Origin of the sequence: Thiomonas sp. X19, assembly GCF_900089495.1 — a bacterium.
Taxonomy (GTDB): domain Bacteria; phylum Pseudomonadota; class Gammaproteobacteria; order Burkholderiales; family Burkholderiaceae_C; genus Thiomonas_A.
This window is the reverse complement of sequence record NZ_LT605203.1, coordinates 1,446,166-1,501,254: the sequence shown is the minus strand read 5'-3', so window position 1 is coordinate 1,501,254 and position 55,089 is coordinate 1,446,166. Positions and strand designations below refer to the sequence as shown.

Annotated in this window: 52 protein-coding genes and 1 tRNA gene (1 of these 53 only partly in view); 24 read left to right on the top strand and 29 right to left on the bottom strand. The window is 64.7% G+C overall.

Annotated features, from left to right (window positions below; genetic code table 11):
* Positions 1-549: the 3' portion of an SAM-dependent methyltransferase gene (locus tag THIX_RS07030; protein WP_112485659.1), read on the top strand. The gene continues 207 nt to the left of window position 1, outside the view; only the last 549 of its 756 coding nucleotides appear in the window; the start codon falls outside the window, past its left edge; its stop codon occupies positions 547-549.
* 19 nt (positions 550-568) lie between these two features.
* On the opposite strand, the gene THIX_RS07025 is transcribed toward THIX_RS07030, so the two are convergent.
* From THIX_RS07025 to THIX_RS07015, 3 genes are all read right to left on the bottom strand, one after another.
* Positions 569-1,570, bottom strand: coding sequence for a S49 family peptidase (locus THIX_RS07025; protein ID WP_112485658.1), 1,002 nt, complete (start codon positions 1,568-1,570; stop codon positions 569-571).
* A 90-nt stretch (positions 1,571-1,660) separates the two neighbouring features.
* Positions 1,661-2,314 carry an HAD family hydrolase gene (locus tag THIX_RS07020; protein WP_112485657.1) on the bottom strand — a complete coding sequence of 218 codons (654 nt, stop codon included), beginning with the start codon at positions 2,312-2,314 and terminating at the stop codon, positions 1,661-1,663.
* A gap of 7 nt (positions 2,315-2,321) precedes the next feature.
* Positions 2,322-3,332, bottom strand: coding sequence for an RluA family pseudouridine synthase (locus THIX_RS07015; RefSeq protein ID WP_112488224.1), 1,011 nt, complete (start codon positions 3,330-3,332; stop codon positions 2,322-2,324).
* Positions 3,333-3,987: 655 nt separating this feature from the next.
* Between THIX_RS07015 and THIX_RS07010 the strand changes: the two genes are divergently transcribed.
* Positions 3,988-7,125 (top strand): Rne/Rng family ribonuclease, encoded by a 3,138-nt coding sequence (locus tag THIX_RS07010; RefSeq protein WP_112485656.1) that lies wholly within the window; start codon positions 3,988-3,990, stop codon positions 7,123-7,125.
* Between the two features lie 81 nt (positions 7,126-7,206).
* Here THIX_RS07010 and THIX_RS07005 read toward each other — a convergent pair whose 3' ends face one another.
* The gene (locus THIX_RS07005; RefSeq protein WP_112485655.1) at positions 7,207-8,115 is read right to left on the bottom strand and encodes an NAD-dependent epimerase/dehydratase family protein; all 909 of its coding nucleotides are present in this window, start codon (positions 8,113-8,115) and stop codon (positions 7,207-7,209) included.
* Positions 8,116-8,130: 15 nt separating this feature from the next.
* Between THIX_RS07005 and THIX_RS07000 the strand changes: the two genes are divergently transcribed.
* Together THIX_RS07000 and THIX_RS06995 are read left to right on the top strand one after the other, a co-directional pair.
* Positions 8,131-9,165, top strand: a complete 1,035-nt coding sequence (locus THIX_RS07000; RefSeq protein WP_112485654.1) for a CDP-6-deoxy-delta-3,4-glucoseen reductase — start codon at positions 8,131-8,133, stop codon at positions 9,163-9,165.
* Positions 9,166-9,216: 51 nt separating this feature from the next.
* A complete protein-coding gene (locus THIX_RS06995) occupies positions 9,217-9,549 on the top strand; it encodes an antibiotic biosynthesis monooxygenase (protein ID WP_112485653.1) in 333 nt (110 codons plus the stop codon).
* A 39-nt stretch (positions 9,550-9,588) separates the two neighbouring features.
* On the opposite strand, the gene THIX_RS06990 is transcribed toward THIX_RS06995, so the two are convergent.
* The 8 genes from THIX_RS06990 to THIX_RS06955 form a co-directional block, all read right to left on the bottom strand.
* Positions 9,589-10,338 carry an ABC transporter ATP-binding protein gene (locus THIX_RS06990; RefSeq protein WP_112488223.1) on the bottom strand — a complete coding sequence of 250 codons (750 nt, stop codon included), beginning with the start codon at positions 10,336-10,338 and terminating at the stop codon, positions 9,589-9,591.
* 16 nt (positions 10,339-10,354) lie between these two features.
* The gene (locus THIX_RS06985; protein WP_112485652.1) at positions 10,355-11,134 is read right to left on the bottom strand and encodes an ABC transporter ATP-binding protein; all 780 of its coding nucleotides are present in this window, start codon (positions 11,132-11,134) and stop codon (positions 10,355-10,357) included.
* Positions 11,131-12,285 (bottom strand): ABC transporter ATP-binding protein, encoded by a 1,155-nt coding sequence (locus THIX_RS06980; RefSeq protein ID WP_112488222.1) that lies wholly within the window; start codon positions 12,283-12,285, stop codon positions 11,131-11,133. The genes THIX_RS06985 and THIX_RS06980 overlap by 4 nt, the downstream gene beginning before the upstream one ends.
* Positions 12,286-12,301: 16 nt before the next feature.
* Positions 12,302-13,231 (bottom strand): branched-chain amino acid ABC transporter permease, encoded by a 930-nt coding sequence (locus THIX_RS06975; RefSeq protein ID WP_112485651.1) that lies wholly within the window; start codon positions 13,229-13,231, stop codon positions 12,302-12,304.
* Positions 13,232-13,538: 307 nt separating this feature from the next.
* Positions 13,539-14,945 carry a replication-associated recombination protein A gene (locus THIX_RS06970; protein WP_112485650.1) on the bottom strand — a complete coding sequence of 469 codons (1,407 nt, stop codon included), beginning with the start codon at positions 14,943-14,945 and terminating at the stop codon, positions 13,539-13,541.
* A gap of 58 nt (positions 14,946-15,003) precedes the next feature.
* Positions 15,004-15,690, bottom strand: coding sequence for an outer membrane lipoprotein chaperone LolA (lolA, locus tag THIX_RS06965; RefSeq protein ID WP_112485649.1), 687 nt, complete (start codon positions 15,688-15,690; stop codon positions 15,004-15,006).
* Positions 15,691-15,710: 20 nt separating this feature from the next.
* Positions 15,711-18,035, bottom strand: coding sequence for a DNA translocase FtsK (locus THIX_RS06960; RefSeq protein ID WP_112488221.1), 2,325 nt, complete (start codon positions 18,033-18,035; stop codon positions 15,711-15,713).
* 94 nt (positions 18,036-18,129) lie between these two features.
* Positions 18,130-18,801 (bottom strand): Crp/Fnr family transcriptional regulator, encoded by a 672-nt coding sequence (locus tag THIX_RS06955; RefSeq protein WP_112485648.1) that lies wholly within the window; start codon positions 18,799-18,801, stop codon positions 18,130-18,132.
* A 231-nt stretch (positions 18,802-19,032) separates the two neighbouring features.
* On the opposite strand from THIX_RS06955, the gene trxB reads away from it, so the two are divergent.
* Positions 19,033-19,986 (top strand): thioredoxin-disulfide reductase, encoded by a 954-nt coding sequence (gene trxB, locus THIX_RS06950; protein ID WP_112485647.1) that lies wholly within the window; start codon positions 19,033-19,035, stop codon positions 19,984-19,986.
* 72 nt (positions 19,987-20,058) lie between these two features.
* Complete coding sequence (locus tag THIX_RS06945; protein ID WP_112485646.1) at positions 20,059-21,765, top strand: AMP-binding protein; 1,707 nt, start codon at positions 20,059-20,061, stop codon at positions 21,763-21,765.
* A 54-nt stretch (positions 21,766-21,819) separates the two neighbouring features.
* On the opposite strand, the gene orn is transcribed toward THIX_RS06945, so the two are convergent.
* Positions 21,820-22,425 (bottom strand): oligoribonuclease, encoded by a 606-nt coding sequence (orn, locus tag THIX_RS06940; protein WP_112485645.1) that lies wholly within the window; start codon positions 22,423-22,425, stop codon positions 21,820-21,822.
* A 164-nt stretch (positions 22,426-22,589) separates the two neighbouring features.
* On the opposite strand from orn, the gene THIX_RS06935 reads away from it, so the two are divergent.
* From THIX_RS06935 to THIX_RS06920, 4 genes are read left to right on the top strand one after another with little or no spacing between them, the layout of a single operon-like run.
* Positions 22,590-23,927 carry a M48 family metallopeptidase gene (locus THIX_RS06935; protein WP_112485644.1) on the top strand — a complete coding sequence of 446 codons (1,338 nt, stop codon included), beginning with the start codon at positions 22,590-22,592 and terminating at the stop codon, positions 23,925-23,927.
* 21 nt (positions 23,928-23,948) lie between these two features.
* Positions 23,949-24,290, top strand: a complete 342-nt coding sequence (locus THIX_RS06930; RefSeq protein ID WP_112485643.1) for a 4a-hydroxytetrahydrobiopterin dehydratase — start codon at positions 23,949-23,951, stop codon at positions 24,288-24,290.
* Between the two features lie 19 nt (positions 24,291-24,309).
* On the top strand, positions 24,310-25,224 hold the full coding sequence (gene rsgA / locus THIX_RS06925) for a ribosome small subunit-dependent GTPase A (protein ID WP_112485642.1): 915 nt from the start codon (positions 24,310-24,312) through the stop codon (positions 25,222-25,224).
* 4 nt (positions 25,225-25,228) lie between these two features.
* Positions 25,229-25,537, top strand: coding sequence for a DUF2007 domain-containing protein (locus THIX_RS06920; RefSeq protein ID WP_112485641.1), 309 nt, complete (start codon positions 25,229-25,231; stop codon positions 25,535-25,537).
* A gap of 75 nt (positions 25,538-25,612) precedes the next feature.
* Here THIX_RS06920 and THIX_RS06915 read toward each other — a convergent pair whose 3' ends face one another.
* The 4 genes from THIX_RS06915 to rpsT form a co-directional block, all read right to left on the bottom strand.
* Entirely contained in the window at positions 25,613-26,674 is a 1,062-nt protein-coding gene (locus THIX_RS06915) for a hypothetical protein (RefSeq protein ID WP_112485640.1), read from the bottom strand.
* A gap of 116 nt (positions 26,675-26,790) precedes the next feature.
* On the bottom strand, positions 26,791-27,735 hold the full coding sequence (gene argF, locus THIX_RS06910; protein WP_112485639.1) for an ornithine carbamoyltransferase: 945 nt from the start codon (positions 27,733-27,735) through the stop codon (positions 26,791-26,793).
* Between the two features lie 37 nt (positions 27,736-27,772).
* Positions 27,773-28,963, bottom strand: a complete 1,191-nt coding sequence (locus THIX_RS06905) for an aspartate aminotransferase family protein (RefSeq protein ID WP_112485638.1) — start codon at positions 28,961-28,963, stop codon at positions 27,773-27,775.
* Between the two features lie 384 nt (positions 28,964-29,347).
* A complete protein-coding gene (gene rpsT, locus THIX_RS06900; protein ID WP_112485637.1) occupies positions 29,348-29,644 on the bottom strand; it encodes a 30S ribosomal protein S20 in 297 nt (98 codons plus the stop codon).
* Between the two features lie 97 nt (positions 29,645-29,741).
* On the opposite strand from rpsT, the gene murJ reads away from it, so the two are divergent.
* Positions 29,742-31,289, top strand: a complete 1,548-nt coding sequence (murJ, locus tag THIX_RS06895; protein WP_112485636.1) for a murein biosynthesis integral membrane protein MurJ — start codon at positions 29,742-29,744, stop codon at positions 31,287-31,289.
* Between the two features lie 64 nt (positions 31,290-31,353).
* Here the strand turns inward: murJ and purM are convergent, their stop codons facing one another.
* On the bottom strand, positions 31,354-32,388 hold the full coding sequence (gene purM, locus THIX_RS06890) for a phosphoribosylformylglycinamidine cyclo-ligase (RefSeq protein ID WP_112485635.1): 1,035 nt from the start codon (positions 32,386-32,388) through the stop codon (positions 31,354-31,356).
* Positions 32,389-32,583: 195 nt separating this feature from the next.
* On the opposite strand from purM, the gene THIX_RS06885 reads away from it, so the two are divergent.
* The 5 genes from THIX_RS06885 to folK are packed head-to-tail and all read left to right on the top strand — an operon-like array spanning position 32,584 to position 37,058.
* Complete coding sequence (locus tag THIX_RS06885) at positions 32,584-33,648, top strand: AI-2E family transporter (protein WP_112485634.1); 1,065 nt, start codon at positions 32,584-32,586, stop codon at positions 33,646-33,648.
* A gap of 2 nt (positions 33,649-33,650) precedes the next feature.
* A complete protein-coding gene (gene hda, locus THIX_RS06880) occupies positions 33,651-34,385 on the top strand; it encodes a DnaA regulatory inactivator Hda (protein WP_112488220.1) in 735 nt (244 codons plus the stop codon).
* 10 nt (positions 34,386-34,395) lie between these two features.
* Positions 34,396-35,073 carry an HAD family phosphatase gene (locus tag THIX_RS06875; protein ID WP_112485633.1) on the top strand — a complete coding sequence of 226 codons (678 nt, stop codon included), beginning with the start codon at positions 34,396-34,398 and terminating at the stop codon, positions 35,071-35,073.
* Positions 35,070-36,482, top strand: coding sequence for a polynucleotide adenylyltransferase PcnB (pcnB, locus tag THIX_RS06870; RefSeq protein ID WP_112485632.1), 1,413 nt, complete (start codon positions 35,070-35,072; stop codon positions 36,480-36,482). The genes THIX_RS06875 and pcnB overlap by 4 nt, the downstream gene beginning before the upstream one ends.
* A gap of 6 nt (positions 36,483-36,488) precedes the next feature.
* Complete coding sequence (gene folK, locus THIX_RS06865) at positions 36,489-37,058, top strand: 2-amino-4-hydroxy-6-hydroxymethyldihydropteridine diphosphokinase (protein WP_112485631.1); 570 nt, start codon at positions 36,489-36,491, stop codon at positions 37,056-37,058.
* Here the strand turns inward: folK and THIX_RS06860 are convergent.
* Positions 37,040-37,462 carry an NINE protein gene (locus tag THIX_RS06860; protein ID WP_112488219.1) on the bottom strand — a complete coding sequence of 141 codons (423 nt, stop codon included), beginning with the start codon at positions 37,460-37,462 and terminating at the stop codon, positions 37,040-37,042. The genes folK and THIX_RS06860 overlap by 19 nt on opposite strands.
* A 49-nt stretch (positions 37,463-37,511) precedes the next feature.
* The gene (locus THIX_RS06855) at positions 37,512-38,057 is read right to left on the bottom strand and encodes a GNAT family N-acetyltransferase (protein ID WP_112485630.1); all 546 of its coding nucleotides are present in this window, start codon (positions 38,055-38,057) and stop codon (positions 37,512-37,514) included.
* Positions 38,058-38,294: 237 nt separating this feature from the next.
* Here THIX_RS06855 and rpsP point away from each other — a divergent pair, with 237 nt between their 5' ends.
* The 6 genes from rpsP to THIX_RS06825 all read left to right on the top strand — a co-directional run bounded on the left by rpsP (position 38,295) and on the right by THIX_RS06825 (position 42,329).
* Positions 38,295-38,558 (top strand): 30S ribosomal protein S16, encoded by a 264-nt coding sequence (gene rpsP, locus THIX_RS06850; RefSeq protein ID WP_112485629.1) that lies wholly within the window; start codon positions 38,295-38,297, stop codon positions 38,556-38,558.
* A 120-nt stretch (positions 38,559-38,678) separates the two neighbouring features.
* A complete protein-coding gene (gene rimM / locus THIX_RS06845; RefSeq protein WP_112485628.1) occupies positions 38,679-39,275 on the top strand; it encodes a ribosome maturation factor RimM in 597 nt (198 codons plus the stop codon).
* Positions 39,276-39,296: 21 nt separating this feature from the next.
* Positions 39,297-40,049, top strand: coding sequence for a tRNA (guanosine(37)-N1)-methyltransferase TrmD (trmD, locus tag THIX_RS06840; RefSeq protein WP_112485627.1), 753 nt, complete (start codon positions 39,297-39,299; stop codon positions 40,047-40,049).
* A 107-nt stretch (positions 40,050-40,156) separates the two neighbouring features.
* Complete coding sequence (gene rplS, locus THIX_RS06835) at positions 40,157-40,522, top strand: 50S ribosomal protein L19 (RefSeq protein WP_112485626.1); 366 nt, start codon at positions 40,157-40,159, stop codon at positions 40,520-40,522.
* A gap of 97 nt (positions 40,523-40,619) precedes the next feature.
* A complete protein-coding gene (locus THIX_RS06830; RefSeq protein WP_112485625.1) occupies positions 40,620-41,348 on the top strand; it encodes a CoA pyrophosphatase in 729 nt (242 codons plus the stop codon).
* A 9-nt stretch (positions 41,349-41,357) separates the two neighbouring features.
* Positions 41,358-42,329, top strand: coding sequence for a CobD/CbiB family protein (locus THIX_RS06825; protein ID WP_112485624.1), 972 nt, complete (start codon positions 41,358-41,360; stop codon positions 42,327-42,329).
* A gap of 63 nt (positions 42,330-42,392) precedes the next feature.
* Here THIX_RS06825 and THIX_RS06820 read toward each other — a convergent pair whose 3' ends face one another.
* From THIX_RS06820 to THIX_RS06810, 3 genes are all read right to left on the bottom strand, one after another.
* Positions 42,393-42,992, bottom strand: coding sequence for a class I SAM-dependent methyltransferase (locus THIX_RS06820; protein ID WP_112485623.1), 600 nt, complete (start codon positions 42,990-42,992; stop codon positions 42,393-42,395).
* 190 nt (positions 42,993-43,182) lie between these two features.
* Entirely contained in the window at positions 43,183-45,171 is a 1,989-nt protein-coding gene (gene htpG, locus THIX_RS06815; protein WP_112485622.1) for a molecular chaperone HtpG, read from the bottom strand.
* Positions 45,172-45,531: 360 nt separating this feature from the next.
* Positions 45,532-46,386, bottom strand: coding sequence for a TatD family hydrolase (locus THIX_RS06810; protein WP_112485621.1), 855 nt, complete (start codon positions 46,384-46,386; stop codon positions 45,532-45,534).
* A 237-nt stretch (positions 46,387-46,623) separates the two neighbouring features.
* On the opposite strand from THIX_RS06810, the gene THIX_RS06805 reads away from it, so the two are divergent.
* Positions 46,624-46,714 (top strand) — tRNA-Ser (locus THIX_RS06805).
* A 289-nt stretch (positions 46,715-47,003) separates the two neighbouring features.
* Here THIX_RS06805 and THIX_RS06800 read toward each other — a convergent pair.
* From THIX_RS06800 to THIX_RS06780, 5 genes are read right to left on the bottom strand one after another with little or no spacing between them, the layout of a single operon-like run.
* The gene (locus THIX_RS06800; protein ID WP_112485620.1) at positions 47,004-47,225 is read right to left on the bottom strand and encodes a formate dehydrogenase subunit delta; all 222 of its coding nucleotides are present in this window, start codon (positions 47,223-47,225) and stop codon (positions 47,004-47,006) included.
* Positions 47,222-48,058 carry a formate dehydrogenase accessory sulfurtransferase FdhD gene (gene fdhD, locus THIX_RS06795; protein ID WP_371412881.1) on the bottom strand — a complete coding sequence of 279 codons (837 nt, stop codon included), beginning with the start codon at positions 48,056-48,058 and terminating at the stop codon, positions 47,222-47,224. Before fdhD ends, THIX_RS06800 begins: the two co-directional genes overlap by 4 nt.
* On the bottom strand, positions 48,055-50,934 hold the full coding sequence (fdhF, locus tag THIX_RS06790) for a formate dehydrogenase subunit alpha (protein ID WP_112485618.1): 2,880 nt from the start codon (positions 50,932-50,934) through the stop codon (positions 48,055-48,057). The genes fdhD and fdhF overlap by 4 nt, the downstream gene beginning before the upstream one ends.
* 16 nt (positions 50,935-50,950) lie before the next feature.
* Positions 50,951-52,513: an NADH-quinone oxidoreductase subunit NuoF gene (locus THIX_RS06785; protein WP_112485617.1), complete on the bottom strand. Its 1,563-nt coding sequence runs from the start codon at positions 52,511-52,513 to the stop codon at positions 50,951-50,953.
* A complete protein-coding gene (locus THIX_RS06780; protein WP_112488218.1) occupies positions 52,510-53,010 on the bottom strand; it encodes a formate dehydrogenase subunit gamma in 501 nt (166 codons plus the stop codon). Before THIX_RS06780 ends, THIX_RS06785 begins: the two co-directional genes overlap by 4 nt.
* 209 nt (positions 53,011-53,219) lie before the next feature.
* Between THIX_RS06780 and THIX_RS06775 the strand changes: the two genes are divergently transcribed.
* A complete protein-coding gene (locus THIX_RS06775; RefSeq protein WP_112485616.1) occupies positions 53,220-54,326 on the top strand; it encodes a substrate-binding domain-containing protein in 1,107 nt (368 codons plus the stop codon).
* On the opposite strand, the gene THIX_RS06770 is transcribed toward THIX_RS06775, so the two are convergent.
* Positions 54,299-55,069, bottom strand: a complete 771-nt coding sequence (locus THIX_RS06770; RefSeq protein ID WP_233224438.1) for an SDR family oxidoreductase — start codon at positions 55,067-55,069, stop codon at positions 54,299-54,301. The genes THIX_RS06775 and THIX_RS06770 overlap by 28 nt on opposite strands.
* Positions 55,070-55,089: the final 20 nt, after the last annotated feature.

The following is a 55,089-nucleotide window of genomic DNA, read 5'->3' as shown; positions in this document are numbered from 1 at the left end:
CAACAACATGGCATGGCGGTGCTGCCCAAACATGCCAAGCTGGACGCTGCAGCAGCTCGCGCTCTGCTGCATCCGGCACTCGATGGCATGGACATGGGCTTGATGTCCGAAGCCGGCGCCCCCTGCGTGGCCGACCCCGGCGCACTGGTGGTGGCGGCAGCGCACGACCTCGGCATCGAAGTGGTGCCTCTGGTCGGACCCAGCAGTTTGTTGCTGGGACTCATGGCCAGTGGGCTCGATGGCCAGCGCTTTGCGTTTCATGGTTATTTGCCAGCGGAAGCCGAAGCGCGAAAGCAGCAAATCCAGATGTTTGAACGTGAGAGCGCGCTGCGCCGCCAAACCCAGCTGTTCATCGAAACGCCGTATCGCAACGCGGCTTTGTTGCAGGCCCTGATCCAGACGCTGCAACCGGCAACGAAGCTCACTGTCGCAAGCCAACTGACCGCACCGGATGCCCGCGTGCGTACCCGCAGCGTGGCGCAGTGGCGCGAAGATTCCGGCCAGATGCCGGAGAAGGTTCCGGCGCTATTCGGTTTTCTGGCGGGTTGAGCCGAGGAGGCTATGCGCCTCAGCGCAATGACCAGGTGCTGCCGTTGAGCATTTCGTGGGCAGCGCCCATGCCGAGGGAGGCGCCGAAGCGCTTGGCCAGGCGGTCGATCACGTTTTCGCGGCGCGTGTAGTCCACCAGGTTCTTTTCATGCACCACGTCGCGCGCCACGCTGTCGGTGTCGCCATAACCATCGGCCAGACCCTGCTGCACGGCGGACTCACCCGTCCACACCAGGCCCGAGAAGGTCTGGTCGTTGATTTTCAGACGCTCGCCACGGCCTTTTTCCACGGCGGCGATGAACTGCTGGTGGATCTGCTGCAGCATGGACAGGGCATAAGCCTTCTGGTTTTCGGGCATGGGCGAGAACGGATCCATGAAGCCTTTGTTGTCGCCAGCAGTGAGCAGGCGGCGGGTCACGCCCAGTTTGTCCAGCAGGCCCGAAAGGCCGAAGCCTTCCATCAGCACGCCGATCGAGCCCACCAGGCTGGCCGGGTTGACGTAAATCTTGTTGGTCGCCACCGCGATGTAGTAAGCCGCCGAGGCGCAGACCTCGTCGCACACCGCATAGATGGGGATGTTCTTGTGCTTGGCACGCAAGCGCCAGATCTGATCGTTGATCTGGCTGGCCTGCACCGGGCTGCCGCCGGGGCTGTTGATGCGCAGAATCACGGCCTTGGTGTCCGGGTCGTCGAAAGCGTCTTGCAACGAGGCGTTGATGTTGTCGGCGCTGGCAACGGAGGATGCCGATATGTCGCCGTTCAACTCCACCAGTGCGGTGTGCGGTCCGGTGGCCGGGCTGCCCCCGCGCTCGGACAGATAGCCGCCGACAAAGATGGCGAGCAGCAAGCCGAGGAAGGCCAGGCGGAAGAAGATGGACCAGCGCCGGGCGCGGCGCTTTTCGTTCACGACCTCCATCACGAGTTTTTCAAGCACGCCGCGCTCCCAGGCGGGAGGCGCGTTGCGAGTTGGCTCGCCGGGGCCGGGTTCTCGCGGGGTGTCGTTCGAGTTGGCGTCGTTCATAGGCAAAGGCTGTCAAGGTAGGCAAGCAGATGTCGCCGGGCGGTTGGCAGGATAGCAGCGGCGTTGGTCACACGCGCGCCGGCAACTGGCTCATGCGCCCAGCAGAAAACGCTGCAACGCCGGCACCGAATCGGCGAGGAATACCGGCTGCAGGTCGGCAAGCTGCTGCGCATCGTGTGCGCCATAGGCCACGCCCACGGCGGCAGTGCCGGCGTTGCGAGCCATGAGCAGGTCGTGCGTGGTGTCGCCGATCATGAGGGTGCTCCCTGGCGCGTCATCCAGTTCCTGCATGATTTCCAGCAGCATGGTCGGGTGCGGTTTGGATGCGGTTTCGTCAGCCGTGCGCGTGGTGTCGAACAGGCCACGCAGGTCGGCGTGATCCAGCGCGCGGTCGAGCCCGACGCGCGACTTGCCGGTCGCAACGGCGAGACTGTGGCCTGCGGCCTTGAGCGCGAGCAGCATGTCGAGCGCGCCGGGAAACAAGGTCAGATCGTTATCGTGCGCGAAATAATGCCGGCGGTAGGCCTGCGACAGTTCGTCGTAGTCACGCGGGTCCAGCGTCGGAGCGGCATGGCGCAGCGCATCGCCCAGGCCGAGGCCGATGACATAGGAGGCATCGACGTCGCTGGGCACGGGCAAGCCGAGATCGCGGCATGCCGCCTGAATGGATTGGGTGATGACTGCGGTGGAATCCATCAGGGTCCCGTCCCAGTCGAACACCAGCAGCTTGTAAGGGTTGGGCATCGCGGTTTCAGTTCTTGCCAACGGCTGGGCATAGCCGGCCCAGACGCTCGAGCCAGCGCGCATCTTCATCCGGCCAGTCGGCCTCGAGCAGCAGCGACTCGCCGCTATGCGGGTGGGATAGGGCCAGGTGCGCTGCGTGCAGGAACATGCGGGCATTGCGCGGCAAGCCGGGCACGACCTCGCCACGCGCCAACAGGCGATTGAGCGCCTCGTTGCCATATTTTTCATCACCGACCACCGGGTAGCCCTGGCTTTGCAGATGCACCCGGATCTGGTGCGTGCGCCCGGTATGGATGCGCGCCTCGATCAAGGTCAGGCCCGCCACACCGGTCTGTGCGGCAATGTCTGCAGACCAGGGGTAACGCCGAACCGGACGGAACTGGCTGCGCGCCGCCTGGCCTTCGTCAGCCGTGGCGATGCACACCCGGCGCTCGCCGCTGGGGGTGAGATATTTGTGCAGGGGTTTGCTCACCGTCACCGCATCACCCTGCCACAACCCGACCACCAAGGCGAAATAGCGTTTGTCGGCCTCGCGCTCGCGCAAGCTGGCGTGCAAGGTGGTGAGGGCGCTGCGCTTCTTGGCCAGCAACAGCACGCCGGAGGTATCGCGGTCAAGCCGGTGCACGAGTTCGAGATAACGGTCTTGCTGAGAGGCACGCATGGATTCGATCACGCCGAAACTCAGGCCGGAGCCGCCATGCACGGCCACGCCCGCTGGCTTGTTGATGGCCAGCAGCCAGGCATCCTCGTGCAGGATGGGGTACTGACGCGCCGGGGCCGCGGGCGCGGCTTGCGCCATGCGCACCGGGGGCACGCGCACCTGATCGGAACCAGCGAGTTTTTGCGAAACTTCCGCCCGCGCTCCATTCACCCGCACCTCGCCAGAGCGCACGATGCGGTAGATATGGCTGCGGGGAACCCCCTTGAGCACGCGGGCCAGGAAGTTATCCAGCCTTTGGCCGGCGCCGGATTCGCCCACTGGGAGCAAGGTGGCGGCTGCAGAACTGGTACGGTGCATATAATTGGGATGCGAAGCGCGTGCTGACAGAGGCTGGCTGAGTGGAAAATTGTTCGTCTTAATCTGCCGCAGGTTGTGAATCCAAGAAGTCATTCGCAACTGGCAACGATCGGCATTTTAGTTCGGCAACCGTGCAGCCCTCGTGGAGTTCACAGAGGGCTTCCCCGCCAACAGAACCGGACTCTGTGCACCGCTGAAGTCCGCAAATCCGGGCTGTCCAGGCCGATTCGGTCGGCCGGCAAACCTTAGGAATAGCGCAGGACGAGCAAGCTCGTAGCTGAACGAACAGAATGCCCCACGACCCGGCCCAGGTGCCGCGGTTCTCGACAAAACGAAATCTTCCGTGTCCATCTTGACCCACCATCGCTTCCCCCCGTGTCACGCACTTGCGGCAGGCTCTGCCTGCCGCGCTGCGCGGGCTGGGAACTGGCTGGCCGATGGCACGACTCCAGCCCGCCCAAGCCCAGGCATGCCCCCATGCGCTGGGGCAGGTGGCTGCGCCTCCACGAGGCCTTTGTCCTGAAGCCGGCGACGAGGTGACTCGTCGCTGCGCGGTCATTCTCCACTTCGGCATCGAGCCTGCTGCGCGAGTCGGGTCGCATCGACCCTGGTGCAATCACGCAGCCCGCCTCATGGGCGGGATGGAGACATTGAAATGAAACGCATGTTGTTCAACGCGACGCAAGCCGAAGAGCTGCGCGTCGCCATCGTCGAAGGCCAGAAGCTGCTCGACATCGACATCGAGCAGGTTGGTCGCGAGCAGCGCAAGGGTAATGTCTACAGCGCCGTCGTCACCCGCGTCGAACCCTCGCTCGAAGCCTGCTTCGTCGATTACGGCGAGGAGCGTCACGGCTTCCTGCCGTTCAAGGAAATTTCCCGCCGCTACTTCAAGGAAGGCGTGTCGCCATCGCAGGCGCGCATTCAGGATGTGATCCGCGAAGGCCAGGAATTGCTGGTGCAGGTGGAAAAGGAAGAACGCGGCAACAAAGGCGCGGCGCTGACCACCTACGTCTCGCTGGCCGGGCGTTATCTGGTGCTGATGCCGAACAACCCGCGCGGCGGCGGCGTCAGCCGGCGCATCGAGGGCGAAGACCGCCAGGAACTGCGCGAGACGATGGAGCAGTTGCAGCATCCGGACGGCATGAGCCTGATTGCGCGCACCGCCGGCATTGGCCGCAGCGCCGAGGAGTTGCAGTGGGACTTGAACTACCTGCTCAAGCTGTGGACGGCCATCGAGGACGCGAGCACGACGCAGAAGGGCGCCTTCCTGATTTACCAGGAGTCGTCGCTGGTCATCCGCGCGATTCGCGACTACTTCACCAGCGACATCGGCGAAATCCTGATCGACACGCAGGACGTGTTCGAGCAGGCGCACCAGTTCATGGCGCATGTGATGCCCGACAACGTGAGCCGGGTCAAGCGCTACCGCGACGATCTGCCGCTGTTCTCGCGCTTCCAGATCGAGCACCAGATCGAGACCGCGTATTCGCGCACGGTGAACCTGCCATCGGGCGGCGCCATCGTCATCGACCACACCGAGGCGCTGGTGGCGGTGGACGTCAACTCCGCGCGCTCCACCCGCGGCAGCGCGATCGAGGACACCGCCCTGCGCACCAACCTGGAAGCAGCCGAGGAAATCGCACGGCAAATGCGTCTGCGCGATCTGGGCGGGCTCATCGTCATGGACTTCATCGACATGGACGAGCCGAAGAACCAGCGCGCCGTGGAAGACCGCCTGCGTGACAGCCTGCGGCAAGACCGCGCCCGCGTGCAAACCAGCAAGATCTCCAAGTTCGGCCTGCTCGAAGTCTCGCGTCAGCGCCTGCGCCCTGCCCTTTCGGAAGGCGCTTATGTCACCTGCCCCCGTTGCAATGGCACCGGGCATATCCGCGACACCGAATCCAGCGCGCTGCAAATCCTGCGCATCATCCAGGAAGAGGCGATGAAGGAAGGCACGGCCGCGGTGCATGTGCAGGTGCCGGTGGAAGTGGCCTCGTTCCTGCTCAACGAGAAGCGTGCCGAGATCACCAAGATCGAACTGCGCCAGCGCGTCTCGGTGCTGCTGGCGCCGAACAAGCAACTGGAAACCCCGAACTACAAGCTCGAGCGCCTCAAGCACGACGATCCGCGCCTGGAAAATCTGCCGGCCAGCTACCGCATGGCCGAGGAGTTCGAGCAGGAAACCACCATCCTGCGCAGCGAGAAGGACGAACGTCCGCGCCAGGAAGCCCTGGTTCGTGGCATCACCCCAGAAGGTCCTGCGCCCATGCCCGTGGCCGCTTCACCGGTGCAGGCCACTAGCGCCGCTTCGCCTGCGGCAAACAAGCCCCAGACGGCAACGACGGCGCCTCCCAGCGGTGGTTTCTTCGGCTGGCTACGCAAAGTTTTTGCCGGTGACGATGAAACATCCACGGCCTCACCGCCTGCTGTCGCGCCCGCCCCTGCGGCCGCCAGCAAGGCCGGCAGCGCGGACTCGACTGGTCGCAATGGCAACGCTCGCAACAACCGCGGACGTGGCCGCGACGGCAACCGCCAGGGCCAAGCGGCCAAGAGTGGCGCGGAACGCCCGCAGCGCGAGAACGGCGCACAGGCTGAAGGCCGCCGCCAAGGTTCAGGCAGTGGCCAGAACGCGACCACGGGCACAGGCAGTGCTGGTCGTTCGGGCCGCTCCGAGCGCCCTGAGCGTGGCGAACGCCACGCAGGTGCCGAGGCCAATGCCCAAGCCCCTGCGAAGGATGTGAAGCCGGCGCAGCCGGGCAGCGAAGCGACCGCGCCACGTGCAGAACGTGGGGAGCGCCAGGAGCGCGGCTCGCGCAATGGCCGTCAGCAACGCCCCGCGCAGGCGCTCGAAGGTGCGGAAGAAACCTGGGAAAGCTTCGGCCTGAAGCTGCCGGAGAGTGATTCTAGTGTCCAGGGGCAAAGCATTGCGGGTGCTGAACCCATGACGGCCAAGCCGCTGTCGATGGGGAGCACGGCAACCCCAGCGCAAGCCGAAGGTTTGACCGACGCGAATGAAGCACCGGCCCAGGATGACGCCGAATCGAGCGATCCGGCCAAACGCGGCCGCGGGCGCCGTCGTCGCGGTGGTCGCGGTGGGCGTGGACGCGATGCGGTGGCTGGAGATGCGGCAACTGGCGACGCCGGCGATGCAGTTGATGGCGAGTCGACGGCTGCGGCAACGACTTCTGCTGTTGCTGCAGGCGCCGAACAAGCTCAGCCTGTGATGCAAGCGCGCAGCGAATCCGCTGCCGCTGCCCCTGTCGCAAGCCAGACCGTGAACATCGCCGCCGTCTCGGCTGCAGCGCGCGACGACGCGCCGCAGCCGGAGGCGCATTCCTTCGCCGCACCACAGCCCTTGGCAGCCGAAGCCGCGCCCGCAGAAATCGCGCAGACAGCGGGCATCGAGCCTGTGGCTGTTGCCGTTGCCGTTGCGGCGCATGCCGAACCGCTGGAAGCGAAGCAAGTCGCTGCGCCTCTTCAGCCGGCATCCATGAGCACGCATGAGCAAGCACGTGCAAGTGCACCGGCGGCTGGGCATGCCGACTCACTGCCCGCGTTGTTGCCGGTTCAAGACTTGCAATCCGTGGTCCAGGCCGCCGGCTTGCAATGGGTGCAATCGGACCCCGCTCGGGTCGAGCAGGCCCAACGTGCCATGCGCAAAATCCCTGCGCCTGCCCATGCGCCGCGGGTGCGCAAGCCCAAAGCCATGCAGGACGAAGGCCCCTTGTTGCTGGTGGAAACGCGCAAGCAACTGCCAAGCCTGCAGATTCCGGAGAACGGCCCCGGGCATTGAACGACGGGGTTGGCTGCGGCTGCAAAACGGACAGGTCTTCCTGTCCGCGTTTTTTTGTCCGTCATTCAGCCGCAGGGTTGCTCAGTGGCCCGACTGCAAGCCCAGTTCCACGTCCGGATAGCGCAGCACCACACCGAGTTCGCCCAGCAAGCGCGTGTTGTCCAGCAGACGGGACTCGGCCATGAAACTCAAGGCCATGGGCGACAGGCCGCTGGCCTGGGCCTGTTCGCGAGCGACGCGCGCGGGAGCGGGCAAGCCGTAGAGCCGGGCGGCGAGGTCGAGGTAGTCGCCCATCTTGATGCGGCTGCTGTCGCTGGCGTGATAGACGCGGTTGGGCGCGGAGCGAAACAAGGCCAGCAGCGTGATGCGGGCGAGGTCGTCGGCGTGAATGTGGCTGGTGTAGACGTCGTCTTCGGCGCGCAGCGCCGGCAGGCCCTGGCGCAGGCGCCGCGCCGGGGAGCGGTGCCGGCTGTCGTAGATGCCGGGGATGCGCAGAATGCCCAGGCGAACATGCCGAGCGCGCCCGAGACGGCGCCAATGCGCCTCGGCGGCGATGCGGCGGCGCGCGCGGCCGGTCTGCGGATGAGGCGGCCGCGTTTCCGTCACCTCGGCGCCAGCACAATCGCCATACACGCCGGAGGTGCTGGCATAGACCACGCGCAGCGGCCGGCCGGGACCTGCACCTATCATGCCTCTGCGCAAAACAGCGACGAGCCGGGCGGATCGCGCATCGTCCACCCCAGCAGCGGGCGGTGGTGCGAGCATGGCCACCCAATGCGCCAGCCCGGCCAGGCGCCACAAACTGTCGGCGTCATCCAGATTGCCGAGCAAAGGCACGATGCCGGCCTGGCGCAAAGTTTGCATGCGCTCCGGGCTGGAGGTAAGCGCGATGACGCGAAAGCGTGGCTGCGCCAGCGCCGCCAGGCGCAGCCCGATGTCGCCACAGCCGACGATGAGCAATCCGGGTTTACGAAACTGACGCATCAACATGGAAACCTGTCTGTCATGAGCTTTGAAGTGAGCGTATTGCCAAGCCAACACCGGTTCGACGTGAACGAAGGCGAAACCGTCCTGGCTGCCGCCATTCGCCAAGGCGTTGGCCTGCCCTACGGTTGCCAGGACGGTGCCTGCGGCTCGTGCAAATGCCAATGGATTTCGGGTGAGTTCGAGCTCGGCGTGCACCAGCTCAAGGCCCTGAGCGAAGCCGAGCGCGCCGCGGGTTTCATTCTCGCCTGCCGCACCCAACCGCGCAGCAATCTGGTGATTCAAAGCCACGAGCTGCCTGCCGCAGGCATGTTCGCTGTCAAGAAAATGCCCTGCCGCGTCATCAGCATCGAACGGCCCGCAACCGATGTTGCACTCATTCGCCTGCAGCTCCCGGCCAATGACCGTTTCGACTACCACGCCGGTCAGTATGTGCAGTTCATCTTGCGTGACGGCAGCCGCCGCAGCTACTCCATGGCCAATGCACCGGCTGGCGAAAAACAGATCGAACTGCACCTGCGCCACATGCCCGGCGGCAAGTTCACCGACCATGTGTTCGGCGCCATGAAGGATAAGGAAATCCTGCGCATGGAAGGCCCGTTCGGCAGCTTTTACTTGCGTGAGGAGAGCGACAAACCCATGGTGCTGCTGGCCTCGGGCACGGGCTTCGCGCCGATCAAGGCCATCATCGAAGACCTGCGCGTCAAGGGTCATAAGCGCCCGGCGGTGCTCTACTGGGGCTGCCGCAGCAAGGCCGATTTGTACCTGCATGCCTGGGCACGAGAGCAAGCCGCAGCCCTGTCCTGGCTGCGCTATGTGCCGGTGCTGTCGGAGCCGAAACCCGAGGATGCATGGAGCGGCCGCACCGGCTTCGTCCACCGTCAAGTCATGGCCGATTTGCCGGATTTGTCCGGCCACGAGGTCTACGCCTGCGGCGCCCCCATCATGGTGGAATCGGCCAGGACGGATTTCACGACGCGATGCTTCCTGCCGGAAGACGCCTTCTTCGCCGACGCCTTCACCTCCGAGGCCGACAAGGCGGGGCCCGCGGCCTGAGGCTGAATCGCTGGTCATGCCCGACGCCACCACCTGTCGCAACGCCCATCCGTGTATTCATCGACCTTCATCTTCGCCAAGAGGCAGTTCGACGCGGCGTTTCACCGCCTCGACCAGGCCATTGCCGCAGCGGCCCGAGACCTTCCCGGCTACCTCGGCGAGGAATCGTGGGAGAACCCGAGCACGGGTTGGACCTCGAACGTCTACTACTGGGAGACGCTCGAAGCCCTGCAGGCGCTGATGCGGCATCCCCTGCATCTCGAGGCCAAGGCCGCGCAGGCGAATTGGCTCGACGGCTACCAGGTCATCATCGCCAAGGTCATGCGCGTTTATGGCGACGACAAGCTTGACCATCCAGCGCAAGGATCGCGCCTGCTCCCATAGCCGGGGAGCAGAACGAGCCGCGCTGGGCGACGATCGGCTTCACTCGCCCAGATAAGCCGCCCTCACCCGGGGGTCGTGCAGCAGTTCCTGCGCCGTGCCGGTCATGGTGACGGTGCCGGAGTCCATGACGTAGCCACGCTGCGCCAGTTCCAGCGCGCGCTTGGCGTTCTGCTCGACCAGCAGGATGGTGACGCCCTGCTTGGCGATGTCGGCCACGACCTCGAAGATCTTGTCGACCATGATGGGCGACAAGCCCATGGACGGCTCGTCCAGCAGCAGAAGCTTCGGCTGGCACATCAGCGCACGGCCCATGGCCAGCATCTGCTGCTCGCCGCCGGACATGGTGCCAGCGAGTTGGTCGCGCCGTTCCTTCAGGCGCGGAAAGATGCCGAAGACGCGGTCGATATCCGCCTCGATGCCTTTCTTGTCGCTGCGGATATAGGCCCCCATCAACAGGTTTTCCCGGATGGTCATGCGACTGAACACACCGCGCCCCTCCGGCACCATCGCCAGACCCATGCGCACCAGATCGAACGAGCCCTTGCCCTTGACCTCGTGGGTGGCATAGGTGATGCTGCCGTCGGTGATGGGCTGCATGCCGGTGATGGCTTTGAGCGTGGTGGTCTTGCCCGCGCCGTTGGCGCCGATCAGGCTCACCAGCTCTCCCTGACGGACTTCAAAGTCGATGCCCTTGACGGCCTGGATGCCGCCGTAAGCCACCTTCAGACCCTTGACCTGCAGAAGTGCTTCTTTCGAGCTGAGTTCGCCCGCGCCTTGCTTCAAATCCATGTGCGCTGCACTCATCTCAATGGCCTCCCGTGCCGAGATACGCTTCAATCACCTTGGGGTCTTTTTGCACATCGGCCGGAACCCCCTCGGCGATGGTTTTGCCGTAGTCCAGCACCGTCACGCGGTCGCACAAGCCCATCACCAGTTTCACGTCGTGCTCGATCAGCAGAATGGTGCGGCCGTCGCCACGGATGGTGGACAGCAGATTGCGCAACTGCACCTTCTCGGTGGCGTTCATGCCGGCGGCGGGTTCGTCCAGCGCCAGCAGCTTGGGGTCGGTGGCCAGGGCGCGGGCGATTTCCAGCCGGCGCTGGTCGCCATACGACAGGGTGCGGGCGCGAAAGTCGGCGTAGTGCCCGATGCCGACGTACTGCAGCAGTTCGTAGGCACGCTCACGGATACCGTGCTCCTCGTCCTTGAAGCGGCGGGTGCGGAACACCGCGCCGAGCAGTGCGCTCTTGGTGCGCACGTGGCGTCCGACCATGACGTTTTCCAGTGCCGTCATGTCCGGGAACAGGCGGATGTTCTGGAAGGTGCGGGCAATGCCTTCGCGCGCGACCTGATGCACCGCCTGCGGCCGGTAGGGCTTGGCTTCGAGCGAGAACTCGCCGCTATCGGGCGTGTACATGCCGGTGATGACGTTGAAGAAGGTGGTCTTGCCGGCGCCGTTGGGACCGATGAGGCCATAGATCTGGCCGCGACGGATTTCGATGCCGACATCCGACAGCGCCTGCAAGCCGCCGAAGCGCTTGGAAGCGCCGGCCACCTTGAGGGTGATGGGTTCCGTGGAGTTCATCGTGCACCCTCCTTGGCCACCGCCGGAGCTGCATGGCCAGCCTTGCTCTGCCCAAGCGCCAAGGCGGCCATGCCCTTGCCGTGCTCGGGCGCCGGCCACAGGCCCTTGGGCCGAATCAGCATCACCAGAATCATGGCCATCGAGTAGATGAGCTGGCGCAGGATGCCGGTGTCGACATACACATGGTTGAAGGCATGCTGCTGCCAATCCGAGATGAACCCGGTGTAGCGCAACGCTTCGGGCAGCACCGACAGCAGGATGGCGCCGAGGATCACGCCCGGAATATTGCCCATGCCGCCAATGACCACCATCGCCAGCACGTTGATGGACTCCATCAGCGAGAACGACTCGGGCGAGACGAAGCCCTGGAACGCCGCGAACATCACGCCGGCCACGCCGCCGAAGGTGGCGCCCATCGAGAACGCCAGCAGCTTCATGTTGCGGGTGTTGATGCCCATGGCCTTGGCGGCGATTTCGTCTTCGCGCATGGCCATCCAGGCGCGGCCGATGCGCGAATCCTGCAAGCGGTAGCAGATGATGACCGTGAGCGTGACCAAGGCCAGGAACAGCCAGTAATACTGGGTGACCGAGGTGATGGTGTAGCTGCCGATATTGATGTTGCGGTTCAGGTCCCAGCCGAACATGCGCACACCGTGGATGCCCGAGATGCCCTGCGGCCCGTTGGTGATGTTCACCGGGGCGTTCAGGTTGTTCATGAAAATGCGGATGATCTCGCCAAATCCCAGGGTGACGATGGCCAGGTAGTCGCCGCGCAGCTTGAGCACCGGGGTGCCGAGGATGATGCCGAAGGTTGCGGCCAGGCCGGCTCCGAACGGAATGATGAGCCAGATCGACACATTGAAGCCGTTGGGGAACATCGCCCCCAGGGCATCGAAGTTGCTGGTGAGCTGGTTCGACGACAGCAGGGCGAAGGAATACGCCCCCACCGCGTAGAACGCGATATAGCCCAGGTCGAGCAGGCCGGCGAGGCCCACCACGATGTTCAGCCCCAGGGCCAGCATGATGTAGAGCAGGGCGAAGGCGGCGATGCGCACCCAGGCGTCGCCCACGATCTGCAGCCCCAGGGGCATGGCCAGCAGCAGCACGGCGGCGAGCAGAAAACCGATCAGATGGGTTTGTTTGTTCAGCATGATGGTGTCTCCTGCATCAGGCGCGGTCGGCCACGCGCTCACCGAGCAAGCCTTGCGGCCGCAGCGTCAGCACGAGGATGAGCACAATGAAAGCGAAGATGTCCTGGTAGTTGCTACCGAACATGCCGCCGGTGAGCGTGCCGATGTAGCCCGCGCCCAGCACTTCGATCACACCCAGCAGAACGCCCCCGAGCATGGCGCCGGTGAGGTTGCCGATGCCGCCGAGCACGGCAGCGGTGAAGGCTTTCAAACCCGGCGTGAAGCCCATGTAGAAATTCGCCGTGGAGAAGTTGGCGTACCACATCACCCCGGCAATGGCCGCCAGCATGGCGCCAATGACAAAGGCGGCGGAAATCACCAGATTCGGATTGACCCCCATGAGCGCGGCCACACGTGGGTTCTCAGCCGTGGCGCGCATGGCCCTGCCGAGTTTGGTCCTGTGGATCAGATAGGTCAGGCCCAGCAGCAGCACGGTGGTGAGCACCAGGATCATGACCTGCACCGGCGTGATGACCACGCCGTGGATGTTGATGATCTTGGATGGCAGCAGGCTGGGAAAGACCTTGTAGTCACGCCCCCAGATCACCATGGCCAGGGTTTCGAGCAGGATGGACATGCCGATGGCCGTGACCAGCGGCGCCAGCTTGGGGGCGTTGCGCAGTCGTCGGTAGGCCAGGCGCTCGATGAAATAGTTGAGGATGCCGCAGACGATCATCGCCACCACGGTGGCGATGACAACCGTGAGCCAACCGGGCAGGCCGGGGGCGATGTGGGCGAGCAGGAGAAACATGCTGTAGGCGGTCAGCGCCCCCACCATCATCACGTCGCCATGGGCGAAGTTGATGAGGTTGACGATGCCGTAGACCATGGTGTAGCCCAGCGCGATGAGGGCGTACATGCTGCCCAGCACGAGGCCGTTGACGATTTGTTGTAGAAAAGTTTCCATCCCGAGGTGTCCTTATGGGTTCAGGGTCTTGCAGAGTCCGGTCTCGCCACTGGGCCTTATGGGCCAGTGGCGACGGACTGGATTGAGCAGCGCTTGCAAGTTTCGTGCTCGAAAAGCGCTCGCGAACACGGCGGCGCCGGAACAAGCGCAACAGGGCAGTGCGTGGTGTGAGCCTGCGGGCGAGGATGCCCAGGCATGGTGTTGCGTCTCCTTTGGCGACGCCAGTTTGGTGCGGCATCGCCTACGTTGTTGTCTGTATGGCGCGAAATAATAACCACAGGCCGGGACGCACCGGCCACGGCGAGCTTCAGGTCCTGGGGGTTGGCGGCTTCGCGCCCGACTCGCGATGCGCCGGCTCTTCCGCGCTGGCGGCGGCCCGGGCCTGGCGATTGAGGCGCTGCAACTCGGCCATGCGCTCGGCGATGCGCGCCTCCTGGCCGCGGTCGGTGGGGCGGTACAGCCGCGCCTCCGGCAGGCCTTCGGGGAAGTAGCGCTCACCCGCGGCAAAGGCGCCGGCCTCGTCGTGCGCGTAGCGGTAGCCCTCGGATGCGCCGATCTGCTTCATCAGTTTCGTGGGCGCATTGCGCAGATGCATGGGCACCGGCGCCGTGCCATGTTCGCGCACGAAACGCCGCGCCTCACCCGCGGCACGGTAGACCGCGTTGGACTTGGGCGCGATGGCGAGATAGAGCACCGCCTGCACCAGGGCGAGTTCGCCTTCGGGGCTGCCCAGACGCTCGAAAGCGGCCACGGCGTCGAGCGTGTGGCCGAGCGCGCGCGGGTCGGCGAGACCGATGTCCTCGCTCGCCATGCGAATGAGCCTGCGGCCGATGTACAAGGGATCGACGCCGCCGTCGAGCATGCGGGCCATCCAGTACAAGGCGGCGTCGGGGTCGCTGCCGCGCACGGATTTATGCAACGCCGAGATCACGTCGTAGAACTGGTCGCCGCCTTTGTCGTAGCGCCGCAAGGACTCGGTGAGCGCCGCTTCCAGCAGGGCCAGATCGATGGTGTCGCGTGCGCTACCTTGGGCCGCCGCCGCCACCGCCTCCACCGCGTTGAACAGGCGGCGGGCGTCGCCGTCGGCATGCGCCGCGAGCAAGGCCAGCGCGTCGGGTTCGATGCGCAAGCCGCCGCTGGCCGCGAGGCCGCGCTCGGCCAGGGCCTGCAATTCCTCGCCCGACAGCGACTGCAGCACATAGACGGTGGCGCGCGAGAGCAAGGCGCTGTTGACCTCGAACGATGGGTTCTCGGTGGTGGCGCCGATGAACGTGAACAGCCCTGACTCGACATGCGGCAGGAAGGCGTCCTGCTGGCTCTTGTTGAAGCGGTGCACCTCGTCGACGAACACCAGCGTGGGGCGGCCGTTGGCGCGTGCTGCTTCAGCCTGCAGCACGGCTTCGCGAATCTCTTTCACGCCCGCCAGCACGGCGGAGATGGCGATGAAATGCGCGTCGAACTGTTTGGCGATCAGCCGCGCCAGCGTGGTTTTGCCCACCCCGGGAGGACCCCACAGGATCATGGAATGCAGGCGGCGCGTGTCGAACGCCAGGCGCAGCGGCTTGCCGGGGCCGAGCAAATGCGCCTGGCCAACCACGTCGGCCAGGGTGCGCGGACGCAGCCGCTCGGCCAAGGGGATGACCGTGCCGCTGCGCGCGGCGTCGGGGCCAGGCTCGGCCGGCTCGGGGTCAAACAGGCTGGGGGTTTGCGACATGGCGGGCGTTGCCGAGATCCGGTCGAGCAAGGGCTGCGCGGTTGCAGCGCGCGGCAGCTCAGGGCTGCTGGATCACCGAGGCGCCCTGCGGCGCCTTGAAATGAAAATGGCCCGCTGCAAACGCCACATTGCGCTGCGTGTCGATGAACACGATGGTGGAGGTGCGGCGGAAGGCGTCGCGCAATTGCATCTCCACCAGCTCCGGGCCTTGCGGGGTGGACTTGAGGCCAATGCGCACCCAGTCGAAGGAGCTGTCCTTGCTGCGAGGCACGGCCTGCACCCACTGCAGGCCTGAGGTGCTCGGCAAGGGGCTGAGAGTGAAGAGCTTGCTCACGTCTTCGCCAGCCAGCAGGGCGGCAGGCGTGCCCGACAGCGCGCGCGATTGCGCACTGACCGTGACCTGATCGAGGTCGTGATCGTAGGTCCAGATGGTCTGGCCGTCGCTGACGATGTCTTGGTGATAAGGCTTGGTGTAGATCCAGCGGAATTTGCCCGGGCGCTCAAACTCGAAGCTGCCGGCCGAGGAGGCGCTGGCCTTGCCCTTTTCGTCCACCGCGGTCTGGGTAAAGCTGGCGCGCGCGCTGTGGGTGGACTTGACCCACAGGTTGAGCAGCGCCGCACCGGCGGCGGGCTTGGCGGGAGCGTTGACCGCGGTCTGCGCCTGAGCAGGCACGTATGGACCGAAAGCCAAGGCTGAGAGCAAAACGGGCAACAGCGCCGCGGCAAACTTGCATCGCGCAATCATTCAGACAACTCCATCAGGATTCAGGATTCGGCGCGCGCGGGCACCAGGATGTCGCGGTTGCCGTTGGTCGACAGGGGCGAGACCAGACCGGCCTTCTCCATCTGGTCCAGCAAACGGGCCGAGCGGTTGTAGCCGATGCGCAGGTGCCGCTGCACCAGAGAAATGGACGCCTTGCGACTTTGCAGCACGATTTGCACCGCCTGGTCGTACAGCGGGTCGGCCTCGGCATCGCTGCCGCTGGCGCCGTCGAAGCTGCCTTCGGCGCCATCCTCGCCAGACTCGGGTTCGAGCAGGCCGGGCACATAGTCGGGCTCGCCCTGGGCCTTGAGTCGCTCCACCACGCGATGCACCTCGGCATCGCTGACGAAGGCGCCATGCACGCGCTGCGGCACGCCTGAGCCCGGCGGCAGGTAGAGCATGTCGCCCATGCCGAGCAGACTCTCGGCGCCCATCTGGTCGAGGATGGTGCGGGAGTCGATCTTGCTCGACACCTGGAAGGCCATGCGGGTCGGGATGTTGGCCTTGATCAGGCCGGTGATCACGTCGACGCTGGGGCGCTGCGTGGCGAGAATCAGGTGGATGCCGGCGGCGCGCGCCTTCTGCGCCAGGCGGGCGATGAGCTCTTCGATCTTCTTGCCCACCACCATCATCAAATCGGCCAGCTCGTCGATGATGACCACGATATAGGGCATGTGCTGCAGCGGCTCGGGGTTCTCGGGCGTGAGCGACAGCGGGTTGGGCACATGCTCGCCGCGCTGGGCAGCCTCGGCAATGCGCGTGTTGTAGCTCGCCAGGTTGCGCACCCCCAGCTTGCTCATCACCTTGTAGCGCCGCTCCATCTCGCCCACGCACCACGAGAGCGCGTGCGCTGCCTGCTTCATGTCGGTCACCACCGGCGCCAGCAGATGCGGAATGCCCTCGTAGACGCTGAGCTCCAGCATCTTGGGGTCGATCATGATCATGCGCACCTGCTTGGCCTCGGCCTTGTAGAGCAGGCCCAGGATCATGGCGTTGATGCCGACCGACTTGCCCGAGCCGGTGGTGCCGGCCACCAGCAGATGCGGCATCTTGCCCAGGTCCGTGACGACCGGGTTGCCGACGATGTCCTTGCCCAGGCCCATGCTGAGCATGGATGGCGCGTCGTTGTATACCTGGGAGCCGAGAATTTCGGCCAGGCGGATGGTCTGGCGCTTGGCGTTGGGCAATTCCAGCGCCATGGTGTTCTTGCCTGGAATGGTTTCCACCACACGAATGCTCACCAGCGACAGCGCCCGTGCCAGGTCGCGCGACAAGCCCACCACTTGCGAGCCCTTCACACCCGGCTCGGGCTCCACTTCATAGCGCGTGATGACCGGGCCTGGCGACGCCGCCACCACCCGCACCGAGACGCCGAAGTCCTTGAGTTTTTTCTCGATCAGGCGCGACGTGAACTCCAGGGTTTCGGCGCCGATGGGGTCTTTCTGCGTATTGCCATGGTCCAGCAAATCCAGCGTCGGCAGGCCGGACGTCGGCATGTCCTGGAACAAGGGCTTTTGCTTCTCGCGCTGCACCCGCGGCGACTGTGGCACCTGCGCCAGCGGCGGCTCGATGTACACCGGCGCGAACACCTCCTCGGCCTCACGCGCCTGCTCGCTCACCATATCGGCCTCGCGCTCCTGCAAGGCCTGGGCGCCGGCATGCCGATCCTGCGCCTGGGCACGGCGCTCGCGCCAGCGCACCCAGGCCTGTTCGATGCGGGCGCCCACGCGCTCGGCAGCCTCGGCCCAGCTCATCTGCGCGTACCACGACAGCGACAGCAGGAACACCGCCAACAGCACGATGGCGCTGCCGGTGAAACCCAGCAACTGCTGCGCCAGACCGCCCAGCCAGTTGCCCACCACGCCGCCTGCGGCAGCCGGTAGATAAACCTTGAGGCCATAGAGCCGCGTGGCCTCGAGCGCCGCGCTGGACAGCGGCAGCAGCCCCAGCGCGGCCACCGAACCCGCCTTGGCCAGCCAGCCGCGCGGTGCGGCTTGCACCTGTGCGTGGGCACGGCGCCAGGCGCGCAGCAAGGCCAGCAGGCCCATGGGCAGCAGCCAGAGCGCCGAAAAACCCAGCAGGAAATAGAGGATGTCAGCCGTCCAGGCTCCAGCCGCGCCGACCAGATTGGCCGTGCCCTGGGTGGCGGCCACGCCCGAAGTGGACCAGGACGGGTCGTTGCGGTGGTAGCTGAACATGGCCAGCAGCAGCAGCAGCCAGGCGATGGCGCCAGCCACCAGGCGGATTTCAGCCAGCAGCCGACTTTTACGCGTGCCGGGCTGGCCTGGATGGGCGGCGCCTGCCCTTGGAAATGTGAACCAACTCAAAATTTTGATCAAAATAGCTCACAAGAAAATAAAGGACCGTTCCCGAGTTGTGCTGACCTCCGGAAGCAGGCCGCTTGCGCACGGTTGGGAGCGCTCAGAGCAAGGATGCGATATGGTCGCGCACGATGGTGGTGCCGTCCTCGCGTTCGACCACCAGCCCCTGCTGCTCGAAGTCTTTCATGACGCGGCTGACCATCTCGCGCGAGGCGCCCACCATCTTCGCCAGATCCTGGCGCGACAGCTTGGTGCGGATGATGCGCTCGGCACCCTCCTCCTCGCCCATTTCCATTAACGCACGCGCCACGCGTCCGTAGACATCCATCAGCGCCAGCGACTCGATCTTGCTGTCCGCGCGGCGCAGGCGGTGCACCAGACCACGCATGATGGAAAACGACATGCTGGTGTTTTCCGGCAGGCTCTGCAGGAAGGCCACACGGCCCAGCATGAGCACGTCGGTCTGCACCTCGGCGCTGACCGTGGCGGAATGCGGCTCGCCGTCGATCAGGCTCATTTCACCGACGTGGTCGCCGGGATGCAGCACCGCAAGAATCACTTCCCGCCCCTTGGAGTCGACGCTCAACACCCGCGCCCGGCCGGCGAGGATGATGAACAGTGCGTTCGAGCGCCCGCCCTGCTCAACCAGGCATTCGCCACGTTTGTAACGCTTCTTGACGATGGACTGCGACAGCGTCCATGCCTGCGCCTCGGTCAGTACCGAGAACATGGGTACGCGCCGCACCAGATCGATATTAGAAATCGCTGCCATCTTCACTCCTGGAGAGGATTGGATGCTAACCCAGACCCTGCCGGGACCGAACCGGCCACAGCCCTTGCGCCAGGGCTTTCACCGCCCGGGCAAGAACTCGGGCCATGTCCAAAGAGGAGCAGGCAACCGTCGGGCAGAAAATCCGGGTGAACCCTAAAATTATGGGTTGTCCTGGTGCCGCCGCGGGCATACCCACGCGAGCATGGCACCCTCCCACTTCACAGGCCCATCATGAGCAATCAGCACGCCAAAGTCCTCATTCTCGGTTCCGGCCCCGCCGGCTATTCAGCCGCGGTCTATGCGGCGCGTGCCAACCTCAAGCCCGTGCTCATCACCGGCATGGCCCAGGGCGGGCAGCTGATGACCACCACCGAGGTGGACAACTGGCCGGCCGACGTCGACGGTGTCCAAGGCCCGGATCTGATGGCGCGCTTCGAAGCCCATGCCAAGCGTTTCGACACCGAAATCGTCTTCGACCACATCCACACGGTGGATTTCAGCGCCAAGCCCTACACCCTCACCGGCGACAGCGGCAGCTACACCTGCGACGCCCTCATCATCGCCACCGGCGCTTCGGCCAAGTACCTGGGGCTGGACAGTGAACAAGCTTTCATGGGCAAAGGGGTGTCGGGCTGCGCCACCTGCGACGGTTTTTTCTACCGCGACCAGCCGGTGTGCGTGGTGGGCGGCGGCAACACCGCCGTGGAAGAGGCGCTGTACCTGACGGGTATCGCCAGCAAGGTCACGGTCATTCACCGCCGCGACAAGTTCCGCGCCGAACCCATCCTGATCGACCGGCTGATGGAACGGGTGAAGGAAGGCAAGGCCGAACTCAAATTGTGGAGCGAACTCGATACGGTGCTGGGCGACGCCAGCGGCGTGACCGGCGTGCGCATTCGCGACAGCAAGACCGGCGCCAAGACCGAGCTCGCCCTCAGCGGCTGCTTCATCGCCATCGGCCACCAGCCCAACACCGAAATCTTCCAGGGCAAGCTGACGATGGAGAACGGCTACATCATCACCCGGGGCGGCTTGAACGGCATGGCCACCGCCACCAGCGTGCCCGGCGTGTTCGCCGCGGGCGATGTGCAGGACCATGTGTATCGCCAAGCCATCACCAGCGCCGGCACCGGCTGCATGGCCGCGCTCGACGCCCAGCGCTACCTGGAAAACGAAGGCGCTTGACCTGCGATTCAGTTTCATGTCAGTCTTCCTCGGCAGGCTGGGGTTGCAGCCATAACAACGACGGAGACCGACATGCACACAGCCGCAAAGGCTTTTCTCGACGCGCGCGACACCTTGCTGCGCCTGCGTAGCGACCACTCCACAGCGCAGTCCGCATTCCATTGGCCACAGCCAGTGCAGTTCAACTGGGCGCTGGACTACTTCGACCCGATGGCGCGCGGCAACGCGCAGACGGCCCTGTGGATCGTCGAAGAAGACGGCGCCGAGGCGCGCTACAGCTTCGACACCATGCATCTGCGCAGCCAGCGCATGGCACATGTCCTGCGCGCCCACGGCGTGGGCCGTGGCGACCGCGTCATGCTCATGCTGCCCAACTGCGTGGAGCTGTGGGATGCGATGCTGGCTTGCATCAAGCTCGGCGCGGTGATGATTCCAGCCACCACCCTGCTCACCGCCGACGATCTGGCCGACCGCATCGCCCGCGCCGGCATTGCCCACGTGCTGACCACCGCGCCCGACGCCGCCAAGTTCGACGCCCTGCCTGCCACGGCGATGCAAACCGTGCGCGGACGTTTTTGCACCGGCGCGCATGCATCGTGGATCCGCCTGCAAGACGCGAGCGAAGCACCCGCCGACTTCGCCCCGGACGGAACCACCGCCGCCGCCGACCCGCTGCTGCTCTATTTCACCTCGGGCACCACCTCGCGGCCCAAGCTGGTGCAACACAGCCACATCAGCTATCCCATCGGCCATCTGTCCACCATGTACTGGATCGGCCTGCAGCCCGGTGATGTGCACTGGAACATCAGCTCACCCGGCTGGGCCAAGCATGCGTGGAGCTGCTTTTTCGCGCCGTGGAACGCCGCAGCCTGCATCTTCGTCTTCAACCAGGCCCGCTTCAACGCCGACGCCGCGCTGGACGCCGCTGCGCGCTGCGGCGTCACCACCCTGTGCGCTCCGCCCACGGTCTGGCGCCTGTTCATCCAGCAGGACCTCAAGCGCTACGCGGTGAAATTCCGCGAGCTGGTGGGCGCGGGCGAGCCGCTCAACCCCGAAATCATTGCCCGGGTGCAAGCCGCCTGGGGCATCACCATCCGCGACGGCTATGGGCAAACCGAAACCTGCTGCATGGTCGGCAACGCTCCTGGCCAGCCGCTGCAACCCGGGGCGATGGGCCGTCCGCTGCCTGGCTGGCGCCTCGAACTGCTGGACCTCGACGGTCGCCCCGCCGACGAAGGCGAAGTCTGCGTCGCACTCGACCCGCGCCCGGTGGGGCTGATGGCAGGCTACGCCGGCGACGCCGAGAAAACCGCGCAAGCCATGCACCACGGCTACTACCACACGGGTGACGTGGCGCAGCGCAACGCCGACGGCAGCTTCACCTTCGTCGGCCGCATCGACGACGTGTTCAAAGCCTCCGACTACCGCATCAGCCCCTTCGAACTGGAAAGCGTGCTCATCGCCCACCCGGCCGTGGCCGAGGCCGCCGTCGTCCCCAGCCCCGACCCTGTACGCCTCGCCGTGCCCAAGGCCTTCATCGCCTGCCGCGCCGGCTTCGAGCCCAGCCACGAGCTGGCGCTCGACGTGCTGCGCTATGCCCGCGAGCATCTGGCCGCCTACAAGCGGATCCGGCGCATCGAGTTTTACGAACTGCCCAAAACCATCTCGGGCAAGATTCGCCGGGTCGAGTTGCGCACCCTGGAACAGGGCCGCATCAAGAACGGCAACCGGCGCGCCGGCGAGTATTGGGAAGATGACTTTCCCGACCTGCGCGGCTGAGCGCGCGGCTGGTTATGACCAAGCAGTTCGCCGGGCGGACGGGTGCGGCGGCGCTCAGGCGGCGGCGGGCGGGGTCTCCTGCGGCAGAGGCGCCAGCAGAAAATGCTCGCGGTAATGCAGCAGTTCGTCGATGGACTCGTGGATGTCGGCCAGCGCCGTGTGCTCCTGGCGCTTCTTGAACGCCGCGCTCACCTCCGGGCGCCAGCGCTTGGCCAGCTCCTTCAAGGTGCTCACGTCCAGGTTGCGGTAATGGAAATAGGCCTCCAGCCGCGGCATGCCACGCGCCATGAAACGCCGATCCTGGCAGATGGAGTTGCCGCACATCGGGCTCTTGCCGGCCGGCACATAACGGGCGATGAAGTCCAGCAGTTCCTGCTCGGCCTGCGCCTCGTTCAGCGTGCTGGCCGCCACCTTGGCGATCAGGCCGGAGCGGCCATGCGTGCCCTTGTTCCAGGCGTCCATGCCGTCCATCACCTCGGCGCTCTGGTGCACCACCAGCACCGGGCCTTCCACCCGCACGCGCACTTGCGCATCGGTGACGACGACGGCCACTTCGATGATGCGATCGGTGTCGGGGTTGAGCCCGGTCATTTCCATATCCACCCACAACAGGTTGGACTCATGCGGGGCGAGGACGGTGGATGCGTTGGCGAGGCTCATGCGGGCGGATGGTTGGGATTTTGGGAAAGGTGGGGAACGCCCCTGGCAGGGTCTTGCCGGAGCAGGGCACGGCGCCGCAAGCACAGTGAAATAATGCAATTTGCACGGCCTTCAAGCGCAACCCGGACCGGGCCCGCCACCGTGAACGTTTCCAGGATTTTCGCATGAGCCCTCAAGACATCTCGCTGCTGTGGTCTGCACTGTTCGCCAGCGCACTGGTCCTGGGCACGGGCCTGAAGCTCTGGCTGGCCGCGCGGCAGATTCGCCATGTGCAGGTCCATCGCGCCCAAGTGCCCGAAGCTTTTGCTGCAGTCATCGAGCTGCCCACGCACCAGAAGGCCGCCGATTACACGGTGGCGCGCGCCCGCTTCGGCATGTGGCACGCCCTGTTCTCCGCCGCCCTGCTGCTGGGCTGGACCCTGCTCGGCGGCCTGCAGTGGCTGGCTGATTTCAATACCGCCCACTTCGGCACCCACCTGGGCGCGCAACTGCTGCTGCTGATTGCATTCGCCCTCATTGCCGCCATGATCGATCTGCCCTGGGACTTGTGGCAGACCTTCCGGCTCGAAGCCCGTTTCGGCTTCAACCGCAACACCCCGGCGCTGTTCCTGGGCGACATGCTGAAGAACCTGCTGGTCTCGGCGGTGCTCATGCTGCCGCTGGCCGCCCTGGTGCTGTGGCTGATGCAGGCCAGCCCGCTGTGGTGGCTGTGGGCCTGGGCCGCGTTCGCTGCGTTCAGTCTGGCGATGATGGTGGTGTTCCCCATGTTCATCGCCCCGCTGTTCAACCGCTTCGAGCCCTTGGCCGAGGGTGAAGTGAAGGGCCGCGCGCAGGCGCTGATGCAACGCTGCGACTTCGCCCTGCAAGGCTTGTATGTGATGGACGGCTCGCGCCGCAGTGCCCACGCCAACGCCTATTTCACCGGTCTGGGCACCGCACGCCGCGTGGTGCTGTTCGACACCCTGCTCAAGCAGCTCGATGCGGCGCAGATCGAGGCCGTGCTGGCGCATGAGGTGGGACACTACAAGCGCCGCCACATCCAGCAGCGCCTGTACGCCACGCTGCTGCTGAGTCTCGCCGGGTTCGCCTTGCTCGGCTGGCTGGCCAGCAAGGTGTGGTTCTACACCGGCCTGGGCTATACGCCCAACTTGCTCGGTGGCAATGCCGCGGTGGCACTCATTCTGTTCATGCTGGCCCTGCCGGTGTTCGGCGTGTTTTTCACGCCGCTGGGCGCCAGTTGGTCGCGCAAGCACGAATTCGAAGCCGATGCCTACGCCGCCGAGCACAGCGACGCGCGCCAGCTGGGCGCAGCCCTGATACGCATGCATCAGGACAACGCCTCCACCCTCACGCCCGACCCGCTCTACGTGCGCTTCTACTACAGCCACCCACCCGCGCTGCAGCGCCTGGCGCGCATGGGGGCGCTTGCAGCGTTGTCCACGCCGGGAGCAACAAGGCCGCGGTCGAATGACGGCCTGCCGCAGGCCGGTCACGCCGCATGAGCCTGACGGAGCCTTGCCATGATGACGCTTGACCAATTGCTGCAGGACCATTGCCAGGCGCTCGAGGGCCGCCCCCTCGCCGCAGCCGAGGTGCTGAAACAGCTCGGCGTCCTGCCTGAGTGGCGGCACAAAGATGGCTCGATTCAGCGCAGCTACGCCTTCCGCGACTATTTCGACACCATCGCCTTCGTCAACGCGCTGGCCTGGATCGTGCATCGGGAAAACCACCACCCCGAGCTGAGCGTGCATTACAACCGCTGCGTCGTCGCCTTCAACACCCATTCGGTCGGCGGCATTTCACGCAACGACTTCATCTGCGCGGCCAAGGCGGATGCGCTGTACGCGCAGCGGCCTTTTGTCTGACTCCGGGCCACGCGAGCGCATGTCAGACCCGGCCCTGCAGCCCGCACGCATCGTCGCGGCGTTCGGCCGCAGCTATCTGGCCGACACCGGCGAACAAGCCGCACTGCCCTGCGTGGCGCGCGGCAAACGCAGCGAAGCGGTGTGCGGCGACCAGGTGCTGTTGCGCCTGGGGCAAGACCCCGCGGTGATCGAATCCATCCTGCCGCGCCGCAATGCCCTGTGGCGGCAAGACGCCTGGCGCAGCAAGATGTTCGCCGCCAATCTCGACCTGGTGCTGGTGGTCACGGCTTCGGAGCCCACGCCGAACCTCGAACTGGTGGGGCGCGCGCTCATCGCGGCTCAAGCCGAGGGCATTCCGAGTGCTTTGGTGCTCAACAAATGCGAACTGCCCAGCGCCGCGCAGTTGCGCGAACAGCTCCAGCCGCTGCAGGCCGCCGGTTATCCCCTCATCGAACTCTCGGCCAAGCAGGCCCCCGAGCAGGCCGCGCAAACCTTGCGCTCCTGGTTGGATGGGCGCACCGGCATGCTCATCGGTGCATCGGGCGTCGGCAAATCCACCCTGGCCAACGCCCTGGTGCCGGGCTTGCGGGCGCAGACCCAGACCATTTCCGCTGCGCTCAACGCCGGACGCCACACCACCACGGCCACACGGTTGTACCCACTGCACGGCCTCCAGCCCCACAGCGCCCTGCTCGATTCACCCGGCTTCCAGGCCTTCGGCCTGAATCAATTGTCGGTGTCGCAGTTGCAACACGCTCTGCCTGAAATAGCCAGGCTCAACGGCGACTGCCGTTTCAACAATTGCACCCATCGCCAGGAGCCCGGTTGCGCGGTGCGCTCTGCGGTGGACAGCGGGCAACTGTCACCGTCTCGCTACGCGCTGTATCTGCGGGTGCTGCAGGAATTGCTGGGCGAGTCCAGCGTGAAGGTGTGATGCCATGAAACGCCTGCGTGTGGCGCCGAACCTGGTGATCGCCACCATGTGGGCCGATGCGCTCAACGCCGCCGGCTACCCGGCCCAAGTGTTCTCGCGCTATCTCTCCAGCATCGCCGGTGAAATTCCACCGGACCAAGCCCTGCCCGCCGTCTGGGTGATGGACGCCGCGCACGCGCCGGCCGCACTCGCGCTGCTGGATGCGTTGGAGCGGCCGCAGCGCAGCCCCGCCTGGGTGTGTGCGCAATGCGGCGAACGCCACATCGGCGCCTTCAGCCAGTGCTGGAACTGCGGGGCGCAGCGCCCGTTGTGAGAGCCCCCAGACCTGGCGCCTGCGCGTCAGGCCCCCGAGGGGGATGAGAAAATTTGGGAGCGGCCCTGCGTTTTCTCATGCGGCGGGCCGGCGCGGCCGCCACAAAGCCGCCAACAGGAACAAAAAGATGATGGCGTAGACGCTGGTGGTCCCCAGCACATCGCCCTTGTTGCCGGTAAAGCCCGGTCCGTACGGCCCGCCGAAACCCTCGGCCGTGGTCCACAACACCAGCGAATAAACCAGGCCCAAGACCAGCGCGATGCGCAGCCATTTGAGCGGCAGCCGGTGTGCAAACAAGACGCTGATCGCCACGGCGCTCTCCGTCAGTGCCGCCAGCACGGCAAACACGAAAGGCCCGATGGCCTGCATGAGGAGGATGAACAACGCAATCCAGTTCACGACCCAGCTAGGCTGCCCGGCCTGGGCCGCGCTGAAAAAGCTCGCAATCTGTCCCAGAAACCCGGGCTGCCATTTCCACCACGCATCAAAGGCCCAGAGCGCGCCGAACAGCAGAAAGGCCAGGCGCAAGGCCTCGCGCGAAGGCGCCCTGGCTTCGCCCTGCCACCAGCTCGCCCCTTGCCAGGCGCGGGTGAGCAGAATGACGACGAAACCCAGCGCATAAACAATGGCCGTACCCGGATCGGTCGCGCCCGAAACATAGGGCCCACCCAGGCCGCCGATGGTGCTCCACAGAAAGAGCTCATACACCAGTCCCAGCCATCCCAGGGCGGGGAAACCAAGGCCAGTCAGCAGGCCCAGCGTGAGCAAGGTCTCGATGCCGAACATCAAGGCCAAAGCCCGGCCCGGACCGACGAACTGGAACACCGCGAGCACCTGAGCAGCCCATTGCCCAAGCCATGCCGGTTGGCCCGTGGCTTGCGCAGCGCGCAGCATGTCGGGGATGAATTGCGCGGCATAAGCCGGGCTGAAATGCAGCAGCAGATTGACGAGAAAGAACAGGCCGAACAAGATGCGCACCGCCCCGAGCAGGCGTGCCTGGGTCGGGTGATGCGGGCCGGTGTGGTGCAGCGGATGGTCGGCACGCCAGTCTGACCGCGGGGCCGCGCCCAGAGGGTGCGCATCGGCCTGGCTCGCGGACGGGTTTTGTACGGAAAGGGTGGTGATGTTTCGTGTCATGTTCCACCTCGAAGATGGGCTGCAGGACCAGCTCAAAGCCGTCCTGGACAACCCTTGGTGAGTTTTGACGATGATGCGATGACGGGCTTAAGTTTGGCTTAGGGCGGCGCTGAACGTCAGCCGTCGAGCCGGCCCAGCAGCAGAAACTCCATCAGCGCCTTTTGCGCGTGCAGGCGATTCTCGGCCTCGTCCCACACCACGCTCTGCGGCCCGTCGATGACGCCGGCCTCGACCTCTTCGCCGCGGTGCGCCGGCAGGCAGTGCATGAACAGGGCCTGAGGGTCGGCACGACGCATCATGGCCTCGCTCACCATGAAGCCCTGGAAGGCCTTCAGGCGCGCGGCATTCTCGGCTTCGTAGCCCATGCTGGTCCAGACGTCGGTGGTGACGAGATGCACCCCGGAGCAAGCCTCGGCCGGGTCGGCGAAGCAGCGCAGCTGCGCCTGTTCTGCGGCACTGACGGGGTAGTCGGCGCGGTTCAGGTCGACGCCATAGCCTGCGGGACCGGCGAAATGCACTTTGAAGCCCAGGATGGCCGCGGCCTGCAGCCAGCTGTAGAGCATATTGTTGGCATCACCCACCCAGGCCACGGTTTTGCCCTGGATGCTGCCGCGGTGCTCGATGAAGGTGAACACGTCGGCCAGGATCTGGCAGGGATGGAATTCGTTGGTCAGGCCGTTGATGACGGGCACGCGCGAGTGCGCGGCGAAGCGCTCGACGATGTCCTGCCCATAGGTGCGGATCATCACCAGATCGACCATGCGCGAAAACACCTGCGCCGCGTCCTCGATGGGTTCGCCGCGCCCGAGCTGGCTATCGCGGGTGTTGATATAAATGGCCGCGCCGCCAAGCTGATGCATGCCGGCTTCGAAACTCAAACGCGTGCGGGTGGAATGCTTCTCGAAAATCATCGCCAGCGTGCGGTCCACCAGCGGCTGGTGGATTTCGTAGCGTTTGAACTTGGCCTTGATCAGCGCGGTACGCGCAAACACATACGCATACTCGTCGGCGCTGAGATCGCTGAACTGCAGATAGTGGCGCGGGCTGTGACTGGGCGGCATGGCGGGGGCCTGTGAAAACACGTTTGGCACGTGGCGATCAGGCTGCGGCCTGATCGGCGGCCAGGAAGCGCTGAATCAGCGGCACCAGAATGGCGAGCAGTTGTTCCGCCTCATCCTGACGCAGGATCAGCGGCGGCAACAAGCGAATCACACTGTCTTGCGTGACGTTGATGAGCAGACCCTCCTGCAACGCCTGCTTCACCAACACACCGCAGGGGCGGTCGAGTTCGACGCCGATCATCAGTCCCGCGCCGCGCACCGCGACTAGACCGGGAAAACCGCCGAGCTGCCTGCGAAACTGTTCCTGCATCCAGCGACCGATGCGCTGGGCGTTGTCCATCAGGCCCTCGTCCTCGATGATGGACAGGGTTTCCAGGGCCGCACGGCACGCCAGCGGGTTGCCGCCGAACGTCGTGCCATGCTGGCCGGGGCCGAAGGTCGTCGCGGCTTCGCCGTAGGCCAGCAAGGCGCCGATGGGCACGCCCGAGGCCAGCCCCTTGGCCAGCGCGATGACATCGGGCCGCACCCCGGCCCACTGGTGGGCGAACCACTTGCCAGTGCGACCGGTGCCGCATTGCACCTCGTCGATCATCAGCAACCAGCCACGCTCGTCGCAAATGCGGCGCAGGAAACGCAGGTAATCCGCCTGCGCCGGGTTGATACCGCCCTCGCCTTGAATGGCCTCGATGAAGACGGCGCTCACCTGGGGATGGCTTGCAGCCACCTCGCGAATTGCCGTTTCATCGTTGAGCGCAACGCGCACGAAACCCTCGACCAGGGGCTCAAAACCCTTTTGCACCTTGGGATTGCCGGTTGCCGAAAGCGTCGCCAGCGAACGGCCATGGAAAGCGCGATCAAAAACGATGATTTCGGGCCGATCCTTGTCACGCTTGTGTCCCCACAAGCGCGCCAGCTTGATGGCAGCTTCGTTCGCCTCCAGGCCCGAGTTGCAGAAAAACGCCCGATCGGCGCCTGAAATGGCGCAGAGGCGATCGGCCAGTTGGTCCTGCAAGGGAATTTCGTACAAATTCGACGTATGGATCAGCTTGCCGATCTGGTCGCTCAATGCCGCGACCAGACGGGGATGGGCATGCCCCACGGTGTTGACGGCGATGCCGCTCAAGCCGTCCAGATAGCGCCGGCCGTCACGGTCCCACAGCCAAGCACCCTGACCATGGGTCAAGGCCAGGGGCAAACGTGCATAGGTGTTCATCAGATGGCCGGGCATGCGCTTCTCCTGGAGCAAAAAAACAACAGCCCGCAAATTGCGTTTCCATCGCAAGCGCAGGCCTGAATTCAATTATAGGCAGGCCCATGGGGGACTCACCCGAACGACCAGCGCCGTTTGCCCGACCCTGTCCGAGAGATACAAACCGTCCAGCCACCGCATACGCCATGGGGTTTTCATTGCAGCGCAACATGCCGGCCATGACCGGGGCTAACCCTTAAAAAAACCTGTGGCAAGGTCTGGTCGCCGCAGCCTGATCGCGACAAACTGCGCTGTCCTGCGGTTCATTCCTGGGCCAGCGCCCAAACAAAAGCCCGCACGGCCGAAGCCAGCGGGCTTTTTTGCATCGGCCTGGCCCGCAAGTCGCGGGCCAGATTGGGCGCTTTAGGCTGCCATGCTCTTGAGTGCCGCGTTCAAGCGGCTCTTGTCACGCGCTGCCTTGTTCGGGTGGAACAGGCCTTTGCGAGCGATGGAGTCCAGCACCGGCACTGCCGCTTTGAAGGCCTCGACGGCCTTGGTTTTGTCACCGGCTGCAATGGCCTTGCGCACCGACTTGACTGCCGTGCGAAAGCGCGAACGCATGGCCGAATTGGCAGCGTTGAGCTTGATGTCTTGACGCGCGCGCTTGCGCCCGGAGGGCGTGCGGGCGCTTTTCTTTTTCGCTTGCGCGGATGTCGCCATGGAGAAAGTCCTCGAATTCGTTTGGGAAACCCGTCATTATAGCCAGGCTCGCAGCTTTCTCAAAACAGGCTGAACCCCCCTACCTATAATCGCGCCGGTGAATCTCCTCAAGGCCGCCTACACCGTTTCGCTTCTCACGCTCGTCTCCCGCATCACCGGCCTGCTGCGCGAGGTTCTGGTGGCGCGTTATTTCGGCGCCAGCGCCTGGACCGACGCCTTCATCGTCGCCTTTCGTCTGCCCAATCTGCTGCGTCGCCTGTTTGCCGAGGGCGCGTTCTCGCAGGCCTTCATTCCCATTCTGGCCCAGTCGCGCGCGCAAGACGGTCCGGAGGCCAACCGCAAGCTGATCGACGACGTTGCCACGGCCTTGGCCTGGATCCTGGCCGCGGTCAGTTTGCTGGGCGTGCTCGTCGCCCCGGCACTCGTGTTGCTGACGGCCTCGGGCTTGCATCCACAAGCCTTCGACGCTGCGGTGTGGATGACGCGCCTGATGTTTCCCTACGCCGGGCTGATCTCGCTGGTGGCGCTGTCGGCCGGCATCCTCAACACCTGGAAACACTTCACCATCTCGTCGCTCACCCCGGCGCTGCTGAATCTGTCGGTCATCGCTGCGGCCATCCTGCTGCACCGGGTGATGCATCCTCCCGTCTACGCGCTGGCGGTTGGTGTCATGGTGGGTGGCGTGCTGCAACTGGCGCTGCAATGGCCCGCGCTCAAGCGTTATGCCGTGGTGCCGCGCATCCACATGAACTTTCTTGCCGCGTGGCGCTCGCCCGGGGTCAAGCGCATGGTCAAGCTCATGCTCCCGGCCAGTCTGGCGGTATCGGTGGCGCAAGTATCCCTGGTCATCAACACCCAGATCGCCTCGCACCTGCAGCCCGGCAGCGTGTCCTGGCTGTCTTACGCCGACAGGCTGATGGAATTTCCCACCGCCTTGCTCGGCGTGGCGCTGGGTTCGGTGCTGCTGCCCAGCCTGTCGCGCGCGCACGCGGCGGATGACTCCGAGCGCTACAGCAAATTGCTCGACTGGGGCCTGCGCCTGACCCTGATGCTGGCCCTGCCCAGCGCCGTGGCGCTCGCCGTGTTCGCCAAGCCGCTGATCGCACTGCTGTTCAATTACGGCCACTTCAACGGTTTCGACGTGGACCAGACCACCGCCGCCTTGCGCGCCTACGGCCTGGGCCTGCTTGGCTTTGTCGGCGTGAAGATTCTCGCCCCCGGTTTTTACGCCAAGCGCGACGTTCGCACGCCCGTGAAGCTGGGCATCATCGTGCTCCTCGGCACGCAGGCCTTGAACGTCGTGTTCGTGCCCTGGCTGGCCCATGCCGGCCTGGCTTTGGCCATATCCTGCGGCGCCCTGCTCAATGCTGCCCTGCTGTTTCGCGGCCTGCGCAAGCGCGGCAGCTACACACCCGAACCGGGGTGGGGCTTGTTCGCGATCAAGGTCGTTCTGGCGCAATTGCCGCTGGCGCTGATTCTGTTGTGGGGTGCGAGCCACTTTGCCTGGGTCGACTGGAGCGGAAGCGCTGCGCACTTGATCCGCCTGGGAACTGCTTTCGGCTTGTTGACAGCCGCAGCCCTGTCTTACTTCGCGGCTTTGGCGCTTCTCGGGCTACGGCCTCGCCAATTCCTGCACCACGAATAGAAGGGTGGCGCTTGTCCCGTTGGGGACGGGGAGCGCCCTGTAGGCAACGAACGGCGGCGCAGAATCAGGCCACGACGACTGCGGCAGCACCATCGGCGCGCTGCTGAATGACGCCGATGCGCGTGCAGGCCTCACCCGCTGCTTGCAGATGCTGCATCGCCGCGCCGGCATCAGCCGGCGCCACCACCAGCACATAGCCGATGCCGCAGTTGAAGGTGCGCAGCATCTCGGCCTCGGGAATGCCGCCTTCTTGCTGCAGCCAGTCGAACACTTCCGGCTGGCGCCAGGCCTTGCGTTCCAGCACGCATTGCAGGCCCTCGGGCAGCACGCGCGGAATGTTCTCAACCAAACCACCGCCGGTGATATGGGCCATGGCTTTGACATCAACCGCTTGCAAGAGTGCCAGCACGGGTTTGCAGTAGATGCGCGTGGGCATCATCACCATGTCGCGGAACGGACGCCCGTCGAGACGTTGCGGCAACCGCCCGTCAGCGCGCTCGATCACCTTGCGCACCAGTGAATAGCCGTTGGAATGGACACCGCTGGAAGCCAGGCCGAGCACCACGTCGCCGGCCTGCACGTTCTGCCCGGAAATCAGCCGGCTCTTCTCCGCTGCGCCCACGCAAAAACCGGCGAGATCATATTCACCCGCGGGATACATGCCAGGCATCTCGGCCGTTTCGCCGCCGATCAAGGCGCAGCCAGCCTGCTCGCAACCTTGGGCGATACCGCCCACCACTTGCGCGGCCACGCCCACTTCCAGCTTGCCGCAGGCGAAGTAGTCGAGGAAAAACAGCGGCTCGGCGCCTTGCACCAGCACGTCGTTCACGCTCATGGCAACGAGGTCGATGCCCACCGTGTCGTGCCGGTTCCACTCGAAAGCCAGGCGCAATTTGGTACCGACGCCATCGGTGCCTGAAACCAGCACCGGTTCGCGGTAGCGCTTGGGCACCTCGAACAAGGCGCCGAAACCGCCGATGCCAGCCAGCACGCCTTCACGCATGGTGCGTGCGGCCAGGGGTTTGATGGCGTCCACCAGAGCGTCTCCGGCGTCGATATCGACCCCGGCATCACGGTAAGTCAGGCTGGTTTTTGGCATGGTTCGGGTTGGCGTTTGCAGACTCTGGCAGGCGCCGGCTCTGCACATAAAATGAGGAGTGCATTCTAGGTGGGAGGCCAATATGGCCGGTCTGCGCACATGCACGCAAACCCCAAGCTCAAGTCGTAAGCCAGCCCGACAAGGCCATCGACGCACGACCCGTCCCTTCCTTCGCCTCCAAGACACCATTCCTCAGTGCAACTCTCCGAAACCAACAAAGTTCGTTTGATCTGGGCAGCGTTCATTCTCGGCGCCCTCTGGCTGGCTTCGCTGCTCGGGCCCGTGCTCATGCCCTTCCTGGTGGCCCTGACACTGGCCTATGGGTTGCATCCCGCCGTCGAGAAGCTGTGGCGCTGGCGCATTCCCAGGGCCGCCGGTGCGGCGTTGGCCATCGTCCTGCTGAGCGTGGTGCTGGTTGGCATTGGCAGTCTGATCGTGTCTGTGCTCACCAGCACCCTGCCCCAACTGCAACAACAAGTGCCCTCACTGCTCGCCGCCATGAACAGCTGGCTGAGCGCGCAGGCCGCGCGCCTGGGGCTCCAAACCACCTTCGACCTGACCAGCTACAAGCACCTGCTGACCCAATCCCTGTCAGGCGATCCAGAGCGCTGGGCGTCGCAAATTCTGAGCTCGGCAAGAACCGGCGGCAGCACGCTGCTCATCATCTTGGGCAATCTCATCCTCATCCCGGTGCTGACGTTTTATTTTCTGCTCGACTGGCGCGGTCTGATGCAGCGCAGCTACAGTCTGGTTCCCCTGCATCGACGCGACGCGCTGCAAGCCTTTCTGGGCGAGTGCGACACCATCCTTGGCCGTTATGTGCGCGGGCAGGTTTCCGTCATGCTGCTTCTGGCGGCCTACTACGCCATTGCCTTGGCGCTCGCCGGGTTTCAACTCGCCTTGCCGATTGGCGTGTTCACCGGCCTTGCCGTGTTCGTGCCTTATGTCGGCTTCGGCCTGGGACTGCTGCTCGCGTTGCTTGCAGGCGCCTTGCAATTCCAGAGCTTCTACGCCATCTGGGCCGTAGCCGTGGTGTTCGGCATCGGTCAACTGGCGGAAAGCATGATCATCACGCCCAGGTTGCTCGGAGGGCAAATCGGCCTGCACCCGCTCCTGGTGCTGTTCCTGTTGCTGGCGTTCGGACATCTGTTTGGTTTCGTCGGCGTGCTGCTCGCCTTGCCCGCCGGGGCTTTGCTGCTGGTCGTCGTGCGCCATGCCCTTGCCTGGTACCGGGAAAGCACCTTGTTTCTGCGCGGATGAGCATGGGTCTGGAACACAGCGCGAGCCGGCAACTTCTGCTGGCCCTGCAATGGGATGACGCTCCCACATTGGAGGGCTTCGAGCTCGGCGAAAACGGCTTGGCCTTTGAAGCCCTGAGCAAACTACTGGCTAGCCGCGATGGCGGTGCGCTGTATCTCTGGGGACCGCCGGCAAGCGGTAAAAGCCATCTGTTGCGCGCCGCCTGCCGCTCGGTGCAGCAAGCAGGGAGGTGGGCGCTGCATCTCACGCCGCAGAGCCCGCCATCCCACTGGCCCGCGCTTGACGCCTTCACGCGCTTCGGCGCCGGTGCCCTGCTCGCGGTGGACGATGTGCAGGCCTGCGCGGCCTGGCAGCAGAACCTGTTGTTCGGCCTTTTCAACGCCGCACGCCAGTTCAACGTTGCTTTTCTTGCTGCCGGCAATGCCCCGCCGGCGCAACTCGAACTGCGCGCCGATGTACGCACTCGCCTGGCCTGGGGTCTGGCTCTGGGGCTGGCGCCGCTGGACGATGACGGCAAGCAGCGCGTGCTGCAACGCATGGCGGCAGCGCGCGGCTTCGACCTGCGCGAAGACCTCAGCCGCTATATTCTGAACCACCATGCACGCGACATGGCTTCGCTGGTCGGCCTTGTCTCACGGCTCGACGCTTATGCCTTGCAGCATGCCCGGCCCACCAGCATTCCCCTGCTCAAGTCCATGCTGGCCCAGGCCGACCCCGACCTCCATCCCAAGCCCTGAGCGACACCGCATGCCCAACCGCAATTTGGCGCTGTTCGACCTGGACAACACTCTCCTCCCATTCGACTCGGACCATGCCTGGGGCGAGTTCTGTGTCCGCCTCGGCTGGACCGACGGCGAGCAATACCGTTCGGCCAACGACCGCTTCTACGGCCAATACCGCGCCGGGACACTGGATCTCGACGCCTATCTGCGCTTCTCGCTCGGCCCACTCGTCGGCCGCTCGCCGGCAGCGTTGATGCAGGCGCATGAGCAGTTCATGCAGCAAATCGTGCTGCCGCAAATCCGCCCGCAAGCGCTCGATCTCGTGCGCAAGCACCAGCAGGCCGGCGACCTGTGCTGCATCGTCACCGCCACCAACGACTTCGTCACCCAACCCATTGCCGCTGCCTTCGGCGTGCCGCACCTCATCGCCGTCCAAACCGAGCGCAGCCCGCAAGGCGGCTACACCGGCGCCTGGTGCGGAGTTCCCTCGTTTCGCGAAGGCAAGGTCACGCGCACGGCGCAGTGGCTGGCGTCCCAAGGCCTGGACTGGCAGAGTTTTGGCCAGACTTGGTTCTATTCCGACTCCATCAACGACCAGCCCCTGCTCGACCACGTGAGCCACCCCGTGGTGGTGCACCCCGACCCCCTGCTTGCCGAACTCGCCCAAACGCGTGGCTGGCCCGTCCTCGAACTGTTTCCATGATCCGCAAACTCATCACCCGTCTGCTCGGCAAAAAATCCGCAACGGCCAAGGCCGAGGGCCGGCGACTTGAAATCGCACGACCACAACACGAGATTGACGCCACACGGCTGCCGAATTCGGCGCTCACCGTCATACGCACCCTGCAACAGGCCGGGTTCGAGGCCTATATCGTCGGCGGCGCGGTGCGCGACCTGCTGCTGGGCCTCAAGCCCAAGGATTTCGACATCGCCACCAACGCCACGCCCGAGCAGGTCAAGCCGCTATTTCGCCGCGCCTTTCTCATCGGCCGGCGCTTTCGCATCGTGCATGTGATGTTCGGGCGCGAGATCATCGAGGTTTCCACCTTCCGCGCCACGCTGGACACGCAGGCCAGCGCCACGGTGGAAGGCGACGAGCGCAACGCCCGCGATCTCGCCGGCAAGCAACACGCGGTGGACGCCAGCGGCCGCGTGCTGCGCGACAACGTCTGGGGCCCGCAGGACCAGGACGCCGCGCGCCGCGACTTCACCGTCAACGCCCTGTATTACGACCCCACACGCGACATCGTCGTCGACTACCACCATGGCCTGCGCGACCTCAAGGCCCGCACCCTGCGTATGATTGGCGACCCCGCCACGCGCTATCGCGAAGACCCGGTGCGGCTGCTGCGCGTGGCGCGCTTCGCCGCCAAGCTCGGCTTCGCCATCGATCCGGCCACGCGCGCGCCCATCGCGGAGCAAGCCGAATTGCTGCGCAACGTGCCCTCGGCGCGCTTGTTCGACGAAACCATCAAGCTGCTGCAAACCGGGCACGCCCTGGCTTCGCTCGAACAACTCCGCGCACTCGGCCTGCATCAGGGTCTGCTGCCGCTCATTGAACTGGCGCTCAACCAGCCCCACGGCGAAGCGTTTGTGTTGGCCGCACTGCGCGATACCGACGCCCGCATCGGCGAGGGCAAGACCGCAAGCCCCAGCTTCCTGTTCGCCTGCCTGCTGTGGCCGCAGGTCAACAACCGCTGGGCCGAGTTGCAGGCCGAGGGGCTGCCAGCCATCGCCGCGCTCGACACCGCGGCCGATGAAATCATCGCCGCCCAGGCCGAACGCCTCGCCATCCAGCGCCGCATTGCGGTGGACATGCGCGAAATCTGGTCGCTCCAGCCACGCCTCGCGCGCCGTACGCCGCGCTACGCCAACAGCGCCCTGGATCATCCCCGCTTTCGCGCCGCCTATGACTTTTTATTGTTGCGCGCGCAAACCGGTGGTGCCGAACCCGAGCTGGCCAACTGGTGGGAACGCTTTCAGCAGGCCGACGAGGCCGAACGCGCCGAACTCATCGAGCAAGCAGGCCGAGCCAGCACCGAACCCGCCCAACGCAAGCGCAGGCGGCGCAAAAAGCCGGCGGTGGGCAGCGGACCCGATTCGGCCGGCTGATCCGCAATGCCGGCCGCGTCCAGCTTGGCGCCGATCCTCGCGCCCGACATGGCCCTCATCGGCCTGGGCGCCAATCTCGGCGATGGCGCTGCGACGCTGGCCACGGCACTCGGCGAGTTGCAAGACCTTGCCGGCTGCCAGTTGCTGCAGAACTCCAGCCTGTATCGCAGCGCTCCGGTGGACGCTAAAGGCCCGGATTACTGGAACGCGGTTGCGGTGCTGCGCTGCGCGCTGACACCCGGGCAATTGCTGCAGCGACTCCAGTGCATTGAACGTCGCCACGGCCGTCTGCGCCCTGCGGGCCGGCACAACGCTCCGCGCACCCTGGACCTCGACCTGCTGCTGTTCGGCGAGCAAACGCTCCAAGACGCGGCGCTCACATTGCCCCACCCGCGCATGCATCAACGCGCCTTCGTGCTGGCGCCACTGGCGGAAATCCGGCCCGACTGGATCTTGCCCGACGGCGAGCCCGTGCAACACGCGGCGCAACGCCTGCGGGCTGCCGGGCAAACGCTGGAGCGTGCCGGCACCCTGACACCCATGCCGGCGAATCGACTTCAGCCCGGCTGGAAGTAATGTTGCAGGCCAAAAGCCAGGCCACCCATCAACGCCGCCGTACCGATCAGCAAGGCAAACACCGCCACCAGCACGGCGCCCCAGCCGCTGCTGGAATGCCGCCCCGTGCCAACATTCCACTTCTCATCCCAGCGCGCGTCCGGGGTCAGCCCGATCAGCAAAGCCTGGAACAGTGCCAACCCGACGATCAGACCCAGCAGAGGAAGCGCAATCTCGGCGATGGCATCGTTCTCGCCAAAATCGATGAAGCGCGTTGCACCCCAGACTCCGACCGCGAACAAGGGCAGGTGCAGCCAGCCGAGCACATCACGCCAGCCCCGGAGATAAAAACGGTGGGCGCCGACGACACCGAACAATAAGGCCAGGGCCGCGGCGAGCGTTTTGGACTTGAAAGTCTTGGGCATGGTGTTCGGTTTCGGATGCGTTTCGTCAGCCAGCAGGAAGGCGGCGTATTCAGACACCACGCGTCGGTGGCGCGCTTGCGCCGGGACCGAGCGCTTTTTGCATCAACACCACGTCCAGCCATCGACCGAACTTCCAGCCAACGGCGGGCATCACGCCACCATGGGTGAAGCCGTGGCGCAGGTGCAGGGCGATGGAACCCTCGTTGGCCGAGTCGCCAATCACGGCAAGCAGCTGGCGCGCGCCTTGCGCCTCGCAAGCCTGCAGCAACTGTTGCAGCAACGCCGAACCCAAACCCTGGCCACGTTGCTGCGCATCGACATACACCGAATCCTCCAGCGTCCAGCGGTAGGCTTCACGCTCGCGAAACCAGTTGGCGTAGGCAAAACCAGCCACCTCCCCATCGCGCTCCGCCACCAGCCATGGCAGGCCGCGCTGCGTCACCCGTTGCAGGCGCTGCTGCATCTCCGCCGTGTCCGGCGGCTGAATCTCGAAGGTTCCGGTTCCGTGCAAGACATGATGACGATAAATATGGGTGATGGCAGCAACATCAGCCTCTGTTGCCGGGCGAATCAAGGCCGTCTTCAATAAGTCCATGGCGGTGGCTGTGTCCAGCCCTCTCAGTTCGATATAATGACAAGTTTACTGGGCTTGCCGGGTTCGTTTTTTGCCAGGGATCTGCCAGACTGCATCAGGCTTGCCGCCTGACGCCAGCCATGCGTATTTTGGTCAATCTTGCGGTGTACAACACGACGCGATTGCCAGATACAGGGTGCAGCGGCCCATCAAATTCGTGCATTAGTCCATCACCCAGATACCTTAGGAATCCAAGCAATGGTCGTCATTCGTCTTTCACGCGCTGGTGCCAAAGGGCGCCCGTTCTATCACATCGTGGCTACTGACTCGCGCAACCGCCGTGACGGCCGTTACCTTGAGCGCCTGGGCTTCTACAACCCTGTCGCCCGCGGCCTTGAGCAGCCCCTGCGCATCGAAATCGAACGCCTGAACTACTGGGCTGGCGTGGGTGCACAGCTCTCGCCCACCGTCGAACGTTTGGTCAAGCAGTCCAAACAGGCTCCGGTTCAAGCCGCAGCCTGATTTGCTGCAGTGGGCCCGGAGCAGACTCGGGCTGCGCTGCATTGCCTGGGGCCTTTGTTGCCCAATGCTGCCATCATCTGACACCGCAAGCTGACTGCTTGCGGTGTTTTGCTTTGCGCCATGTCCAAACCCGCCTCCACAGACTCAAAACCGCTTTCGGCTGACAGACCAGAAGGCCACACCGACTGGCCTGAGGGCCTGATCCAGGTCGGCCATGTGCTGGATGCATGGGGCACGCAGGGTTGGCTGAAAATCGCGCCCCAGTCGAACGAGCCCGCGGCCCTGCTGAAGGCATCTCACTGGTGGATGCGCTCGCCACAGGGACGCCCCTTGCAACGGGCACAGTACGCCGTGCGCCTGGCGCGGCGTCACACACAATCCGTGGTGGCTTTGCTCGACGGCACAACCACGCGCGCGCAGGCGGAGTCCTTTCGCGGCTGGACCATCCATGCCCGCCGCGAAGATTTCCCGCCGGCACGCAAGGATGAGTATTACTGGGTCGACCTCATCGGCTGCACCGTGCTCAACCGCGAGGGCCTGCAACTCGGAACGGTCAGCGGTCTGCTCGACAGCGGCGCCCAGGCCGTGCTGCAACTGCAAGCCGCAACGGACGGCCAGCAGCACGAAAGGCTGATTCCTTTCGTCGATGCCTATATCGTTGAAGTCGATATCGCTGCGCGGCGCATCGTGGCCGACTGGCTGCCCGAGTACGACTGAACGCGCCCGGAGCCGCAGGCCATGCCACGCTTCGATGTTCTGACCCTGTTCGACAGCTATTTCGAACCGCTGCGCACGCAAGGCATCTGCCGCCGGGCTTTCGATTCCGGCGTGATGCAATTGCAGACCTGGAACCCACGCGACTACGCCACCGGTGCCCACCGCACCGTGGACGATCGCCCCTATGGCGGTGGCCCAGGCATGGTGATGCTGGCCGAGCCGCTGGAGCAGGCGCTGGCTGCGGCCCAGGCGGCGCGCCAGGCAACCGGCTCGGCCCCGGCGCCGGTCGTGTTGTTTTCTCCCACGGGCGCCGCACTCACCCAGCAGCATGTCACGCAATGGGCTGCCTCCACTGGCGCCGTGCTGGTTTGTGGGCGCTATGAAGGCATCGACCAGCGCTTCATCGACCGAAACGTGGACGTTGAAATCAGCCTGGGCGACTATGTCCTGTCGGGCGGGGAAATTGCGGCCATGGCGCTGCTCGATGCCGTGGCCCGGCTGCTGCACGGCGTGCTGGGCTGCGCCGAATCGGCCACCCAGGACAGCTTCTCCGACGGCCTGCTCGATTGCCCCCACTACACGCGCCCACCCGAGCACGCCGGCCTGTCCGTTCCCGAAGCCTTGCTCTCGGGCGATCATGCCCGCATCGCCCGCTGGCGCCGCGACCGCATGCTGGCGCTCACGCAAACGCGCAGGCCTGAACTGATCCTCGCCTTGCGCCAGCAAGGCCGCCTGAGCAAGCGCGATGAAGAAGCGCTCTCGAATTTGGTCTAAAATGCAAAATTTTTCGATCCTCTGCTGCCCGCACAACAGCTAAAAGCCGATCTCGACCATTGGCTTTGCACCCCTTCCAAAGCGGCCGCAAGATCCTTGGAGCCCCCATGAGCAGTCATCTGATTCAGCAACTCGAACAGGAAGAAATCCAGCGCCTGACCCAAGGCAAGGCCATTCCTGATTTCGCCCCCGGCGACACGGTGATCGTCAGCGTCAACGTGGTCGAAGGCACACGCAAACGTGCCCAGGCCTACGAAGGCGTGGTCATCTCCAAGCGCAACCGCGGCTTGAATTCCAACTTCATCGTGCGCAAGATTTCATCCGGCGAAGGCGTCGAGCGGACTTTCCAGCTCTACTCGCCGATGATTGCAGGCATCGAGGTCAAGCGCCGCGGCGACGTGCGCCGTGCCAAGCTGTACTACCTGCGCGGCCGTACCGGCAAGTCGGCGCGCATCAAGGAAAAGCTGGCTTGAGCCGTCCGTCTGCGCAAGCAGAACCGATCGCGACGCACAACGTTGCCATCATCAGCAAACAGCCGGCGCTTGCCGGCTGTTTGCTTTGGCCCATCCCATGACCGCCTCACCGCCATCACGTCCACCGTTCGATCCGGAACAGGTTCCCCTGGGCACACCCGAGCCTGGCATGCCCGCGGTCGATCCTGCCCATTTGCAGGCCGGCTGGCTGCGAGCGCGCTTCGCCCGGACTCCGTCCTGGCGACCCGAAGTGTTCGAGGATGTGCAGATCGGCCAGCGCATCACGCTACGTGACGCGTCGGTCCTGATTCCACTGATTGCACGGCCACAGGGGATGCAGCTCCTGCTCACCCGCCGCACCGCCAACCTGCATGTCCACCCGGGGCAGATCAGCTTTCCGGGCGGCAGCCGCGACGCGGGGGATGCCAGCGCTCTGCATACGGCTCTGCGTGAGGCTGAGGAAGAAATCGGACTGCAGGCGGCATGGGTCGAGCCACTGGGGTCCATGCCGGTCTACACCACCATCACCGGCTATGCCGTCACACCCGTGGTCGGCATGGTCGACCCGCAGGCGCCGCTTCGCGCCCAGGCCAGCGAGGTGGCTGAAGTGTTCGAGGTGCCGCTGGCATTCCTGATGAACCCTGCCCACCATGAGTTGCGGACCTGGGACGCTCAAACCGGACTCGGCGCCCTGCCGACGCTCCCCAACGCTGCGCGCCGCAGCTTTTATGCCATGCCCTGGACCAGCACCGACGGGCGGCGTTATTTCATCTGGGGCGCCACCGCAGCGATGATTCGCAACCTCTACCGCCTGCTCATCGCTTAGCATCGCGGCATGGCCTTTTTCTCCGTCCTGCTCGCTCTGCTGCTGGAGCAAATCAAACCCCTCGGGCGCCTGAGTGTTGTCTACGGCGCTCGCAAATCGCTTGCCGACTTCGCGGCACGCAATTTCGATGCTGGCGAGCGCCGGCATGGGCTTGCCGCCTGGTTCATCGCCGTGCTGCTGCCGGCGCTGGTGTCCTTGCTCATCTACTGGGCGGCGCTGCGCGTGAACATCCTGCTGGCCTTCGCCTGGAATGTGGTGGTGCTGTATTTCACCCTCGGCTTTCGCCAGTTCAGCCATTACTTCACCGATATTTCCGATGCCCTCAGCCATGGCGACGTGGCCGGAGCACGCGCCATCCTGAAGCAGTGGAAGGCACTCGACACCGTGGAGATGTCGGCCGACGACGTCACGCAGCAGACCATCGAACATGCGCTCGTGGCGGCGCAGCGCTACGTGCTCGGCGTGTTCTTCTGGTTCCTGCTGCCCCTGGGACCAGCCGGTGCCGTGCTCTACCGCATGGCGGAGTACACGGCAGGCAAGTGGAACGCCACCGGCTCCGATGCCAGCCCCTGGCTGCGCGATTTTGCCGATCAGGCTTTCCATGTGCTCGACTGGCTGCCAGCGCGTCTGACAGCAGCCAGCTACGCCGTGGTGGGTAATTTCGAGGAGGCCGTGGATCGGTGGCGCAACTACGCCCGCCTGTGGCCCGACAGCAATACTGGAGCCATGTTGGCTTCGGCAGCGGGCGCGGTTGGCATCCGTCTCGGTGCGACCGCTCTCAGTTCGATGCCGGAACCGGGCGAACAGGCTTGGGCCAGCGCCATCGATCCCGAAGTCCAGCCTCCCGGACAGCAAGCCCAGATGCCAGGCGACATACCGACGCCTGCGCACCTGCGCAGTGTGGTTGGGCTGGTGTGGCGTTCCGTGCTGTTGTGGATGCTGCTGCTGGCGGTGGTCACCATCACCATGTGGGTGTCCTGAACCCCGCCGGCAGACCGGTCTTTCGGTCTGCCAAGGTTGAAGGCCACCCGGCCGATTTCCAATTTACTGGAAATTGCGCGGCTGGAAGCGAAAGGCCTCGATGCGCGCAGGTGGCAAGTTACGCCAGACGAGGTGCGCTTGATCGCGCTCGAAGCCATGGGCCATGGTCTGGTAGCTGCCGCGCAGGGCATAGCTGAACTGGATGAACACCGTGCCGGGCCCTGAAATGAGCGCAACTTGATCCAGGATCTGCCTCACCACCGGCCTGGGCAGACTGCGCAGCGGCAAACTGGAAACGACGGCGCGCACCGGCTGGCTCAAAACCTCGAAGCGACTCAGGTGCATGGCATCGCCTTGAATGAGATGCACACCGGGGAAGCGCTTGGCGAGATGGACCGACAGTGCCGCCGAGCGCTCGACCAGGACCAAGTCCTGGGCCGAGACGCCGTGGTTCAGCAAAGCGGCTGTGACGGCTCCGCCGCCGGGGCCAAGCTCGACGACCACGCCATCCCCGCCGGGGACCAGACTTGCCATGCGCCTCGCCAGGAATGGGGAACTGGGGCAGATGGCGCCAATCTGGCGCGGGTTGCGGACGAACTCACGCATGAAACGCCAATAGCCGGCGGCATGTTTGTTCAATGGCTGCTCGTTCGCCTCGTTCATGCTGGGTTGTCGTGGCTGCCTGTGGTGCCAAGGGCGGCAGCGGAGAAAGATGATGGAGTCCAGTTTAGCGATGCGGACTTAGGCCAACACTGAATCAGGTCCGTGCCTTCGCCATGACCCATTCAGCTTCGCCGCAGGAGCAGCCCGCCACACTCGGCGCGACGGGCCGGGCTTGGGCGTGATGGCGCGCTCAAACCGAGCGCACCAGCCATGCATTCACCCGCCTGACGTAGGCGGCTGCATCCTCCGGCATTCCCCCCTCGGCCAGGAGAGCCTGGTCGAACAGGATGCGGGCCAGATCGTCGAAGACCTGGGGTTGATCCACGCCATCCTGCTCGGCTGCCGTTTTCCCCATCTCGCCTTCAAGCCGCTGCACCAAGGCATGCGCAGGGTTGATTTCCAGAATCGGCAGGGATTTGGGCGCCGCCTGTCCAGCCTGGCGCAGCAGCCGCGCCAAGTGGCCGCTGACCTCGCCGTCAGCTGCCACCAGGCAGGCCGGCGACTCCACCAAGCGGGTGCTGATGCGCACGTCCTGCGCCATGCCTTGCAGGGCAGTCTTCATGCGCGCCAGCAAACCCTGGTGGGTTTGCGCGGCTTCCTCGGCCTGTTTTTTTTCCTCGGCGTCCTGCAAGGCACCAAGGTCGGCACCACCTCGGGCCACGGACTGCAGGGGCTTGCCCTCAAACTCGGTCAGACTGCCGAGCATCCATTCGTCAACCCGATCAGTGAGCAGGAGGACTTCCACACCCTTGCGCTTGAACACTTCGAGTTGCGGGCTGGAGCGGGCCGTGCGCAGGTTGTCGGCGGTGATGGTGTAGATGGCCGTTTGCTCGGGTTTCATGCGGGCGACGTAGTCGGCCAGACTCACCGTTTGCGCGTCGCCCTCACTGGTCGTCGAGGCGAAGCGCAGCAACTTGGCCAAACGTTCACGGTTGGCGAAATCTTCGCCCACGCCCTCTTTCAGCACTTGACCGAACTCTTGCCAGAACCGGGCGTACTTGTCGCGCTGGGCCGCATCGTCGCTGGCCGCCATATCTTCCAGCAAAGAAAGCACACGTTTGGTGCAACCGTCCCGAATTGCGCGAATATCGCGGCTTTCCTGCAGCAATTCACGCGAAATATTCAGCGGCAGTTCAGCGCTGTCCACCACCCCGCGAACGAAACGCAAATAGGTCGGCAGCAAGCTGGAGGCGTCGTCGAGAATGAACACGCGCTTAACATAGAGCTTGACGCCCGCGCTCTGTTCTCGATTCCACAGATCGAACGGTGCCTTGGCAGGAAGGTAGAGCAACTGGGTGTATTCGCTGCGGCCCTCCACGCGGTTATGGGTCCAAGCCAACGGCGCGGCGCTATCGTGCGCGATCTGCTTGTAAAAATCGATATATTGCTCTTCGCTAATCTCTGTTTTCGGCCGAGCCCAAAGAGCAGCCGCCTTGTTGATCTGCTCCCAGATGTCCAGCACCTCTTCTTGGCCTTTCTCCTGGTTCCATTCGCGCTTGCGCATTTCAATCGGCAAGGAGATATGGTCCGAATAGCGGCTGATGATGCTCTTGAGCTTCCAGTTCGAGAGCAGGTCGTCGAATTTGTGATCATCATCCTCGGCACGCAGATGCAAAATCACATCCGTGCCGCGCTGCTCGCGGTTGATGGTCTCGACACTGAACTCGCCTGTGCCTTCTGAGGACCAGCGCACACCCTGCTCGGTGGTCATGCCCGCGCGCCTGCTTTCGACGGTGATGCGATCGGCGACGATGAAACCCGAGTAGAAGCCCACGCCGAACTGGCCGATGAGGTTGGCATCGGCCTTGCGCTCCTGGCCGATCTGCTGCATGAACTCGCGCGTCCCGGATTTGGCGATGGTGCCGAGATGATCGATGGCATCCTGCAGGCTCAGGCCAACGCCGTTGTCGCTCACCGTGAGGGTGCGCTTGGCGGCGTCGAAATCCACCCGGATGCGCAACTCGCCCTGCCCTTCCCACAGCGCCGCGTCGTCAATGGCGAGATAGCGCAACTTGTCGCAGGCGTCCGAGGCATTGGAGACGAGTTCACGCAGAAAAATATCGCGATTCGAGTAAAGCGAATGCGCCACCAGGTGCAGCAACTGCTTCACCTCCGCCTGGAAAGCGTGAGTGTGGCTGCCGGACTGCGGAGCGGCGGTTGAAGTTGTGTCGAGGCTCATGATTGGGATGGGATCAAGCGGGAATTGGGGAAGTGTGGTGAGGCTGGAAGCGGTCAGACCAGCATGCGGGACTGGGAACAACGCGGCATGTCAAAAAACGTTGCCAACTAGGGCCTGTTCACGCTATTTCTGCGCCCGCGACGGGGGACTGGGCAGATGCAGTGCAAGCCGCAATGCGCTGCCCAGTCCCCCGTCCCGCAGGGTTGCCCCCAGACGGGGCGTCCGCGGCGTTGTCGGTCTTGGCAAGGGTTCACCCTTGCCGGCGCCCTCCGCCTTGCAGCCATCCCCGTCTGGGGGCAACGCAGGTGGAGAAATGGCGTGAACAGGCCCTAGATCGGGGCGTCGCGCTCCTTTTCAAGGTCACAACAGAGTTCGAAGTACTTTCCCCTTCGTTGCACCGCGCATCTCCAACCAGGAGGCCAGCCGCGGCAAAGCTGCGAGCGCATTGGCGGTTGTGATGCTGGCCGTTTGTCCTGGCGTCCAGCCACGTAATGTCGCCAGAGTTTGGGCAATGCGAGGCAATTCAGCCGGCGTATTGGGTTGGAGCTGTTCTGCACGGGCCAACCATTCGGGACGCATATCGGGTGCATCCGTTTCAAGCACCAGGCTGGAATCGGGCAGTTGGGCTGCTAGACGGCGGATGTTCAACGCTCGCTCGAACGTCATGGCGCCACCAAAACCGAGTCTGAACCCCTGCGCGATAAAGGCATCGGCCTGCTGTCGACTCCCGTTGAATGCATGGGCAATGCCACCGATGCCGGTCTGAGCCCATCCGAGTTTGCGCAGACCGGCGAGCAATGCATCTTGCGATTTGCGCACATGCAACAGCACCGGCAAACCCAGCTCGCGTGCCAGCCTGAGTTGTTGCTCATACCACCAGAGCTGGCGATCACGGTTCACACCCTGGACAAAAAAATCCAGTCCGATCTCGCCGAGGGCGACACATTGCGGATCGTCCCTCGCCTGCAGCACCGCACGGCGCAGCTGAGAGAAGTCGGCCTCGTTCACACGTTCCACAGACAAGGGGTGAACCCCCAGCGCATAGACCTGACCGCTGGCATGGGCCAAGTCGCGCACAGCGGCAAAATTGCCTGGCTCCACTGCCGGAATCACCACGCTGCGCACCCCAGCTGCGTAAGCCTGTGCCAGCATCTGGCTGGGGTCGCCTCCGAACTCGGCGGCGTCCAGATGGGCGTGGGTATCAATCCAGTTCATCCGAGATTAGAGGCTGAGCCCAAGTTGGTACTGGTGTGTCATGTGCAGAAAGCCCATCAATAGACGCCCGGCTGCCGTTGCCCCGCTGCGCAGCTGGGACAGCCGCTCGGCGTTGCAGGGGCTGGCGAATCCCTCGCTCAAGTTGCTCGGACCTGGATCTTGGAAACCCAGCATGGCGGGCCAATTGCTATGCAATAATGTGAGGCTACGCTTTGTGGCAGATCTGCGCTGCAAACGGGAGACGTGACCGAGTGGCCGAAGGTGCTCCCCTGCTAAGGGAGTATGTGCCAAAAGCGCATCAAGGGTTCGAATCCCTTCGTCTCCGCCAGTGCATTCTTAGACGCGCCCCTGGCTTTTTTTCTGGCTTCGCCAGCCCTTGGCGTTGATCTTACCCAGAGACTGCCCTAGGTCGTTGCCCAGCGGCTGCCGCCGGTCGATAGCGTGAGATCACGGCCGTCGCAGATTCGCAAGACTGATTGGTGCGGCGGGCTGCCGCAAGATCATGGCGCTTGGACGATCAGCAGGCTCCTGCGCCAACTCTGCTTGATCCAGTGCCATCGGGCTCATGCCAGCGCCATGCCGACTGGCAGCTGGTTCATGAGGCACGCAGGCCACATTCAAAGTAGATCCCGGTGTGCGCGCAATGCATCGAGAGTGATGGCATCGAGACCTTCCCCATGGTTGCTTTCGAGATGCGCCAAGAGCTCGGCGCGCATCCGCCGCTCCCAAAATCGCTGAATATGTTGTGCGATGCCCATAAGCGCTTCATCGCGGTCAGGCATCGACGCAAAAAATTGGCCGATGCGATTCGCCATACAGATGAGGTTGCTCGTATTCATAGGTCGATCCCATTGCCCAATGACAAGTGCTGAGGGTGGGCGTAGACCACCAGATTGCCTTGCCGCGCCAGCCCAACCAGGCACATTCGCGCTTGCTCGGCGGTGTTGACCGCAAGCAGCGTCGGTGCCGAGACCGCAGCCAGGAGTGGAACCCCGGCGACCACGGCCTTCTGCACCATCTCCACGCTGGCGCGGCTCGTCACGGCCATGAACCCAGAGCCCGCATCGATTCCGGCACGCGCCAGCGCACCGATCAGCTTGTCCAGGGCGTTGTGTCGGCCGACGTCTTCCCGGAGCAAGCGAATTTCACCAGCACAACCACACCATGCGGCGGCATGGGTGGCGCCGGTCGCCTGGCCCAGCAACTGCCTATCGCGCATGCCATCCATGGCTCGCGTGATGGCCGCGCTTTGAATCGTCTGCCTGGCGACAACCCGTGGCAGGGTTCGTAGGACCTGTGCAAGGCTCTCCGTTCCACAAAGCCCGCAACCCGTCCTGCCGGCAAGTGTGCGGCGCCGCGCTCTCAACCGCGCAAAGCTGCGGGAAGAAACCTCCATGTGCACCGTCAGGCCTTCGGCACAGGCATCGACTTCACAGTCGTACAGATCAGCCGGCCGGTCAAAAATGCCCTCACTGAGACCGAACCCCAGCGCGAAGTCCTCCAGGTCCATGGGCGTCGCCAGCATCACGGCATGCGAAATGCCATTGAATTCCAGCGCAACTGGAACTTCCTCGGTCAGCCAATCAACCGCTTCACTGCGCATGCCGGTTCGCAGTCGAACCACCCGCGCCTGTCGAGCACCCGCCGTCAAAGGTGCATCTTGGGCGATCACTTGACTTGCTCCGGCGTTGCCGTTCGGCGCCCTTCAAGCAGCGCGGACTGCATGGTGCTGAACTGCCCATACTCCTGCTGCCAGCGCGAGGGCTGGGCAACCGGCATCACCTGAACGGCAGTGACCTTGTACTCGGGGCAGTTGGTCGCCCAATCCGAACTGTCCGTCGTGATGACATTCGCGCCCGATTCCGGGAAGTGGAATGTGGTGTAGACCACACCCGGGGCCACGCGCTCGGTGACCGCCGCCCGCAAAACCGTGTCTCCGGCCCGGCTCTGGATGCCCACCCAGTCACCGTCGCGGATTCCGCGCTCCTCGGCGTCGTGCGGATGGATCTCCAGCCTGTCCTCGTCGTGCCAGAGATTGTTGGGCGTGCGCCGCGTCTGCGCGCCCACGTTGTACTGGCTCAGGATGCGTCCCGTGGTCAGCAGCAGCGGGAACCTGCGGGTGACCTTCTCGTCGCTCGGAACGTACTGCGTGATGATGAAGCGCCCCTTGCCCCGCACGAAATGGTCCACATGCATGATCTCGGTGCCGGCCTCGCCAGTCTGGTCGTTACAGGGCCATTGCAGGCTGCCCAGACGTTCGATCTTGGCGTAGGTGACGCCGCGGAACGTCGGCGTGAGCGCGGCAATCTCCTGCATGATCTCCTCGGGATGGCTGTAGCGCATCGCATACCCGAGCGCATTGGCAAGCCTCACCGTCACCTCCCAGTCCGCCAGTCCGGCCTTGGGCGGCATGACCTTGCAGACGCGCGAAATGCGCCGTTCCGCGTTGGTGAAGGTGCCATCCTTCTCCAGGAAGGACGATCCGGGCAGGAAGACATGCGCATACTTCGCGGTCTCGTTCAGGAAGAGGTCCTGCACGACGATGCATTCCAGCGCCGACAACGCCGCCGCGACATGCTGCGTGTCCGGGTCCGACTGCACGATGTCCTCCCCTTGGCAGTACAAGCCCTTGAAGCTGCCATCCAGCGCGGCATCGAACATATTAGGAATGCGCAGGCCGGGTTCCGGGTCAAGATTCACACCCCAAGCTGCTTCGAACTCGCCACGCACTGCGCTGTCGGAGATGTGGCGGTACCCCGGGAGCTCGTGCGGGAACGAGCCCATGTCGCACGAACCCTGGACGTTGTTCTGGCCGCGCAGCGGATTCACGCCCACGCCTTCGCGGCCGATATTGCCGGTGGCCATCGCGAGATTGGCGATACCCATCACCATGGTCGAACCCTGCGCATGCTCGGTCACGCCCAGGCCGTAGTAAATCGCAGCATTGCCTCCTGTGGCATAGAGACGCGCCGCGCCGCGCAGATCGGCCGCCGGCACGCCGCAGACCGATTCCATCGCCTCGGGGGAGTTTTCAGGACGCGCGATGAACTCCAGCCACGATTGGAATGACTTGTCGTCGCAGCGCTCGGCGATGAAGTCGGCGGCCAGCAGGCCCTCGGTGACGATGACGTGCGCCATCGCGGACACAACGGCGACATTGGTTCCAGGCCGTAGTTGCAGGTGGTAGTCGGCGCGCACATGGGGAGACTTCACCAGGTCGATGCGGCGCGGGTCGATCACGATCAGCTTGGCGCCCTGGCGCAGACGCCGCTTCATGCGCGAGGCGAACACCGGGTGCGCATCGGTCGGGTTGGCGCCGATGACCATGATCACGTCGGCCTTCTCCACCGACTTGAAGGTCTGCGTGCCGGCCGAGGTGCCGTAGGTCTGTCCCAGGCCGTAGCCGGTGGGCGAGTGGCACACGCGGGCGCAGGTGTCGACGTTGTTGTTGCCGAAGGCCGCGCGGACCAGCTTCTGGACCAGATAGGTTTCCTCGTTGGTGCAGCGTGACGAGGTGATGCCGCCGACCGAGTCGCGGCCATACGTGGACTGGATGCGGCGGAACTCGCTTGCAGCGTAGGCGAAGGCCTCATCCCAGCTCGCCTCGGTCCACGGATCGGTGATGCGCTTGCGGATCATCGGCTTGGTGATCCGGTCCTTGTGCGTGGCATAGCCCCAGGCGAAGCGGCCCTTGACGCAGGAGTGGCCCTCGTTGGCCTTGCCGTCCTTCCACGGCACCATGCGCACCACCTCGCTGCCCTTCATCTCCGCCTTGAAGCCGCAGCCCACGCCGCAGTAGGCGCAGGTGGTGACGATGCTGTGCTCGGGCTGGCCGAGTTCGATGACGCTCTTCTCCTGCAGCGTGGCGGTGGGGCAGGCCTCGACGCAGGCGCCGCAACTCACGCATTCGCTGTCCATGAAGGGCTGATCCTGCCCCGGCGAGACGCGGCTGCCGAAGCCGCGGCCGCTGATGGTGAGGGCGAAAGTGCCCTGGGTCTCCTCGCACGCCCGCACGCAGCGGCTGCAGACGATGCACTTGCTCGGGTCGTAGGTGAAGTAAGGGTTGGATTCGTCCTTCTTCGCGTCGCAGTGGTGGGCGCCTGCGGCGGCACCGACCCCGTAGCGCACGTTGCGCAGGCCGGTCACGCCGGCCATGTCCTGCAATTCGCAATTGCCGTTGGCGCTGCACGTCAGGCAGTCCAGCGGGTGGTCGGAGATGTAGAGTTCCATCACCCCCTTGCGCAGATCCTGCAGGCGGGGCGTCTGGGTGCGGACCTTCATGCCGGCCTCCGCGGGCGTCGTGCACGAGGCCGGGAAACCTCGCCGGCCCTCGATCTCGACCAAGCAAAGCCGGCACGAACCGAAGGGTTCGAGGCTGTCGGTCGCGCATAGCTTGGGCACCTTGATGCCGGCCTGCATCGCCGCGCGCATCAGCGAAGTGCCCTGCGGCACGGTGACGTCGAAACCATCGATCTCCAGCGTGACCTCGGCGCCCGCCTCGCGTTGCGGCGTACCGTAGTCGATCTCTTGCTTCAGGTGGTTGAGCATGGCGTGTCTCCGTTCTTCAAGCGGCCTGCTGATCCGGCGCTTCGACACCGAAGTCCTGCGGGTAGTGGTTGAGTGCCGACAGCACCGGATACGGCGTCATGCCGCCCATGGCGCACAGGCTGCCGTGCAGCATGGTGTCGCACAGATCGCGCAGCAGGTGCACCTGCTGCGCGCGGTTCTGGTTGTTCCGTATCTTGTCGATCACCTCGACGCCGCGCGTCGAGCCGATGCGGCACGGGGTGCATTTGCCGCACGACTCGATGGCGCAGAACTCCATGGCGTAGCGCGCGAGCCGGCTCAGATCGGCCGTATCGTCGTGCACCACGATGCCCCCATGCCCCAGCACCGCGCCGATCGCCGCGTAGGCCTCGTAGTCCAGCGGCACATCCCATTGCGACGCGGGAATGTAAGCACCCAGCGGGCCGCCGACCTGCACGGCCTTGATCGGCCGTCCCGAAGCCGTCCCGCCGCCGAAATCGACCAGCAGCTCGCGCAGCGTCAGGCCGAAGGCCTTCTCGACCAGGCCCCCGTGCCTGACGTTGCCGGCAAGTTGGAAGGGCAGCGTGCCGTGCGAGCGGCCCAGGCCGAAATCGCGATAGGCCTCGGCGCCTCGCGCGAGGATGACGGGCACGCTGGCCAGCGTGATGACGTTGTTGATCACCGTGGGCTGACCGAAAAGGCCGGCGATGGCCGGCAGTGGCGGTTTGGCCCGGACGACGCCGCGCCTGCCCTCGATGCTCTCCAGCATCGCGGTTTCCTCGCCGCAGACGTAGGACCCCGCGGCCTTGCGCACCTCCAGGTGAAACGCGTGGCCCGAGCCGCAGACGCTGTCGCCGAGAATGCCCGCCGCACCGGCGCGGGTGATGGCCTCGACCATCGTGGCGACGGCGTGCGGGTATTCGGAGCGTATGTACACATAGCCTCGCGTGGCGCCCACCGCGAGAGCGGCAATCGCCATGCCTTCGATCAGCATGTACGGGTCGCCTTCCATCACCATGCGGTCGGAGAAGGTGCCGGAATCGCCTTCGTCGGCATTGCAGACCACATATTTCTGCGCCGCCTGCGCATGCAGCACTGTTTTCCACTTGATGCCCGCAGGAAACGCGGCGCCGCCCCGGCCGCGCAGGCCCGCATGCGTGATGTGCTCGACGATGGCGGCGCCGTCCATGGCCAGTGCGCGCTTCAGCCCGTCCCAACCTCCATGCGCCGCGTAATCGGCAAGCGACCGTGGATCGGTCGCACCCATGCGGCAGAAAGTCAGCCGTTCCTGGCGGGCCAGGTATGGGATCTGTTCGGTCAGCCCATGTGCCAGCGCGTGAGGCCCGCCGTGCAGCAGGCCCGCGTCCAGCAGTTGCGGAACGTCGTCGGGCGTCACCGGCCCATAGGCGACGCGACCTTGCGGCGTGTCCACCTCGACCAGGGGCTCCAGCCAGAACATGCCGCGCGAACCATTGCGCACCAGCGCGATGGGGTGACCGCGCCTGGCGCATTCCGTCCGCAGCGCGTGCGCGACCGCGTCGGCCCCGACGGCAAGGGCAGCGGAATCGCACGGTACGAAGACTTTCACGAGTTGGTTCATGTTTGGATTTCCAGTTGCGCGACGATGCGCGCGAGTGTCGCGGCCGTGACGCGGGCATGCGGCGTGCCGTCCACCATCAGCGCCGGCGATGAGGCGCACAGACCCAGGCAGTACACCGCCTCCAGGGTCACGGCGTCGTCGCGGCGGGTTTTGTGCAGCCCACAGCCCAGCAAGCGTTCGGCCGCGTCGATGAGCGCGTCGGCGCCGCATGCCTGACAGGCCTCGGCGCGACAAATCTGCACCACGTGCCGACCAGCCGGCTCGCTGCGAAAATGGTGGTAATAGGTGATCACGCCATGCACCTCGGCGCGCGACAGATTCAGCCCCGCGGCGATCAGCGGTACCGCGTCGGCAGGAACATGGCCGAGCGTGTCCTGCACGGCATGCAAGAGCGGCAGCAGGGCTCCAGGCTGGCTCCGGTGCCGCTCGATCAAGGCTTGCACCGCCTTGGCGGTTGCCTTGGAATCGATCTGAGGGGGTCGAACTGGTGCGATCATGTTGTCTCCACGGATGCCGCCTTCCAAACCGGATGCACCCTGTCATTGCGGACGGCATCAATATGCTGTGCGAAGCATGATTAGGGCGCAGTTTGTAGAGTGAATCTACGTGGCATCACGGGCATTCGCAATATGCGCCGACAGGCCCATGCAACACGGTTGCCGCAGCATGTCGGCTATGCTTGCGGCAGCCTAAAGGGAAAACCCGAATGCACAAGGTTTCCATCCACCCTCAGTGGACGATCAAGCAGGCGGATGGCCAGATGCTGTCACCAAAGCTGCTCGCACTCCTGGTTCAAGTTCATGAACATGGCAGCCTTTCGGCCGCATGTCGGCAAACAGGCGCCTCCTACCGGCATGCGTGGGAGCTGGTGCGCTCGGGCGAAGCGATGTTCGGCGCTCCGTTACTCAACATGGTGCGCGGCAAAGGCTCCAAACTGACGGCGCTGGGTGAAACGCTGGTCTGGGCTGACCGCCGCATTGCTGCGCGCCTGAACCCGGCGTTGGCTTCGCTGTCCTCCGAACTGGAGGTGGAGATTGGGCGCGTCGTCACCTCCAACCCAGCCCCTTTGCGCGTGCATGCCAGCCATGGATTCGCCGTGGAAAAACTGCTGGATGCCTTGGTGCTGCAACAACATGTGCCCGTGGAATGCAAATACGTGGGCAGCCTCGAAGCTGTGGCCTCCCTGCATGATGGTGGCTGTGATCTGGCCGGATTTCATGTCCCCATCGGTGATTTCGAGGGACGCATTCTGGAGGACTACGCACGCTGGTTCGACCCGCGCACCTGCCGCGTCATCTGCACGGTCGTTCGCCGCCAGGGCCTGATCGTGGCGGCGGGAAATCCGCGAAAGATCTATGACGTGCGCGATCTCTCCCGTCCCGATGTCCGTTTCATCAATCGGCAGCGGGGATCGGGTACGCGCCTGCTTCTTGAATGTCTCCTCGCCCAGGCGGGTATCGACTCCGGGGCCATCCACGGTTTTGAGCATGGCGAATACACCCATGCTGCCGTCGCCGCTTACGTCGCCAGTGGCATGGCGGACGTGGGCCTCGGGGTTGAAACGCCCGCGCGACAATTCAAGCTGGACTTCATCCCGATTGCGAGCGAGCGTTATTTCCTTCTTTGCCACGCGGATGCATTGGATCAACCTCAGTTGAAGACCTTGCTCGACATCCTCCGCAGCCAGGACTTCCGGGATTCTGTCAATCGCCTCCCTGGCTACTCTTTTGCTGACTCCGGCGCCATCCAGACCTTGTCACAGGCATTTCCGGGGCGAAAGTTTTCTCAAAAACCGAAAACGAACAATCGATGAAGCGCTGGTGCGCACGGGGTCGCTCCCCGCTCGCCCCGGCGTGCATGAAACGGCAACCCATGAAGGCCGTTTCCAAGCCCCCACCGTCCAACGACAGTGTTCGAGCCCCGTGCCGAACAGGAGTCCCGCAGAGTCGGCCATCGCGGTCCGACTCTGCCACACAGGCTGCCGAAACTCCAGGCGCGGTTCAGCGACGAGCTATTCGAATCCGTGCATGTGCGTGAGCACATGGGCATACATGCCACCGTCGCAGGGAAAATATTGGTGCCCCGATTGGTGCCGCGAATCCAGGCGCTCTGCGACGAGCAGAGAAAAGCCACCAGAGGCGCGATGTCCTCGGGTGTCCCTGAGCGATCCATGACCTTCATGTCTTCCTCGGCGCGTGCGCCCAGGGTTTGAATGCAATCGGCAAGAATCGGGGTCTGAACCGGGCTATGGCTAACGCAATTCATCCGGATGCCGCGATCACGCCACGTCCAGCGATTCAGCATGGTCCAGACGATCAGCGTCTCCTTGGACAAGAAATAGCTGCGTGCATCGTCGACATGGCGGGCCTCGCAGTATTTCTCGACCTCGGTGAAAACACGCAACCCCAGGAAGTTGACACGCAGGACCGCTGCGGCACTGCGCGTGGGTGGCAGTCCCGCGATGTTGCAGAGCGCGTCGATCCCACCACCCACTGCGGCCGCGGCATGCGCGATGGAAGCGGGGTCGGACAAATCGGCCCGCACAAAGTGATCCACTCCGTCGGCAGGATTGCGGC

What these genes read in the sequence shown, in the direction of transcription:
- THIX_RS07025 (WP_112485658.1), bottom strand. Translation starts at nt 1,570, where the DNA reads ATGAACGACGCCAACTCGAACGACACCCCGCGAGAACCCGGCCCCGGC.
- THIX_RS07020 (WP_112485657.1), bottom strand. Translation starts at nt 2,314, where the DNA reads ATGCCCAACCCTTACAAGCTGCTGGTGTTCGACTGGGACGGGACCCTG.
- THIX_RS07015 (WP_112488224.1), bottom strand. Translation starts at nt 3,332, where the DNA reads ATGCACCGTACCAGTTCTGCAGCCGCCACCTTGCTCCCAGTGGGCGAA.
- THIX_RS07010 (WP_112485656.1), top strand. Translation starts at nt 3,988, where the DNA reads ATGAAACGCATGTTGTTCAACGCGACGCAAGCCGAAGAGCTGCGCGTC.
- THIX_RS07005 (WP_112485655.1), bottom strand. Translation starts at nt 8,115, where the DNA reads ATGTTGATGCGTCAGTTTCGTAAACCCGGATTGCTCATCGTCGGCTGT.
- THIX_RS07000 (WP_112485654.1), top strand. Translation starts at nt 8,131, where the DNA reads ATGAGCTTTGAAGTGAGCGTATTGCCAAGCCAACACCGGTTCGACGTG.
- THIX_RS06990 (WP_112488223.1), bottom strand. Translation starts at nt 10,338, where the DNA reads ATGGATTTGAAGCAAGGCGCGGGCGAACTCAGCTCGAAAGAAGCACTT.
- THIX_RS06985 (WP_112485652.1), bottom strand. Translation starts at nt 11,134, where the DNA reads ATGAACTCCACGGAACCCATCACCCTCAAGGTGGCCGGCGCTTCCAAG.
- THIX_RS06980 (WP_112488222.1), bottom strand. Translation starts at nt 12,285, where the DNA reads ATGCTGAACAAACAAACCCATCTGATCGGTTTTCTGCTCGCCGCCGTG.
- THIX_RS06975 (WP_112485651.1), bottom strand. Translation starts at nt 13,231, where the DNA reads ATGGAAACTTTTCTACAACAAATCGTCAACGGCCTCGTGCTGGGCAGC.
- THIX_RS06970 (WP_112485650.1), bottom strand. Translation starts at nt 14,945, where the DNA reads ATGTCGCAAACCCCCAGCCTGTTTGACCCCGAGCCGGCCGAGCCTGGC.
- lolA (WP_112485649.1), bottom strand. Translation starts at nt 15,690, where the DNA reads ATGATTGCGCGATGCAAGTTTGCCGCGGCGCTGTTGCCCGTTTTGCTC.
- THIX_RS06955 (WP_112485648.1), bottom strand. Translation starts at nt 18,801, where the DNA reads ATGGCAGCGATTTCTAATATCGATCTGGTGCGGCGCGTACCCATGTTC.
- trxB (WP_112485647.1), top strand. Translation starts at nt 19,033, where the DNA reads ATGAGCAATCAGCACGCCAAAGTCCTCATTCTCGGTTCCGGCCCCGCC.
- THIX_RS06945 (WP_112485646.1), top strand. Translation starts at nt 20,059, where the DNA reads ATGCACACAGCCGCAAAGGCTTTTCTCGACGCGCGCGACACCTTGCTG.
- orn (WP_112485645.1), bottom strand. Translation starts at nt 22,425, where the DNA reads ATGAGCCTCGCCAACGCATCCACCGTCCTCGCCCCGCATGAGTCCAAC.
- THIX_RS06935 (WP_112485644.1), top strand. Translation starts at nt 22,590, where the DNA reads ATGAGCCCTCAAGACATCTCGCTGCTGTGGTCTGCACTGTTCGCCAGC.
- THIX_RS06930 (WP_112485643.1), top strand. Translation starts at nt 23,949, where the DNA reads ATGACGCTTGACCAATTGCTGCAGGACCATTGCCAGGCGCTCGAGGGC.
- rsgA (WP_112485642.1), top strand. Translation starts at nt 24,310, where the DNA reads ATGTCAGACCCGGCCCTGCAGCCCGCACGCATCGTCGCGGCGTTCGGC.
- THIX_RS06920 (WP_112485641.1), top strand. Translation starts at nt 25,229, where the DNA reads ATGAAACGCCTGCGTGTGGCGCCGAACCTGGTGATCGCCACCATGTGG.
- THIX_RS06915 (WP_112485640.1), bottom strand. Translation starts at nt 26,674, where the DNA reads ATGACACGAAACATCACCACCCTTTCCGTACAAAACCCGTCCGCGAGC.
- argF (WP_112485639.1), bottom strand. Translation starts at nt 27,735, where the DNA reads ATGCCGCCCAGTCACAGCCCGCGCCACTATCTGCAGTTCAGCGATCTC.
- THIX_RS06905 (WP_112485638.1), bottom strand. Translation starts at nt 28,963, where the DNA reads ATGCCCGGCCATCTGATGAACACCTATGCACGTTTGCCCCTGGCCTTG.
- rpsT (WP_112485637.1), bottom strand. Translation starts at nt 29,644, where the DNA reads ATGGCGACATCCGCGCAAGCGAAAAAGAAAAGCGCCCGCACGCCCTCC.
- purM (WP_112485635.1), bottom strand. Translation starts at nt 32,388, where the DNA reads ATGCCAAAAACCAGCCTGACTTACCGTGATGCCGGGGTCGATATCGAC.
- hda (WP_112488220.1), top strand. Translation starts at nt 33,651, where the DNA reads ATGGGTCTGGAACACAGCGCGAGCCGGCAACTTCTGCTGGCCCTGCAA.
- THIX_RS06875 (WP_112485633.1), top strand. Translation starts at nt 34,396, where the DNA reads ATGCCCAACCGCAATTTGGCGCTGTTCGACCTGGACAACACTCTCCTC.
- pcnB (WP_112485632.1), top strand. Translation starts at nt 35,070, where the DNA reads ATGATCCGCAAACTCATCACCCGTCTGCTCGGCAAAAAATCCGCAACG.
- folK (WP_112485631.1), top strand. Translation starts at nt 36,489, where the DNA reads ATGCCGGCCGCGTCCAGCTTGGCGCCGATCCTCGCGCCCGACATGGCC.
- THIX_RS06860 (WP_112488219.1), bottom strand. Translation starts at nt 37,462, where the DNA reads ATGCCCAAGACTTTCAAGTCCAAAACGCTCGCCGCGGCCCTGGCCTTA.
- THIX_RS06855 (WP_112485630.1), bottom strand. Translation starts at nt 38,057, where the DNA reads ATGGACTTATTGAAGACGGCCTTGATTCGCCCGGCAACAGAGGCTGAT.
- rpsP (WP_112485629.1), top strand. Translation starts at nt 38,295, where the DNA reads ATGGTCGTCATTCGTCTTTCACGCGCTGGTGCCAAAGGGCGCCCGTTC.
- rimM (WP_112485628.1), top strand. Translation starts at nt 38,679, where the DNA reads ATGTCCAAACCCGCCTCCACAGACTCAAAACCGCTTTCGGCTGACAGA.
- trmD (WP_112485627.1), top strand. Translation starts at nt 39,297, where the DNA reads ATGCCACGCTTCGATGTTCTGACCCTGTTCGACAGCTATTTCGAACCG.
- rplS (WP_112485626.1), top strand. Translation starts at nt 40,157, where the DNA reads ATGAGCAGTCATCTGATTCAGCAACTCGAACAGGAAGAAATCCAGCGC.
- THIX_RS06830 (WP_112485625.1), top strand. Translation starts at nt 40,620, where the DNA reads ATGACCGCCTCACCGCCATCACGTCCACCGTTCGATCCGGAACAGGTT.
- THIX_RS06825 (WP_112485624.1), top strand. Translation starts at nt 41,358, where the DNA reads ATGGCCTTTTTCTCCGTCCTGCTCGCTCTGCTGCTGGAGCAAATCAAA.
- THIX_RS06820 (WP_112485623.1), bottom strand. Translation starts at nt 42,992, where the DNA reads ATGAACGAGGCGAACGAGCAGCCATTGAACAAACATGCCGCCGGCTAT.
- htpG (WP_112485622.1), bottom strand. Translation starts at nt 45,171, where the DNA reads ATGAGCCTCGACACAACTTCAACCGCCGCTCCGCAGTCCGGCAGCCAC.
- THIX_RS06810 (WP_112485621.1), bottom strand. Translation starts at nt 46,386, where the DNA reads ATGAACTGGATTGATACCCACGCCCATCTGGACGCCGCCGAGTTCGGA.
- THIX_RS06800 (WP_112485620.1), bottom strand. Translation starts at nt 47,225, where the DNA reads ATGAATACGAGCAACCTCATCTGTATGGCGAATCGCATCGGCCAATTT.
- fdhF (WP_112485618.1), bottom strand. Translation starts at nt 50,934, where the DNA reads ATGCTCAACCACCTGAAGCAAGAGATCGACTACGGTACGCCGCAACGC.
- THIX_RS06785 (WP_112485617.1), bottom strand. Translation starts at nt 52,513, where the DNA reads ATGAACCAACTCGTGAAAGTCTTCGTACCGTGCGATTCCGCTGCCCTT.
- THIX_RS06780 (WP_112488218.1), bottom strand. Translation starts at nt 53,010, where the DNA reads ATGATCGCACCAGTTCGACCCCCTCAGATCGATTCCAAGGCAACCGCC.
- THIX_RS06775 (WP_112485616.1), top strand. Translation starts at nt 53,220, where the DNA reads ATGCACAAGGTTTCCATCCACCCTCAGTGGACGATCAAGCAGGCGGAT.